45 protein-coding genes and 1 pseudogene (2 of these 46 only partly in view) are annotated in these 57,671 nt (G+C 64.6%); 35 read left to right on the forward strand and 11 right to left on the reverse strand.

Going from position 1 to position 57,671, the window contains the following annotated elements; translation table 11 throughout:
• From HDG33_RS12615 to purU, 3 genes are all read left to right on the forward strand, one after another.
• On the forward strand, positions 1–171 hold the final stretch of the coding sequence (locus tag HDG33_RS12615; protein ID WP_184027294.1) for a LysE family translocator. Its footprint begins 444 nt before the window's first position; only the last 171 of its 615 coding nucleotides appear in the window; its start codon lies beyond the left edge, outside the window; the stop codon is at positions 169–171.
• A 73-nt stretch (positions 172–244) separates the two neighbouring features.
• Positions 245–1,126: a DUF4743 domain-containing protein gene (locus HDG33_RS12620; protein ID WP_184026965.1), complete on the forward strand. Its 882-nt coding sequence runs from the start codon at positions 245–247 to the stop codon at positions 1,124–1,126.
• Positions 1,127–1,209: 83 nt separating this feature from the next.
• Entirely contained in the window at positions 1,210–2,079 is an 870-nt protein-coding gene (gene purU / locus HDG33_RS12625; protein WP_184026983.1) for a formyltetrahydrofolate deformylase, read from the forward strand.
• 58 nt (positions 2,080–2,137) lie between these two features.
• Here the strand turns inward: purU and HDG33_RS12630 are convergent, their stop codons facing one another.
• The 3 genes from HDG33_RS12630 to uvrA all read right to left on the reverse strand — a co-directional run bounded on the left by HDG33_RS12630 (position 2,138) and on the right by uvrA (position 7,643).
• Positions 2,138–3,364, reverse strand: a complete 1,227-nt coding sequence (locus HDG33_RS12630; RefSeq protein WP_184026986.1) for a PepSY domain-containing protein — start codon at positions 3,362–3,364, stop codon at positions 2,138–2,140.
• A gap of 285 nt (positions 3,365–3,649) precedes the next feature.
• Positions 3,650–4,735: an AI-2E family transporter gene (locus HDG33_RS12635; RefSeq protein ID WP_184027004.1), complete on the reverse strand. Its 1,086-nt coding sequence runs from the start codon at positions 4,733–4,735 to the stop codon at positions 3,650–3,652.
• Positions 4,736–4,769: 34 nt separating this feature from the next.
• The gene (uvrA, locus tag HDG33_RS12640) at positions 4,770–7,643 is read right to left on the reverse strand and encodes an excinuclease ABC subunit UvrA (RefSeq protein WP_184027019.1); all 2,874 of its coding nucleotides are present in this window, start codon (positions 7,641–7,643) and stop codon (positions 4,770–4,772) included.
• A gap of 302 nt (positions 7,644–7,945) precedes the next feature.
• On the opposite strand from uvrA, the gene HDG33_RS12645 reads away from it, so the two are divergent.
• Both HDG33_RS12645 and HDG33_RS12650 read left to right on the forward strand, forming a co-directional pair.
• Positions 7,946–9,133: an MFS transporter gene (locus HDG33_RS12645; RefSeq protein ID WP_184027022.1), complete on the forward strand. Its 1,188-nt coding sequence runs from the start codon at positions 7,946–7,948 to the stop codon at positions 9,131–9,133.
• A gap of 146 nt (positions 9,134–9,279) precedes the next feature.
• A complete protein-coding gene (locus HDG33_RS12650) occupies positions 9,280–9,810 on the forward strand; it encodes a single-stranded DNA-binding protein (RefSeq protein ID WP_090802962.1) in 531 nt (176 codons plus the stop codon).
• 149 nt (positions 9,811–9,959) lie between these two features.
• Here HDG33_RS12650 and HDG33_RS12655 read toward each other — a convergent pair whose 3' ends face one another.
• Entirely contained in the window at positions 9,960–10,760 is an 801-nt protein-coding gene (locus tag HDG33_RS12655; RefSeq protein WP_184027025.1) for a hypothetical protein, read from the reverse strand.
• A gap of 261 nt (positions 10,761–11,021) precedes the next feature.
• On the opposite strand from HDG33_RS12655, the gene HDG33_RS12660 reads away from it, so the two are divergent.
• A complete protein-coding gene (locus HDG33_RS12660; protein ID WP_184027028.1) occupies positions 11,022–12,668 on the forward strand; it encodes a methyl-accepting chemotaxis protein in 1,647 nt (548 codons plus the stop codon).
• A 45-nt stretch (positions 12,669–12,713) separates the two neighbouring features.
• On the opposite strand, the pseudogene HDG33_RS12665 reads toward HDG33_RS12660, so the two are convergent.
• A pseudogene (locus tag HDG33_RS12665) lies at positions 12,714–13,253 on the reverse strand (c-type cytochrome); the annotation flags it as partial.
• A 71-nt stretch (positions 13,254–13,324) separates the two neighbouring features.
• Complete coding sequence (locus HDG33_RS12670; protein ID WP_184027031.1) at positions 13,325–14,212, reverse strand: LysR family transcriptional regulator; 888 nt, start codon at positions 14,210–14,212, stop codon at positions 13,325–13,327.
• Between the two features lie 95 nt (positions 14,213–14,307).
• On the opposite strand from HDG33_RS12670, the gene HDG33_RS12675 reads away from it, so the two are divergent.
• The 8 genes from HDG33_RS12675 (at position 14,308) to HDG33_RS12710 (ending at position 26,044) form a co-directional block, all read left to right on the forward strand.
• Positions 14,308–15,672: an MFS transporter gene (locus HDG33_RS12675; protein WP_184027034.1), complete on the forward strand. Its 1,365-nt coding sequence runs from the start codon at positions 14,308–14,310 to the stop codon at positions 15,670–15,672.
• A gap of 266 nt (positions 15,673–15,938) precedes the next feature.
• Positions 15,939–16,607, forward strand: coding sequence for a response regulator transcription factor (locus HDG33_RS12680; protein ID WP_184027037.1), 669 nt, complete (start codon positions 15,939–15,941; stop codon positions 16,605–16,607).
• 446 nt (positions 16,608–17,053) lie between these two features.
• Positions 17,054–17,743: a response regulator transcription factor gene (locus tag HDG33_RS12685; protein ID WP_090802973.1), complete on the forward strand. Its 690-nt coding sequence runs from the start codon at positions 17,054–17,056 to the stop codon at positions 17,741–17,743.
• Between the two features lie 108 nt (positions 17,744–17,851).
• Positions 17,852–18,496, forward strand: a complete 645-nt coding sequence (locus HDG33_RS12690; RefSeq protein ID WP_184027040.1) for a response regulator transcription factor — start codon at positions 17,852–17,854, stop codon at positions 18,494–18,496.
• Between the two features lie 246 nt (positions 18,497–18,742).
• Complete coding sequence (gene aqpZ, locus HDG33_RS12695) at positions 18,743–19,489, forward strand: aquaporin Z (protein ID WP_184027043.1); 747 nt, start codon at positions 18,743–18,745, stop codon at positions 19,487–19,489.
• Between the two features lie 98 nt (positions 19,490–19,587).
• Positions 19,588–24,060 carry an ATP-binding protein gene (locus HDG33_RS12700; RefSeq protein WP_221311389.1) on the forward strand — a complete coding sequence of 1,491 codons (4,473 nt, stop codon included), beginning with the start codon at positions 19,588–19,590 and terminating at the stop codon, positions 24,058–24,060.
• Positions 24,061–24,508: 448 nt separating this feature from the next.
• Complete coding sequence (locus HDG33_RS12705) at positions 24,509–24,943, forward strand: CHRD domain-containing protein (RefSeq protein ID WP_184027046.1); 435 nt, start codon at positions 24,509–24,511, stop codon at positions 24,941–24,943.
• 132 nt (positions 24,944–25,075) lie between these two features.
• On the forward strand, positions 25,076–26,044 hold the full coding sequence (locus HDG33_RS12710; protein WP_184027049.1) for an alpha/beta hydrolase: 969 nt from the start codon (positions 25,076–25,078) through the stop codon (positions 26,042–26,044).
• On the opposite strand, the gene HDG33_RS12715 is transcribed toward HDG33_RS12710, so the two are convergent.
• Positions 26,011–26,850, reverse strand: coding sequence for an EcsC family protein (locus tag HDG33_RS12715; RefSeq protein ID WP_184027052.1), 840 nt, complete (start codon positions 26,848–26,850; stop codon positions 26,011–26,013). The two genes, HDG33_RS12710 and HDG33_RS12715, sit on opposite strands and share 34 nt — an antisense overlap.
• Positions 26,851–26,987: 137 nt before the next feature.
• On the opposite strand from HDG33_RS12715, the gene HDG33_RS12720 reads away from it, so the two are divergent.
• A complete protein-coding gene (locus HDG33_RS12720) occupies positions 26,988–28,583 on the forward strand; it encodes an MDR family MFS transporter (protein ID WP_184027056.1) in 1,596 nt (531 codons plus the stop codon).
• Between the two features lie 30 nt (positions 28,584–28,613).
• Complete coding sequence (locus HDG33_RS12725) at positions 28,614–29,114, forward strand: MarR family winged helix-turn-helix transcriptional regulator (protein WP_184027071.1); 501 nt, start codon at positions 28,614–28,616, stop codon at positions 29,112–29,114.
• Positions 29,115–29,218: 104 nt separating this feature from the next.
• Here HDG33_RS12725 and HDG33_RS12730 read toward each other — a convergent pair whose 3' ends face one another.
• Positions 29,219–30,496 carry an amino acid deaminase gene (locus HDG33_RS12730; RefSeq protein ID WP_090802982.1) on the reverse strand — a complete coding sequence of 426 codons (1,278 nt, stop codon included), beginning with the start codon at positions 30,494–30,496 and terminating at the stop codon, positions 29,219–29,221.
• Positions 30,497–30,651: 155 nt separating this feature from the next.
• Here HDG33_RS12730 and HDG33_RS12735 point away from each other — a divergent pair, with 155 nt between their 5' ends.
• The 3 genes from HDG33_RS12735 (at position 30,652) to HDG33_RS12745 (ending at position 33,485) form a co-directional block, all read left to right on the forward strand.
• On the forward strand, positions 30,652–31,542 hold the full coding sequence (locus tag HDG33_RS12735; RefSeq protein WP_184027073.1) for a MurR/RpiR family transcriptional regulator: 891 nt from the start codon (positions 30,652–30,654) through the stop codon (positions 31,540–31,542).
• A gap of 3 nt (positions 31,543–31,545) precedes the next feature.
• The gene (locus tag HDG33_RS12740) at positions 31,546–33,027 is read left to right on the forward strand and encodes an amidohydrolase family protein (protein ID WP_184002450.1); all 1,482 of its coding nucleotides are present in this window, start codon (positions 31,546–31,548) and stop codon (positions 33,025–33,027) included.
• Positions 33,028–33,098: 71 nt separating this feature from the next.
• A complete protein-coding gene (locus tag HDG33_RS12745; RefSeq protein WP_008923846.1) occupies positions 33,099–33,485 on the forward strand; it encodes a RidA family protein in 387 nt (128 codons plus the stop codon).
• A gap of 92 nt (positions 33,486–33,577) precedes the next feature.
• Here HDG33_RS12745 and queF read toward each other — a convergent pair whose 3' ends face one another.
• The 3 genes from queF to ilvA are packed head-to-tail and all read right to left on the reverse strand — an operon-like array spanning position 33,578 to position 36,890.
• Positions 33,578–34,402 carry an NADPH-dependent 7-cyano-7-deazaguanine reductase QueF gene (gene queF, locus HDG33_RS12750; RefSeq protein WP_184027076.1) on the reverse strand — a complete coding sequence of 275 codons (825 nt, stop codon included), beginning with the start codon at positions 34,400–34,402 and terminating at the stop codon, positions 33,578–33,580.
• A complete protein-coding gene (locus tag HDG33_RS12755; RefSeq protein ID WP_184027079.1) occupies positions 34,399–35,301 on the reverse strand; it encodes a 5'-nucleotidase in 903 nt (300 codons plus the stop codon). The genes queF and HDG33_RS12755 overlap by 4 nt, the downstream gene beginning before the upstream one ends.
• Positions 35,302–35,324: 23 nt before the next feature.
• Entirely contained in the window at positions 35,325–36,890 is a 1,566-nt protein-coding gene (gene ilvA / locus HDG33_RS12760) for a threonine ammonia-lyase, biosynthetic (protein WP_409259005.1), read from the reverse strand.
• Between the two features lie 502 nt (positions 36,891–37,392).
• Between ilvA and HDG33_RS12765 the strand changes: the two genes are divergently transcribed.
• The 16 genes from HDG33_RS12765 to HDG33_RS12840 all read left to right on the forward strand — a co-directional run.
• Complete coding sequence (locus HDG33_RS12765) at positions 37,393–41,499, forward strand: FAD/FMN-binding oxidoreductase (protein ID WP_184027086.1); 4,107 nt, start codon at positions 37,393–37,395, stop codon at positions 41,497–41,499.
• A gap of 33 nt (positions 41,500–41,532) precedes the next feature.
• A complete protein-coding gene (locus tag HDG33_RS12770; protein WP_013088371.1) occupies positions 41,533–41,961 on the forward strand; it encodes an HIT family protein in 429 nt (142 codons plus the stop codon).
• Positions 41,962–42,058: 97 nt separating this feature from the next.
• A complete protein-coding gene (locus HDG33_RS12775) occupies positions 42,059–42,472 on the forward strand; it encodes a gamma-butyrobetaine hydroxylase-like domain-containing protein (protein WP_184027091.1) in 414 nt (137 codons plus the stop codon).
• A 66-nt stretch (positions 42,473–42,538) separates the two neighbouring features.
• Positions 42,539–43,270, forward strand: a complete 732-nt coding sequence (ubiE, locus tag HDG33_RS12780) for a bifunctional demethylmenaquinone methyltransferase/2-methoxy-6-polyprenyl-1,4-benzoquinol methylase UbiE (RefSeq protein WP_090802995.1) — start codon at positions 42,539–42,541, stop codon at positions 43,268–43,270.
• Between the two features lie 37 nt (positions 43,271–43,307).
• Entirely contained in the window at positions 43,308–44,309 is a 1,002-nt protein-coding gene (locus HDG33_RS12785) for a Tim44 domain-containing protein (RefSeq protein ID WP_184027109.1), read from the forward strand.
• 174 nt (positions 44,310–44,483) lie between these two features.
• The gene (locus HDG33_RS12790) at positions 44,484–45,128 is read left to right on the forward strand and encodes an SCP2 domain-containing protein (RefSeq protein ID WP_184027113.1); all 645 of its coding nucleotides are present in this window, start codon (positions 44,484–44,486) and stop codon (positions 45,126–45,128) included.
• Positions 45,129–45,143: 15 nt separating this feature from the next.
• Positions 45,144–46,721, forward strand: a complete 1,578-nt coding sequence (gene ubiB / locus HDG33_RS12795; protein WP_184027127.1) for a ubiquinone biosynthesis regulatory protein kinase UbiB — start codon at positions 45,144–45,146, stop codon at positions 46,719–46,721.
• Between the two features lie 6 nt (positions 46,722–46,727).
• Complete coding sequence (locus HDG33_RS12800; RefSeq protein ID WP_184027130.1) at positions 46,728–47,348, forward strand: methyltransferase domain-containing protein; 621 nt, start codon at positions 46,728–46,730, stop codon at positions 47,346–47,348.
• A 173-nt stretch (positions 47,349–47,521) separates the two neighbouring features.
• Entirely contained in the window at positions 47,522–47,827 is a 306-nt protein-coding gene (locus HDG33_RS12805; RefSeq protein ID WP_184027133.1) for an FmdB family zinc ribbon protein, read from the forward strand.
• A 75-nt stretch (positions 47,828–47,902) separates the two neighbouring features.
• Entirely contained in the window at positions 47,903–48,559 is a 657-nt protein-coding gene (locus HDG33_RS12810) for a DUF502 domain-containing protein (protein WP_184027136.1), read from the forward strand.
• A gap of 75 nt (positions 48,560–48,634) precedes the next feature.
• Entirely contained in the window at positions 48,635–50,434 is a 1,800-nt protein-coding gene (gene aspS, locus HDG33_RS12815; protein WP_184027138.1) for an aspartate--tRNA ligase, read from the forward strand.
• A 220-nt stretch (positions 50,435–50,654) separates the two neighbouring features.
• Positions 50,655–51,170: a dihydroneopterin triphosphate diphosphatase gene (gene nudB / locus HDG33_RS12820; RefSeq protein WP_184027140.1), complete on the forward strand. Its 516-nt coding sequence runs from the start codon at positions 50,655–50,657 to the stop codon at positions 51,168–51,170.
• Positions 51,167–52,426: a cardiolipin synthase ClsB gene (clsB, locus tag HDG33_RS12825; RefSeq protein WP_184027143.1), complete on the forward strand. Its 1,260-nt coding sequence runs from the start codon at positions 51,167–51,169 to the stop codon at positions 52,424–52,426. The genes nudB and clsB overlap by 4 nt, the downstream gene beginning before the upstream one ends.
• Positions 52,427–52,720: 294 nt before the next feature.
• Positions 52,721–53,320: a TetR/AcrR family transcriptional regulator gene (locus HDG33_RS12830; protein ID WP_184027146.1), complete on the forward strand. Its 600-nt coding sequence runs from the start codon at positions 52,721–52,723 to the stop codon at positions 53,318–53,320.
• A gap of 98 nt (positions 53,321–53,418) precedes the next feature.
• Positions 53,419–55,206, forward strand: a complete 1,788-nt coding sequence (locus tag HDG33_RS12835) for an acyl-CoA dehydrogenase C-terminal domain-containing protein (RefSeq protein WP_184027149.1) — start codon at positions 53,419–53,421, stop codon at positions 55,204–55,206.
• An 85-nt stretch (positions 55,207–55,291) separates the two neighbouring features.
• Positions 55,292–57,671, forward strand: partial view of a 3-hydroxyacyl-CoA dehydrogenase/enoyl-CoA hydratase family protein gene (locus tag HDG33_RS12840; protein ID WP_184027152.1) — the 5' portion only. 56 nt of this gene lie beyond the right edge of the window; 2,380 of the gene's 2,436 nt are visible here — the first part of the coding sequence; its start codon is at positions 55,292–55,294; its stop codon lies off the right edge, out of view.

Below are 57,671 nucleotides of genomic sequence, written 5' to 3' on the forward strand. Positions count from 1 at the left end.
CTCGGCGCGCTGTTCATGCTGCAGACCGTCGTGGTGTTTTCGCTATTCGGCGTGTGCGCGGGGATCATCGGCGGCTGGCTCAGACGGCGGCCGCGCGTGGGCCTGTGGCTCGATCGCGTGGCCGGCGCGACGTTCATCGCGATCGGGATTCGCGTCGCCTTGCGCGACTGACAGTCGTCACGCAATCCGCCCGCTTCTGCTTTGCCCCGGTTCGCCACGACGGCGGACAGTTTGGAGTTTTCCGATGACTTTGCCCTGCATCACCGCCGCGCGCCGCTTCGACGCGAACGCGCATCGGCCGTTTCTGATCGGCGCCGAACGGGTCGGGTGGATTCGCGAGCGCGACGTGCCGCTGCTCGCGCGCTGGCCCGACGTGTTCGAGATGGCGAACGACGGCGTGACGCTCTGCGCCACGTTCGATACCGTCGATCTGCGCAGCGCGGCGCTCGCTTCCGTGATCGGCGCGCTCGCCGCCGATGGTCGCATCCCCGGCTGGCGCAACGAGACGTACGCGATCCGCAATGCGTTCGACGCGCCGCCGCTCGCGTATATCGAGCGCGCGGCGTCGCGCTTCTTCGGCACGATGACCTACGCGGTGCATCTGAACGGCGTCGTAGAATATGCGGGTGGCGGAGCGCCCTTTGGCGGAGCGCCCTTTAGTGGGGCGCCGCAATTGTGGATCGCGCGCCGCAGCGATACCAAGGCGACCGACCCCGGCATGCTCGACAACGTCGTCGCAGGCGGGATCGGCTGGGGCTTCGGCATCGCCGAGACGATCGTCAAGGAATGCTGGGAAGAAGCGGGCATTCCGGCGCAGATCGCGGCGAGCGCGGTCGCGGGCCGCACCGCGCACGTGCTGCAATCGCTGCCGGAAGGCACGCAGGCCGAGCAGATTTTCATCTACGACCTCGCGCTGCCCGCCGACTTCGCGCCGCGCAACCAGGACGGCGAAGTGGGTGAACACCGGCTCGCGCGCATCGACGAAGTCGCGCGCTGGATCGAGGAAGGCGCGCTGACCGTCGATGCCAGCCTCGCGACACTCGATTGCCTGCTGCGCCGCCGCTGGATCGACGAGGACGCGTGCGAGGGCATCGACGCGCTGTTCGCGCCGCCGGCGCTGGCCTAGCTCGTCTCATCAGTCGAGCTGAACCCGTGCAGCCAGTACGCACTGAAACAAACCACGCATTGAAGAAGGGAGTCACCGAGGTCATGTCGACCGATCACAGCTTTATCCTCAAACTGTCGTGCGCCGATCGGCCCGGCATCGTTCACGCCGTGTCGGGCTTTCTGTTCGAGCGGGGCAGCAATATTCTCGACTCCGCGCAGTTCGGCGACAGCCGCACCGGCGAGTTCTTCATGCGCGTGCATTTTCAGCAGGTGGGCGGCGATCCGGGGCTTGACGCGCTGCGCGCGTCGTTCGTGACACTCGCCGAGCAGTTCGGCATGAGCTGGGAATTGCACGACGCGAACGTGAAGCCGCGCGTCGTGATCATGGTGTCGAAGATCGGCCACTGCCTGAACGATCTGCTGTTCCGCTACCGCACCGGTCAGTTGAACATCGAAATCCCGGCGATCATCTCGAACCACAAGGAGTTCTACCAGCTCGCCGCGAGCTACGACATCCCGTTCCACCATTTCCCGCTGCTCGGCGGCACGCCCGAAGCGAAAACCGCGCAGGAAGCGCGCGTGCTCGAAGTGATCAACGAGCATCAGGCCGACCTCGTGGTGCTCGCGCGCTACATGCAGATCCTGTCGCCGAACCTGTGCGAGGCGCTCGCCGGCCGCGCGATCAACATCCACCACTCGTTCCTGCCGAGCTTCAAGGGCGCGAAGCCGTACTACCAGGCATTCGACCGCGGCGTGAAGCTGATCGGCGCAACCGCCCACTATGTGACGACCGATCTCGACGAAGGTCCGATCATCGAGCAGGAAGTCGAGCGCGTGGACCACAGCATGACGCCGGAACAACTGACGGGGATCGGCCGCGACGTCGAGTGCGTGACGCTCGCGCGCGCGGTGAAGTGGCACGTGGAGCATCGCGTCGTGCTGAACGGCAGCAAGACGGTGGTGTTCCGCTAGGAGCCGCGCCAGTAACACTGCGCCGGTCGAGGTCGGCGCGGCCCTTTACCTGCTCGTGTTACGAACGCGCTGCCGCGCCGCCCGTGCTTCTCGCGAGATTCGCGTTTTGCGCGCAACGACGGCGCGCGTTCAGCTTCTTCAGCCAGATCAGCAGGCCCGTGACGCTCAGCACGGCCACCGCCACCCCCACCGCGCTGATCAGAATCCGCCCCCCGAGACCGAGGATGCGCCCCGAGTGCAGCGGAAACTGCACCTGCAGGAAGATGTCGCCGGCCGTGCCTTGGCCGGGAATCCGCGCGGCGAGCCGCTTGCCGGTGGCGGCGTCCCAATACATCCATGGGTTGCCGAGGCCGGCGTCGCCGTGGTCGTTGCCGGGCGTGTAGAAGCCGACGCCATACGCGTGCATGAATTCGGCGTAGTAGAGCGCGCCCGGCGGCGCGGCGACATGCATTTTCTTGCCGGCCTGCCCGGCGAGTTCGACGATGCGCTCGCGGCTCACCACCTGATCGCCGGGTTGCGGCGCGCGCAGGATTTCGGGGTTGCTGAACGGATCGGGTGTCAGCGTCGACAGTCGTGACACGATCGGCCGCACCACCTGGGACGACAGATTCATCGAAATCGACGTCAGCGCGACGATCGCCAGCAGGCCCCAGATCCATACGCCGCCGGAGCGGTGCAGATCGAACGTCAACGCATAGCCGCCGCGTTTCAGCCGGAACGTGAACGACTTGCGCCAGGCCTTCAGGCTCGGAAACGACAGGCACAGCGCAATCACGCAGTCAAAGAGCCACACGATGCCGATGATCCCCATCAGCCAGGCGCCAAGGTCGACACCGCCGGTAAACGGCAACTGCAGCGTGTAGTGCAGCTTGTAGATGAACGGAATCAGGTTGAGTCGCGCGAGCGACACGGCGCCCCACTCGCGGCGTCCCTGGATCTCGCCGGTGACGGGATCGACGGCGATCTGATTGAAATCGAGCAGATAGGGCTGCTTCGTCGCCGGATCGGTGCGCGGCAGCACCATCATCTGCAGCGTGTGGCCCGGTTCGACCGCAAGCGGCAGATAGGTCACCCGAAGACGCGGATCGGCGGCTTCGACGCGATTCGCCAGTTCGAGGCCGGACAGCGTCGGCCCGACCGTGCGAGCCTGGTAAAACGACGGGTTCAGCGCGGCATCGAGCTCGTGGTCCCACGCGATGATCGCGCCCGTAAGGCCCGCGACCAACAGAAACAGTGCGGTCGCGACGCCGAACCAGCGGTGCAGGCGGACAAGCTGGCGTCTCATGCGCGAGCCGGCAATGCACAACAGGGACCCAGGCGGAGACGCGGGTGGGAGATCAGGTGAAACGTCACGATGCGGACTGGGTGTAAATAGGAATTGTTCGCATCTTAGGGGGTGACGCGGTCGGCTGCAAGTTTTCTGTCAGCAAGAGGCGACGATGCAGGGTCGCGGGAAGCAAAAAAAAAGCGGCACCGAAGTGCCGCTTGCGCTTTCGTCGGCTGCGTGGACTGCCGCGTGTGCTGCAGAGCGCTAGTGAGTGCTGACTTTTGCTACTCGACCCAGCCCAACTCACACCAACCGCAAATAAATGAGCTCCCGCTTGATGTACGCATAAAAAATCGGCGCCGCGATGACCCCGGCGATACCGAACGCCGCTTCCATCACCAGCATCGCGATCAGCAGCTCCCATGCGCGCGCCTCGATCTGCCCGCCGACGATCCGCGCGTTCAGGAAGTACTCGAGCTTGTGAATCAGGATCAGGAACACAAGTGACATGATCGCCGCCGGAAAACTCACCGACAGCGCGACCGCGACGATGATCGTGTTCGAGATCAGATTGCCGATCACCGGCAGCAGACCCACGATGAACGTGACGAGCACGAGCGTCTTCGACAGCGGCAGCCGGTCGTGGAAGACCGGCAGTATCACGAGCAGGAAGATCGCCGTGAATACCGCGTTGAGCGCGGAGATTTTCACCTGCGCGAACACGATGCGGCGAAACGCGTCGGCAAACCGCGTGACGCGCGTGACGAACGCGGTGGACAGCGGCAGTCGCTGGACATGCTTCTGCGCACCGACCGCGATGATCGCGCCGATGATCATGCCGATCAGCACGTGCGTGAACGCGCGCGCCACGGTCGTGCCGCTTTGCTGCAGCATGTTCGCGTGCGTGTGCATCAGTTCGGTGGCCTTCGTCTTCATCTGCTCGGTGTCGACCGGCAGATAGTTCGCGACGAATTGGGGAATCCTGCCGCGCGCCTGGTCGATCAGTTGCATGGCCTGATCGAGCAGCGCCTGCACGCTCGGCACGTCGTTCTCGAAATGCGAGATGATGCCGAGCGTGAGTCCCGTCAGCGCGCCGACGATCAGCGTCGACAGAATCACCACCGCGAGCCAGCGCGCCCGCTTGCTCGACATGTGACGCTCGATGCGCGGCGCGATCGTATGCACGAGCTGAAACACCAGCAGCCCGGCGAGCAGCGCGCCGAGCAGCTTCAGTGCGATCACCGCCCACATGCCGAACAGCATCACCACGTAGCTGCCGATCTCGACCGCCGACAGCTTCGGCAGACTCATGTCGCTGGTCAGCCTGACCGGGCGCGGGCGCAGGTCCTGCACCCGATCTTCTTCGTGCGCCTGATTACGCTTGGTCATGGCTTATCCCGTCTCCAACCTCGGTAGTGCAGCGTTACTTTGTGGTGGCGGCGCGCTTGAGCAGCGGCGCCAGATATTTGCCGGTAAAACTGGCCTTCGACTTCGCGACCTGCTCGGGCGTGCCCTGGGCGATGATCTGCCCGCCGCCGGCGCCGCCTTCGGGGCCGAGATCGATGACCCAGTCCGCAGTTTTGATTACATCGAGATTATGTTCGATGATCACGACGGTATTACCCTGGTCACGCAACCGGTGTATGACTTCCAGCAACTGCGCGATATCGTGAAAGTGCAGGCCGGTAGTCGGTTCGTCAAGGATGTATAGCGTGCGACCGGTATCACGCTTGCTCAGTTCCAGCGACAGTTTCACACGCTGCGCCTCGCCGCCCGACAGCGTGGTGGCCGACTGACCCAGGCGAATATAACCGAGACCCACGTCCAGCAGGGTTTTCAGCTTGCGCGCGACGACCGGCACGGCCTTGAAGAACTCGTACGCGTGTTCGACCGTCATGTCGAGCACTTCGCTGATGTTGCTGCCTTTGTACTGGATATCGAGCGTTTCGCGGTTGTAGCGCTTGCCGTGGCACACGTCGCACGGCACGTACACGTCGGGCAGGAAGTGCATTTCGACCTTCAGCACGCCGTCGCCCTGGCACGATTCGCAGCGCCCGCCCTTCACGTTGAACGAGAAGCGGCCCGGATCGTAGCCGCGCTCCTTGGCGGCCGGCACGCCCGCGAACAGCTCGCGGATCGGCGTGAAAAGGCCCGTGTAGGTGGCCGGATTCGAGCGCGGCGTGCGGCCGATCGGCGACTGGTCGACGTTGATCACCTTGTCGAAGTGCTCGAGGCCCTCGATCGACTCGTACGGCGCAGGCTCCGTGGCCGAGCCGTACAGATGATGCGCGACCGCGTGATACAGCGTGTCGTTGATCAGCGTCGACTTGCCCGAGCCGGACACGCCGGTCACGCAGGTCAAAAGACCCACCGGCAGATCGAGCGTCACGTTGTGCAGATTGTTGCCGTACGCTTCGACGATGCGCAGGCGCCGCTCGTCGGGATCCTTGCGCTCGTCGGGGTATTCGATCGTGCGCGCGCCGGACATGTATTGGCCCGTCAGCGACGCCGCGTTCTTCTGCACCTCTTTCGGCGTGCCCTCGGCGATCACCATGCCGCCGTGCTCGCCGGCGCCCGGGCCCATGTCGACCACGTAGTCGGCCATGCGGATCATGTCCTCGTCGTGCTCGACGACGATCACCGAGTTGCCGAGATCGCGCAGATGCTTGAGCGTCGAGATCAGCCGGTCGTTGTCGCGCTGATGCAGGCCGATCGACGGTTCGTCGAGCACGTACATCACGCCGGTCAGCCCCGAGCCGATCTGGGAAGCGAGGCGAATGCGCTGCGCTTCGCCGCCCGACAGCGTTTCGGCGCTGCGTTCGAGCGACAGGTAATCGAGCCCGACGTTGTTCAGGAACATCAGACGCGCGACGATTTCCTTGACGACCTTGTCGGCGATCTCGCGCTTCGAGCCTTCGAGACGCAGGGTCTGGAAGTAGCCGAGCGCATCGCGCAACGGCCAGCCGCTGATCTCGAAGATGCCGCGCGCGTCGCTGTCCGCGCCGATGCGCACGAAGCGCGCCTCGCGACGCAGCCGCGTGCCCGCGCACGCCGGGCATGGCTGGTTATTCTGGTATTTGGCGAGTTCTTCGCGCACCGCGGACGAATCGGTTTCGCGGTAGCGCCGCTCCAGATTCGGGATGATCCCTTCGAACACGTGCTCGCGCACCGACGTGCGGCCGCGCTCGTTGATGTACGAGAACGGAATTTCCTGCTTGCCCGAACCGTACAGCAGGATCTTGCGGACTTTTTCCGGCAGGTCCTCGAGCGCGGTGTCGATGTCGAAGGCGTAGAACGCCGCGAGGCTCTGCAGCATCTGGAAGTAGAACTGATTGCGCCGGTCCCAGCCCTTCACCGCGCCCGCCGCGAGCGACAGCGACGGATGCGCGACCACCCGCTTCGGATCGAAGAACGTAATCTGCCCGAGGCCGTCGCATTCGGGGCACGCGCCCATCGGGTTGTTGAACGAGAACAGGCGCGGCTCGAGTTCCTGCAGCGAATACGAGCAGATCGGGCAGGCGAACTTCGAGCTGAACAGGTGCTCCTTGTCCGTATCCATTTCGAGCGCGATGGCGCGGCCGTCGGCGAGACGCAGCGCCGTTTCGAACGATTCGGCAAGGCGCTGCTTCATGTCGGGGCGCACGCGCAGACGATCGATCACGACGTCGATCGTGTGCTTGTCGTTTTTCTTCAGCTTCGGCAGAGAGTCGACTTCATAGATTTTCGCGGTGCCTTCGTTGGCGGTGCCGCCGCCCGAGCGCACGCGAAAGCGCACGAAGCCTTGCGCCTGCATGTCCTCGAACAGATCCGTGTGCTCGCCCTTGCGATCGCTGACGACGGGCGCGAGGATCATCACGCGCGTTTCTTCAGGCAGCGCGAGCGCCGTGTCGACCATCTGCGACACGCTTTGCGCTTCGAGCGGAATCTCGTGATCGGGGCAGTAGGGCGTGCCGACGCGCGCGAACAGCAGGCGCAGATAGTCGTGGATTTCGGTGACGGTGCCGACCGTCGAACGCGGATTGTGCGAGGTCGCCTTCTGTTCGATCGAAATGGCCGGCGACAAGCCTTCGATCAGGTCGACGTCCGGTTTTTCCATCAGTTGCAGGAACTGCCGCGCATAGGCGGACAGACTTTCGACGTAGCGCCGCTGTCCTTCCGCATACAGCGTATCGAACGCCAGCGACGATTTGCCGGAGCCCGAAAGCCCCGTGATAACGACGAGCTTGTGACGCGGTAGGTCGAGATTGACGTTCTTCAGGTTGTGGGTGCGAGCCCCACGAATACGGATTTGTTCCACGGATTTATTCCATGAACTGCGGAAAGGGAAAGAGGCCAAACCTGCTACTATAACGACTTTTCCAGACCGCCGTTACGGTGTGCTGACAGCGGGAAAAAGGCGTAACTGGGGCCGTTTTCCGTGAGTACAAGATGCCGCGAGGGGCGAGCGGGGGCGATGGGGCACGGGCTTTGCGCGTCGCGTCGGCGCGGACCCGCCGATATGCCGGGGCTAGCCGCCAGCCTGTTCGTTCTGCTCCACTGTGCCGGCGGCCAAGGCTGTCCCCACGGGCTCGCCGCCCGGTTCATTCAAACAACGCTTCGATGTCCAATCCGTCCGCCATCTCCACACGCATGAGCGCGCCCGAATTGCGCGCGACCGTGTCGCTTGCCGCCATCTTCGCGCTGCGCATGCTGGGTCTCTTCATGATCATGCCGGTGTTCTCGATCTACGCGAAGACCATTCCCGGCGGCGAAAACGTGCTGCTCGTCGGCATCGCGCTAGGCGCGTACGGTGTCACGCAGTCGATGCTCTACATCTTCTATGGCTGGATCTCGGACAAGGTCGGCCGCAAGCCGGTGATCGCGACGGGCCTGCTGATCTTCGCGATCGGCAGCTTCGTCGCGGCGGCCGCGCACGACATGACGTGGATCATCGTCGGCCGGGTGATTCAGGGGATGGGCGCGGTGTCGTCGGCCGTGATCGCGTTCATCGCCGATCTGACCTCGGAGGAACATCGCACGAAGGCGATGGCGATGGTCGGCGGCAGCATCGGCGTGTCGTTCGCGGTCGCGATCGTCGGCGCGCCGATCGTGTTCCACTGGCTCGGCATGAGCGGGCTCTTCACGCTGGTCGGCGTGTTCTCGATTCTCGCGATCGGCGTCGTGATATGGGTCGTGCCCGATGCGCCGAAGCCGGTGCATGTGCGCGCGCCGTTCGCCGAAGTGCTGCACAACGTCGAGTTGCTGCGTTTGAATTTCGGCGTGCTCGTGCTGCACGCCACGCAAACCGCGCTGTTCCTCGTCGTGCCGCGCATTCTCGAAGCGGGCGGGCTGCCGGTCGCTTCACACTGGAAGGTGTATCTGCCGGTGATGGGGCTGTCGTTCGTGATGATGGTGCCGGCGATCATCGCCGCCGAGAAGCGCGGCAAGATGAAGATCGTGCTGCTGTCGGCGATCGCTCTTATCCTGATCGGCCAGTTGTTATTGGGCGTTGCTCCGCATACGATTCTGAGTGTGGCGGCGATCCTGTTCGTGTACTTTCTCGGCTTCAATATTCTCGAGGCCTCGCAGCCTTCGCTGGTGTCGAAGCTCGCGCCCGGTACCCGCAAGGGAGCCGCGGCCGGCGTGTACAACACCACGCAGTCGATCGGTCTTGCGCTGGGCGGAATGGTCGGCGGCTGGCTGCTGAAGGTGAACGGCCAGAGCGCGGTTTTCTTCGCCTGCTCCGGGCTGGTATTTTGCTGGCTTATAATCGCCGCAAAGATGAAACAGCCGCCGCGCAAGGCATAACACAGCGTACTCGGGGCACCTCCCGAATCATCCAGAACTCACCCGGCGGCGGGCAGAGGCGCTCTTCTGGTCTCGGGCCTGCCGGCCGTGAGACGCGAACCGCGTAGTGCCGCGCCGCCTGCAACAGGAATCAACAGGAGAAATTCATGGCATCCGTGAACAAGGTCATTCTGGTCGGCAACCTCGGCGCCGATCCGGAAGTCCGCTATCTTCCGAGCGGCGACGCAGTGGCGAACATCCGCCTTGCGACGACGGACCGCTACAAGGACAAGGCGTCGGGCGAGATGAAGGAAGCCACCGAGTGGCACCGCGTCGCGTTCTTCGGCCGCCTCGCGGAAATCGTGGCGGAATATCTGAAGAAGGGCTCGTCGGTGTACCTCGAAGGGCGCATCCGCACGCGCAAGTGGCAGGCGCAGGACGGCACCGATCGCTATTCGACCGAGATCGTCGCGGAGCAGATGCAGATGCTCGGCGGCCGCGGCGGCGCGTCGATGGGTGGCGGCGATGAAGGCGGTTATAGCCGTGGCGAGCCGTCGGAGCGCAGCGGCGGCGGCGGTGGCCGCGCGATGTCGTCGGGCGGCGGTTCGCGTGGCGGTAGCGGCGGTGGCGGTGCGAGCCGTCCGAGCGCGCCGGCTGGCGGCGGCTTCGACGAGATGGACGACGATATTCCGTTCTGATCGTTGCGGCTCGATGCCGAGCCGACCAGCGTCCCGCTGATCGACACAAAAACAGAGGCCCGCTTTCTGCCAGGAAAGCGGGCCTTGCCGCCTTCTGTTTGCCGGCTTTTTTTACGTCACGCGCGCGGGCGGCGCATTCCGTCAGAAACTCACCGACTCAAATGCTCCAACGTATCCCGCAACGGCAGACTCGAAATCACGATCGGCCCGGTGAACGGCGTGTCGAGATCGACGATCACATAAACCGCCGAAGCAATCGACACCGCTCCCAGCGATATCGTCACCAGCGCCAACGCATTGCGCGGCGCGATCAACCCGAAGCTCAGAAAGATCACGCCTAGCCAGAACGTCAGCGTCTTGAAGAACGGCTGCGAAATCGAGCTGTGCGCTTCCTCGATGATTTTCCAGCGCGCGTCGATGACGCGCCGGTACTGCGTCAACGCGTCATCGAGCGCACGTTGCTGCAATGCATCCCGCGTGCGCAGTTGTCGCAATTGCCGTCCCACCGTGGTCAGCATGTCGCCCAGACGTACGTTTTCGAGTTGCTGCGGATTGTCCGGCGGCCCGAGATCGCGCGGATAGTCGCCGCTCGGCGCGGGCTCGCGCGGCCATGTCGAAGCGATCGCCGCCGCCGTGTACTGGCGCAACAGGCGCCGCGATTCGTCGGCCGCGCTGCCGAGCTCGCGCAGCGTCGAGTCGAATTCGATCAGTTCGGCCGCATAGCTGCGCATATCGTTCGACGCGGTGTCGAAGCTCGCTTTCGCCGATGCCGTCATCAAACCCAGCACCAGCGCGGCGAACGTCACCAGCATGCCGATCACGAGCTGCACGAGCTGTACGGTCTCGTGTGCCTTGTGCTCTTCCGGCAGCAGCGGCCGCACCCCGACGCCGAGGCCGGTGGCGATCAGCAGCAGCGCGAACACGAGTACGGCCGAACCGATTTCCGACATGGGCGCGCTCCGGGCAGGAAGGGGCTTCGACAGAAGGGCTTCAGCAAACGGGCTTCGAGACTCTATTGATGTAACGCAAGCCGGGCGAGCGATCAACCATAAAGTTTTCGGCCGATACGCCGTTGTCCCGAATGTGCTGTTTGCTTAATTTTGAGACAAGTTGCGGACCGGGCCGAACGGCGTGGGCGCAGCCTGCGTGGCCATGCAGCTATCGTCAACGATACGGAACCATCGGCCGGGCAGCCCAAGGAGACCAGTCCGATGTTGAAAAAGCTGTCGATTCGCACCAGCCTTACCCTGATGATCGTGTTCTTCGGCATCGTGCTGCTGCTCGGCGCGGCCGCGGGATTGTTGTCGCTGCGCTCGTCGAACGCGTCGCTGCAACAGATGTACACGGTCGACACGCCCGCCGTCGCCGACCTCGAAGGTAGCGCCGGCCAACTGCTGCGCCTGCGGCTCGCGCTCGCGACGTACGCGTCGCTCGTCGCGCTGAACGATCAGGACGGCGCGAGCGCCGTGCTCAAGCGCTTCGATCAGTACCGCAAAGCCTCTGACGAGCGGCTTGCCCACTATTTGAGCCATGCGGGCACGGATGCCGATGAGCAGCGTCTGATCGCCGACATGCAGCAGAAGCGCGACGCGTTCCTACACGACGGCGTAGACCCGACGCTCGCCGCGCTGAAGTCGAGCGACACCAACGCCTTCCAGCAATTGCAGGCGCATAAACTGCCGTCGCTGTACAGCGCGTACGAGAAGGCCATGCTCGCGCTCGAGCAGTTGCAACTCGATCACGGCGCACAGCGCTACAAGGATGCGCAGGACCTGTTCTACGCGATCAGCACGGCGGTGGCGATCGGCATTGCGCTGTCGCTGGTCGGCGGCTTGCTCGCCCGCTTCGTGCTCGTGCGCGGGATCGTCACGCCGGTCGATGCGACGATCGAGCAGTTCCAGCGCATCGCCAACGGCGACCTGAGCGGCCGCATCGAGGTGCTCAGCGACAACGAAATGGGCCGTCTCGCGGCCGCGCTGCGCAAGATGCAGGAGTCGCTGATCGCGACCGTCAACGCGGTTCGTCAAGGTACCGATTCGATCGATACCGGCGTCAGCGAGATCGCGGCCGGCAACGCCGATCTGTCGCAACGCACCGAGGAGCAGGCGGCGGCGCTCGAGGAAACGGCCGCGAGCATCGAAGAGCTGACCACGACGGTCAAGCAGACGGCCGACAACGCGAAAGAGGCGAGCTCGCTCGCGCAGGGCGCCTCGACACTGGCCGCGCGGGGCGGCGAGCTGACCGAGCAGGTGGTCGGCACGATGCACGGCATCGTCGACGATTCGCGGCGGATTGCCGATATCGTTGGTGTGATCGAGGGCATCGCGTTCCAGACCAACATCCTCGCGCTGAACGCCGCAGTCGAGGCGGCGCGAGCGGGCGAGCAGGGACGCGGCTTCGCGGTCGTCGCGAGCGAAGTGCGCTCGCTCGCGCAGCGCAGCGCGGCGGCGGCCAAGGAGATCAAGGGCTTGATCGACGCGTCGACCACCCGCGTGGAGCAGGGCTCGCAGCTCGTCGAGCGCTCGGGCACGACGATGAACGACATCGTCGGCGCGATCGCGCGCGTCAGTTCCATCATGAACGAGATCGCGGCGGCGGCGCTCGAACAGAGCACCGGCATCGATCAGGTCAATCGCGCGGTCGGTCAGATGGACGAGGTCACGCAGCAGAACGCGGCGCTCGTCGAGCAGGCGGCCGCGGCGGCGAGTTCGCTGGAAGATCAGGCGCGGCGCCTGTCGACGGCGGTGGCGGTGTTCCGGACCGGCAGCGAATCGCGCAGCCGTGCTCCGGCGCCCGGCGCGAAGCTGGCCGGTGTTGCCGGCGAGCGGAGACTGGACAGCGAGTTGGTCGCAGCGTGACGCGAGCCGTTGCGCTGCGTCAACCCGCGGCCTCTCACCGTCCCGCTACTGCATGGCCGCGTAATACCTCGCCACCGCATCGATTTCCTCGGGCGTCATCTGCCGCGCGACATTGCGCATCTGCTCGTTGATGTCGTTGCGCCGCGCGCCCGAAGCGAACGCCTGCAACTGCGCGGCCAGATAGGCCGCCGACTGTCCGCCGAGCCACGGCGCCGCGCCCTTGCGATCGAGTTGGCCATGACACGCGGCGCACGGTGCGATATTGCGTTGCGGGTCGCCCTGCATCACGAGCCTGGTTGCGGTCGCATCGGGTCCTTCGCCGGCGCGGGTCTTCTCGGCCGCCGCGGGGAGCGGGAGCGACGCGTAGTACACCGCCAGATCGTGCAGATCCTGGTCGCTGCGTCCCGTGATGATTGCCTGCATGACCGCGCTTTGCCGCTGGCCGCTCTGGAAGTCGCGCAATTCCTTGTAGGTCACGTCGGCGTACTGCCCGGCGAGCGCCGGCGCGGTGACCTGCACGGTGCCGAGTACGCCGTGGCACATCGAGCAGTGCTGCGTCGCGATCGTCGCGCCGCGGCTTATCGATCGCCATGCATCATGGAAATGTGATTAGCTGATGTCGATCGATAAATTTTGCTGTGAATTTCATTTGTGCGTCATGCGAAGAGCCGCACGAGCGCATCACGTGCATTGCTGACCAACTCGCTTTCGCCCGGACGCCGCGGCAGCAGATGAAACTCGATGGCGGGCAGCGGTGGCAAGCCGAAGTTCGCGGCACACGCCACCACGCCGCCGCCGAGCGACGACTCGTTCAGACAGGAAATCCCGAGCCCCGCCTTCAATGCGAGCTGCAGGCCCGCGACGCCCGACGCCGAATGCGACACCACGTACGGTACCTTGTGTTGGTCGAGCAGCTTGACGACGAAGCGCTGCAACTGACACGTCGACGGCAGCAGCACCAGTTGATACGGCGCGATGGGGCGGGTGGCGGCATCGGCGCAACTGGCCCATAGCAACCTTTCGCGCCGCACGACGATGCTCGCGGCACCGGCACCCGCGCCGCGCGCACGCAACTGGCCTGTGACGAGCCGCGCCGACAAACCGATGTCGAACGACGCGTGATCGTCCGCGCCGCTGTCGATCACCGTGCTCGGCAACACCGTCACGTGCAGCTTCAGCCGCGGATGCTGTTCCGAAAACGTCTTGAGGATGCGCGCGATGTCGTGCGGCCGGTAGTAATCGGTGATCGCGATGCGCAGCTCGCCGTCGAGCGAGCGGCCTTGCAGGTCGTCGAAGGCCGCTTCGCTCATCGCGATGATGCGGCGCGCATGCTCGAGCAGGCGCTCGCCCGCGGACGTCGGACTCACACCCTGCCGGCCGCGCACGAGGAGCGGCTGGCCGGCGCGCTCCTCGAGCTTCTTCAGCTGCTCGCTTACCGACGACTGCGACAGGAACACGCGCTGCGCGCCTGCCGACACCCCGCCCGATTCGGCGACGGCGACGAAGGTCCGCAACTGCGCAAGGTCGAAACCACGCTGGCTCATGATTCGGTTTTTCCGATGGTGGCGATCTAAATTTCCGGCTTTTCCGATGGAATGCCAAGCCGTAGCATACCCTCGAACGACACACGGAGGGTGTGATGGAAAACGGATCGATGACAGCGTCGGGCGGCACCGGCGAGCGCGGCGCGCGGCATCGCTGGAAGGTGCTGGGCGTGGGTTTTGCCGCGAATGCGAGCTTTTCGGCGGCATTTTCGGGGATTCCGACGACAGCGGTGTTCCTGCGCTCGGACTACCACCTGGGCAACCACGGGCTCGGCCTCGTGCTCGGCATGCTCGGCCTGGGTATTGCGGTCAGCGAGTTGCCGTGGGGGCTGCTAACCGACCGCCGGGGCGATCGCCGGGTGCTGCTGCTCGGCTTGCTGTCGACCGCGGTCGCGCTCGCCGGTCTCGCGCTGTTCGTGTCGCCGGGCGGCGCGCATGTGCCCGGCATCGTCCCGCTTGCGCTCGGGCTGCTGTTGGTCGGACTGCTGGGCGGCAGCGTCAACGGATCGAGCGGCCGGGCGGTGATGGCGTGGTTTCGCGAAGGCGAGCGCGGCCTCGCGATGAGCATCCGCCAAACCGCGGTGCCGGCGGGCGGTGGACTCGGCGCATTGGTCCTGCCGGTGCTCGCCTCGCACTTTGGTTTTGCGAGCGCCTATGCGGTGCTGGCGTTGGCGTGCGCGATCACGGCATGGTTCGCGTGGCGCTGGCTGCACGAGCCCGCACACGCGGACGATACGCCGGCGCCCAAAGGGGCGCGCGCGGCTGCGACGGCCCGTGCTGCGGCGGCCAACGGTCGGAGGTTGGACTCCTCGAACGTCAGCGCACCGCCGCCGATGATCTCCCCATTGCGCGACATCGCGATCTGGCGCGTCGCGCTCGGCGCGGGCGCGCTGTGCATGCCGCAGATTGCCGTGATCACATTCGGCACGGTGTTCCTGCACGACTTCGGGCGTGCCGGCGTGTTCGCGATCAGCGCGACGATGGCCGCGGTGCAGACTGGCGCCGCGATCGCGCGGGTCTGGAGCGGCGCGTGGACCGACCGGCGCGGCAACCGCCGCGCGTATATGCGGGCATGCAGTCTGGTGACCGCCGTGCTGTTCGTGCTGCTCGCGCTCGCGACCGGGCTCATCGGCCTGCGTCGCGCCGGGGCGGTCGCGCCGTTCGCGCTGATGATCGTACTCGGCGGAATTAGCGCGTCGGCGTGGCACGGCGTCGCGTTCACCGAACTCGCGTCGCTCGCCGGTACTCGCCGCGCGGGCACCGCGCTCGCGATGGGCAACACCTGCGTGTTCCTCACGCTGTTCGTGACGCCGCTCGCGATTCCGGCGCTGCTGTCTATCGGAGCATGGCCGCTGGTGTGGACGGTGGCGAGCGCTTGCGCGTTGCTCGCATTGCCGGTGTTTCCGCGCACCGCGTCGACGCGTGCGATGCGCGCGACGCGTGCTTGCGACGCGGCGTGAGACATGGGGCGAACAGGGCGCGCTTTGCGTTGCCGAATTGATTTTGATTCGATTCGAATCACGGTGCGCATATTGCCTGGTCGAACTATAAATTATCCCGATTATTGATCCGGATTAGGAACGCTCCGATTGTCGTGAATTTGCGAGGGTGATCAGATGGCTTTTCCGGCACGTCGCTTGAGTGCCGCGACGCAGGTCGACGCCTGCCGCCTGCACAGCCACTGCCGCGCGCATTTCGACCATTCTTATAACGAGCGAGACTAATCGTGACAAATCTTCGAATCATTCTGGCGGACGATCACCCGTTCGTCCTGCTTGGCCTGAAATCGACACTGGAGGCGCACGAAGGTCTGTCCGTCGTCGGTCAGGCGCAGATGCCCACTGCGTTGATCGCATTGCTGCAACACACACCGTGCGACGTGCTCGTCGTCGATCTTTCCATGCCGGAGCCCGCTGGCGAGATTGGCGACGGACTCGGCCTGATCCGGCGCGTTCGTGGCGAGTGGCCGTCATTGCGCGTCGTCGTCGTGACCGGGCAGACGAATGCCGCGATGTTGCGTGTCGTCGTCGCCGATGCCGCGGTCAGTGTGATCGGCAAAGCCGATTCGCTCGAGGAACTGCCGCAAGCGGTCTGCGACAGTGCGCGCGGCGCGCGCTACCTGGGCCGCTCGGTAGTCGAAACGCTCGCGCGTTTGCAGCCGGACAACGGTCGGTTCGTGTCGGCCCTGCTGCTGTCGAAGCGGCAGACCGACATCCTGCGCAGGCTCGTGAGCGGCGAGTCCATCGTGCAGATCGCGGCGGCGCTCGGCTGCCATCGCCGCACGGTGAGCCGGCACAAGCGCGAAGCGATGGCGCGGCTTGGCGTCCACGACGACCCCGCGCTTTTTTCCTGCGTGCGCGCCTGCGGCACGGTCCTCCTCGAATCGGAAGACTAGGGTCTGTTTACATATGGAACGCACGTGCGTTGCCGCGAGAAGGGCCGCTCGCAAGGACTGTGACGCCGCGAATACTCGACGTATTCGCAAGGAGCATGACGCAGCGAGCGGCCCTTCTCGCGGCAACCCCATTACCTGATTTCATTCCAGGGGAATGCCCGCTATCGGCCGCAGGGCGGCGTCGCGCGTCGCTCACGTGGCGAGGCCACGCAGCGCTCCTTGCTCCTTGCCCTGCGCCCCGAAGGAAGTCCCCTTGGGGGACGGCCGATAGCGGGCATTCGCACGTGCGTTCCATATGTAAACAGACCCTAAGCATCAGGCATACGGTTGTTCGTACCATTTCAGAGCGCTCTGATGTTTGTCGCAATAGAAATGCTCGACCATTGCGTGAGCGCCGGTCACACATAACAAGGTCGAGAAATGAAAGTATCGAGGAGCGCCAGACGATGAACCTCATGGCTGCATCAGGCTCGCCTGTTCGAACGATCATTGCGGATGATCATCCGCTGGTTCTGCTGGCTATAGAAAATCTGATTGGCAACTATCCGGACCTGAAGGTGGTTGGCCGTGCGGCGGATGTCGCCGAACTGTTCATCGAAGTCGATCGCAGTCCTTGCGATATCGTGCTGATGGACCTTTACATGCCAGGAGGGCACAACGACAACCGGTTCGACGTCGTCAGGCAGTTGAAGGCGCGCTATCCCAACGTGGCGCTCGTCATTCTGACAATGGAAACGGAGGCGGCGACGCTGCGCAAAGTGATGTCGCTCGGCGTGGATGGGCTGCTGAGCAAACGTGATCGTATCGATCTGATCCATGTGGCGGTGGTCATGGCGCTGGCGCGCGAATGTTTTGTCGGTCCGGCGGTGCGCGCCATGCTGGCCGATGTCACGCTGACGAAACGTCTGGACTTCGTGCGCGCCACCCTGTCTCGCCGAGAGTTCGAGGTTTTTACGCAATACGCGTCAGGACTCGGCGTCACGGAAATCGCCACGCGGCTGGGACGTAGTGTGAAGACGATCAGCGCGCAGAAGTGCATGGCCATGCGCAAGCTGTCGCTGAATAGTGACGCCGAACTGTTTCGTTTCGCAGTCGAGTATGGCGTAGTGCCAGAAGGGCTTGGTCAAAGCCGTTAAGCGGGCGGCAACATTCTGCGCAGCCGCGCGGCGAATATATCGGCATAACCGGGGGACACATTTCGTGCGGTATGCCCGATCGACACCATAAAAAAGTCACGGAAAAGAATGCCAAACAAGATTCACGTCGTCGTGGCGGACGATCACGACTCCATTCGCGCGGGCGTCCGATCTCTGCTGCGCGACAAGCCGAATATCGAAATTGTCGGCGAAGCTGCCGACACCCGTGGTCTCGCGAAGCTGCTCGATGCCTGCGCATGCGACGTCGTCGTGTCGGACATCGGCATGCCGGGACTCGACGGAGACACCAGCGCGGTGCCGCTATTGCGCCGGCTGCTACGGCGCACGCCGCATCCCCACGTGGTCGTGCTGACCATGATTGGGCGCGCGCATGTGTTGGCCGGCTTGCGCAATATCGGCGTGACTGGAATCGTCGACAAGCGCGACGTCGTGGACGCATTGATCGACGCAATCGAAGCCGTTGCCGCCGGGGGCACCCATCTATCGGAACAGGTTCGGGCCGCACTCGCGACCGCGGAGCCTGCGCCGCCCCGGCGCGGCGGTGTGATGAGCGCACGCGAGTGGGAGGTGTTTCAACTCTATGTGCGAGGCCTCGCGGTGCACGAGATCGCCACACGTCTGCGACGTAGCGACAAAACCATCAGCACGCAAAAACGCAGCGCGATGCGCAAGCTCGGACTGGAAACAGAAGCCGACCTGATCAACTACGCCACTCAGATTGGGCTGATATGAGGCGCAGCAACGGTCACAAATTCTTGTTCTCGATGGATTTGAGGTAGCCCTTATCAGACTTATCTGATTGCCGTGGCGTTGGGGGGCACCCAATAATCCTGGCGCGCCTGTCATTGCGCGCCTTGCGCCGCAACTGCCAAGCGGCTGGTTCGTGATCCGATTACCAATGGATCAGGGGAATCCGGTGCAGACCTCTTCGCGCGATCGTTTGGCGTCTGTGCCTCATACTTGATGGACGGGATAGAGATGGTTGCGCTAGGCAAGCGATTGTGCAGCGAGGGTGTGGGTACGGCTTGGCTCGTGTTCGTCGGCTGCGGCAGTACGGTGCTGGACACCACAGGCGTGCTGCAGGGCACTGGCGCGTTGCAAATGTCGTTGGCGTTCGGTCTTGCGCTTGCTACCGGCAGCTATGCCTTCGGCAAGATTTCCGGCGCGCATTTCAATCCTGCCGTCACCATCGGCCTGACGATCGCGCAGCGCTTTCCCGTGCGTGATGTCTTGCCCTATATCGCTGCGCAAATCTGGGGCGCAATAGTCGCCGCGGCGCTGCTCGCCTACCTCGCCAGCGGCCGGCCAGGTTTCGAACTCTCCGCGAGTGAATTCGCGGCGAACGGCTTCGGCGCTCATTCGCCCGCCGACTATCCATTGCATGCGGCGCTCGTCGTGGAATTCGTGCTGTCGTTCGTGTTTGTCGGAGCATGCCTGCTGGTCGTCGTTCGAAAAGAGGTGGCAACGATTGCGCCGTTCATCACCGGCGCATCTCTGATGCTCGTCTACCTGGTGTCCATTCCGATCACCAATGGAGCGGTCAATCCCGCACGCTCGACCGCGCAGGCGCTGTTCGTCGGCAACTGGGCGCTGGATCAGTTGTGGCTATTCTGGGCCGCGCCGTTGGCCGGAGCAATCGCGGCTGGCGTGCTGTTTTCGTTTCTGGACGGCGGAGCCGATTCGTCTTCGGTGTCGTTGGTGGACGGGCAGGGTGACGTTTCGTGAGCGAGGGACGGTACTCACCACTTCCGGTCGATGCGGTGCTGACATTGGGGCTGCGGCGTTTGTTGCGGTGTCTGTGGCCGCGCTCGCCGCGCCACTCAATGACGCATTGGCTCGCGTTTTTTCTGCTGGCGGTTACGGATGCGGTCTGCATGGCCGGACCTGCCGGCGCTGCGTCACAGCCACCCGTAATTTCCGCAGTGGGAGCGGGTTCTTCCGCGTCGTCATCCATTGCATTTCCTGCCAGATTGACGGTCGGCATTCTCGAAGGAGGCTGGGCGCCGTTCGACATTCCGCAGGGCGGCCGGCTCGCCGGCGTCAGCGGCGACCTGTTGCGCGCGCTCGTGGGGCCGAACGTCGTCGTCGAGACGAAGAGCTTTCCCGACATGGCCAAGCTGGTCGCCGCGGCTTGCGCCGGCGAGGTCGACCTGCTGACGAGCATAGCGCGCACGCCGGAGCGCGAGCGCTGCCTCAGCTTTACGGCTCCTTACTTCCACTCGTTCGCCTCGGCCGTCGTGCGGCGCGACGACGCCCGGCATGTGAACCCCACCGACCTCGCTGGCGCGCGTATCGCAATCGAGCGCGGTTTTGCGCGTGAGCGTTTGTTGCGCGCAGGTTTTCCTCGCGCGAGTATCGTCTCGTTCGCGAGCACGCACGAAGCGCTGAACGCGCTACTGCATGGCGATGCAGACGTCTACTTCGGCTTCACGCCGGTCGTGCAATACGAACTGGCGACCGACGCGTATCGCAATCTGCGCGTAGCGTTCGAGCAAGGCGGCAAAGCGCTCGACCTGCGCTTTGCCGTATCGCCTCGACAGCCTGCTTTGCGCGATCAGCTGAACCGCGCGCTCGTGTCGATGAATCCCGCCGAGGCCGCCGCGATACGCGCGCGCTGGCTGTCCGGCAACTTCAACGCGGCGCCCGCGCCGCATGCACCACGCTTCACGTTGACGCCGGAAGAAAAGAACTGGCTGCGTTCGCTGCCGCCGTTGCAGGTCGGCTTCGACAACGACTGGGCGCCGTTCAGCTATGTCGATTCCGCAGGCCGCCCCGTCGGTCTGACCGCCGATTACCTTACGTACCTGAGCAGCACGCTCGGTGTCGTGTTCAACCGCGCGCGCATGGCCGACTGGGCCGCCGCCGTCGAAGCGTTCCAGCGTGGCGACCTCGCGATGCTGTCCTCCACATCGAGTCGCGCCGCGCTTCTGGTAGGCGCCGACCATAGCCGGGTGTACGAGAGCGATCCGCTGGTGATCGTCGGGCGGAGCGGCGCGCCGCCCCCATGCTCGTTCGACGACATCACGTCGTGCCGCGTCGTGATGTCGCCGCATGTGGCCGGCTCGGTGCCGCTCGCGTTGGAAGCGGTGCCGGTCGATCACATCGTCGTCGCGGCGAGCCTGGGCGAGGCGACGCGCATGGTCGCGAGCGGCGAGGCCGACGTGCTGGTCGGCAACGCTGCCGCGATCAACGTGCAACTGCGGCAGCACTACGTCGGCGCGCTCAGGGTGCTCGACTCGCTCGGCGAATCCGACTCGTTGTATTTTGCTGTGCGCGAGGATCTGAGCCCGCTCGTCAAGCTGATCGATCGCGCGTTGCAGGCAATGCCGGCAGCCGAAAAGCAGCGCATCCGGCGCAAGTGGGTGAGTCCCGCCGCGCCGGACAACGCCGTATGGAGCGTGACTGCGGTGCGGCTGCTGCCGGTGCTGATCGGCATCGGCGTCGTGCTGCTGGTCACGTTGCGCGCGTACGTGCTGCTGCAACGCGAAGTCCGGCTACGCAAGCAGACCGAGCGCGAACTCGCACTGCAATTGAACTTCCAGGAAACGATGATGAAGACGGTGCCGTATCCGCTCATCGCGAAAGGCCTGGACGGACGGTACATCGCGATCAACGAGGCCTATGAGAAAGCGTGCGGGCTGGAGCGGAAGGACGTGCTCGGGCGCACGACGACCGAGGTCGGCACATGGGGCGACGCAAACAGCCGCGTGCTCGACGACATCACGGGCGAGATCCTGCGCGGCGGCGGCATCGCGAAAGTCGAACTCCAGTTCGAGGAAGGCGCTGGCGAGACGCGGCATGGAATTTTCTGGACGAGCGTCTGCGAGGCCAGCGATGGGCATCCGGCGTACGTGCTTGGCACGATGGTCGACATCACCGACATCCGGCGCGCTGAAATGCTCGCGAGCGAAACCGAACGGCGCCTGTTCGACGTCACGCGCTCGTTGCCCGCCGTCGTGTTCCAGTTGCGGCGCTCGCCGTCCGGCGCGTATTCCTTCCCGTACATCGGCGGCGACACGCGGCATCTGCTCGGCGAGGGTGATTGGCATGGGGGGGCACGGGTCGATTTCCAGCGAGTGTCGGAGCTGGATCGGCCGCGCGTTCTCGCCGAGCTCGAGCGTTCCGCGAGCTGCGCCTCCCCCGTGCATATGGAGTTCCGCCTGGAAAACGCCGGTCAACTAAAGTGGGTGCGGGCCGAGCTGGTGCCGCGGCGAGAAGCCGATGGCAGCGTCGTTTGGAGCGGCTATTGGGTCGATGCGAGCGTCGAGCGCGCGCGTTCGGAGGAACTCGCGCGGGCACGCGACGTGGCCGAGGCGGCCTCGCGCGCGAAGGACGACTTCTTCGCGATGATGAGCCACGAAATCCGCACCCCGATGAACGGTGTGCTCGGTCTCGTCGAAGTGCTCGAGCGCACGCCGCTCAGTTCCGATCAGAGCGAAATGCTCGGCATGATCCATGAGTCGGCGGGCGCGCTGCTGCAGATTCTCGATGATCTGCTCGATTATTCGAAGATCGAGGCGGGGCGGCTCACGCTCGAAGCCGAGCCGATCGATCTGCGCGAACTCGTCGATAACGCGGTCGGCCTGCTCGCGGGGCGCGCCCACGAAAAAGGGCTGAAAGTGCGCGTCGACATCGCGACCGACGCCGCCGCGACGCTCCGCGGCGACAGCGTGCGTCTGCGCCAGATTCTGTTCAATCTGCTTGGCAATGCGATCAAGTTCACGCCGAAGGGCGAGGTGGGTGTGAGCGTGGCGGTCGTCCAGGATCGCGCGGACTCGCAGACGTTGGAGCTGACCGTTGAGGACACCGGCATCGGCATCGCGCCGGATGTGCAGGCGGGCCTGTTCGAGCCGTTCGTGCAGGCTGAGTCGTCCACCACGCGGCGCTTCGGCGGCACGGGCCTTGGGCTGACGATCTGCCGCAAGCTGATCGACCTGATGAACGGCACGCTCGCGCTGCGCAGCGAACCGGGCCACGGCACGAGGATGATCGTGCGGCTGACGATGCCGATCGTCGAACGGCGTTATTCGATCAACGGTCTGCGCGGCAAACGCGCCGTCGTGATCACGCGAGATCCGCGCATCGGCCGTGCTCTCGCACACTTCGGCGAGGCGCTCGGGCTCGAACTGCGCAGCCTCTCGGCCGCTGCGGCGACGCAGGGCAAAAGCGGCGTGCTGAGCCGCGCGGATCTGCTGTTCGTCGGCGAGGACGTCACGTTGCCCGTACAGATCGGCGCAAATGCGCGTGTCGTCACGCTGACCGAAAAGCCGATGCCGACGGGTTACCGCATCCTCGACGACAAGGTGCGCGTGAGCATCAATCCGATTTCGTGGCGCGGCCTCGGCGCCGCATGCGCGGCCGCGATGACGGGCCTGTCGTCGATGTCCCCGATGGTACCGCGAGCGCCAGGCGTGCCGTTCTCGACCGATGGCGTCGCTCCGCCGCCGGATCGTGAACGCGCGATCGCGAGCGGGCGACTGATTCTTGTCGCGGAAGATCACCCAGTCAATCAGGAGTTGATCCGCCATCAACTCGCCCTGCTGGGGTTCGCGTGCGACGTCGCGAACGACGGCGCCGAAGCGCTTCTCGCGCTCGAGCGCACGAGCTATGGCTGCCTGATCACGGACTGTCACATGCCGAACCTGTCCGGTTACGAACTGACTCGCCGTATCCGCGAAGCGGAGGCACTGCTGCGCGGCGACGCGCAGCGTCTGCCGATACTCGGCATCACGGCCAACACCGCGCCCGACGACCTGAGGCTGTGCCGCGAAGCCGGCATGGACGACAGTCTGATCAAGCCGACTCGGCTCGCCACGTTGCGCGACTACCTGAGCCGCTGGTTTGGCACCGACACCGTTCGGCACCCCGCGCCGGCAGAAACATGCGGTCGCGAATCGTCTGCGCCGGCCGGCGAGCGGCAGATCACGCAGCGCGTCGGTGTCGAAGTCGAACCGTACGTGCCCGTCGAACTAGCACACATGACGCAGTTATGGGGAAGCGAGTCGACGGTCAAGGCGTTGCTCGGTTCATTCATCTCGTCGATGCGCGAAGACTTCAACGCGCTTGCGACGTTACTCGAACGCGCAGACACGGGGCGGGTGCCCGAGTGGCTGCATCGGGTGATGGGGGCGGCCAGCGTGCTGCAGTATCAGCCACTCGTACACGCGCTCGAAGCCTATCGTCGCGACATTGTCGCGAAGTCGCCCGAGCAGTTGCGTAACGAGGGGCATGCGCTAATCCGCCAATGCGAGGCGATGCTCGATGGCATCGAACAGCAGGCCGCATTGCTCGTCTAGCGGGCGGCGGGCGGTGACCTCGCGCGAATACGCGGCCGATTCAAACGGGCGCGACCAAAATCGGGACGAAAAAAAACGCGGCCGAAGCCGCGTTAAAGATTTGGAGACATCCTTCGATGAAGGAGTCACTTCTCGCAAATCGAAGCATACCAGGAACAGCGTCATTTGTTCATTGCAAATCGCGCAATTAACTTTTCGATTAAATCGATTAAAACGATTTCGCACTACGTTTTTGCCGGTATTTTAGGCATATCGTGACGAACGCCGGTGCGCATTGCGCACCTTGCCCATCAGGCCTTCTGTTTTAATCACAGTCCGGTTCGAATTAAAGCGGCCCGCGCAAGCCACCATCCCAACCTCACCGGCTCCAAATGATTTGCACTAGTATGTGGAAGCTCCGCACGGCCGACACGGGTGCGCGGTGGCGCGTCAATGTCCGGAGAAGACCATGATTTCGCTGCGAAAATTGAATCTGGCCGTGGTGGTGTGGGCGCTTGCGTCGGGCGCTGCGTTCGCGGATACGGTTGCGCTGAAGGCGAATCTCCAGCCGTCGAGCGAAGTGCCGCCGCGCGTGAGTCACGGGCACGGCATGCTGAATGCGACCTTCGACACGTCCACCCAATCGCTGCAGTGGACTGTTACTTACGAAGGCTTGAGCAGTCCGGTCACCGCCGCGCATTTCAACGGTCCCGCGCCGGTTGGCCAGAACGCGAAGGTCCAGGTGCCGATCGGGAAGAATGGCCTCGCGAGTCCGATCAAAGGCACGGCGAAGCTGACCGAGCAGCAGGTCACGGATCTGATGGCGGGGCAGTGGTACTTCAATGTTCATACCGCGCAGAATCCGACGGGCGAAATTCGCGGGCAGGTGTTGCCGGCGAACTAGGCGTGGGCCTCGCGTGGGCCGAGCGCGCGTGCCGCGGCCAAAAGCAGCTTCACACCGTTAGAACCCGCCAACCAACGGCGCCCCCGCCACTGCCAGTACCATGACGGGACTTCAACGAAGGAGCATGTCCCGATGAGCTGGCAAAGCGCGCTCGCTTGCTGGTATTTGCGCAGGCAGTTCCGGCCCGAAACCCTCAAGCCGTCTATCAACGTCGAGCGGGCGCGCGCGCTGACCTCGAAGCGGGTGTGGTCGCCACGCGTGCCGCGCGGCTGGCATCTTCGCGAAACGTATGGCGCGGGCGAGGCGCCGCTCGTCGGCGAATGGCTGGAACGCGTGGACGGCGGCACGGCCGGCGGCGCGGAGCCGACGGTGCTGTATTGCCACGGCGGAGGCTACTACTTCTGCTCGCCGCGCACGCATCGGTCGCTAACGTTCGCTCTCGCTACCCGCGCAGACGCGCGGCTCTTCTCCCTCGACTACCGCCTCGCGCCCGAGCATCGCTTTCCGGCCGCGCTTGAGGACGCCACCGCCGCCTATCGACAGCTGCTCGCGATGGGCATCGCACCGAGCTCGATCGTGGTCGCCGGCGACTCGGCCGGCGGCGGCCTCGCGCTCGCCACGCTGGTCGCGCTGCGCGACGCCGGCGCACCGATGCCCGCTGGCGGCCTGCTGTTCTCGCCGTGGACCGATCTGGCGACGACCGGCGCGAGCCTGCGCACCAACGACAGCGTCGATCCGATGTTCTGTGGCGCCTCGATCGAGCGCGCGGCCAAGGTCTATCTCGGCGACGCGCCGGCCACGCATCCGTACGCGTCGCCGGTCTACGCGGACCTGCGCGGTCTGCCGCCGCTGTTCTTGCAGGCGGGCAGCACCGAGGTGCTGCTCGACGACGCGCGCCGCGTCGCCGACCATGCGCACGCGGCAGGAGTCGATTGCGAATGCGAGGTGTGGAAAAACCTGCCGCACGTGTGGCCGATGTTCGCGCCGTTCATGCCGGAGGCGAACCGCGCGCTCGATCGCGCGGCCGCGTTCGTGCGACGCGCGACGAGCCGCGCCGCGAACAGGGCTCAGGCGTCGAGCGTGACGTCGAGCGTCCGATAGACGGCTTCGATCGTTTGCTCGCCGTATTGCCGCTCGAGCCGCCGCACGGTGAAGTGCCCGTGCGCGACCTGCTGGAAGTGATCGATAAACACGGTGTTGACCATCGCGCCGAGCACCGCGCCGATCGCGGGAATCGATTTGGCAGCGATCTGTTCGCTGACCTGCACCGAAAAGCGCGCGGCGATCGCGTTGAGCAGTCGCAGCAGCGCCGCCGAGCCGTGGGTCGTGAAGCCCTTGCTGGCCACCTCGGACGACGCCTTCGACACCGCCTGCGCTAGCGCGCCGCGCATGAAGAAGTAGCCGAGGTCGGCGTCGTCGTCCTCGCTCGATGTACCGCCCATGCCGAGCACGGTCAGGCATTGCAGCTGCGTGTCGACCGAGGTCAGGTCCTCGCCCTCGCTGCGCGCGATGTCGCAGATCGAGCGGAACATTAGCGTAGTCGTGACCGGCAGCTCGACTGGCAGCGCGATCAATCCAAACGCCCCGCCGGCCGCGCCGGTGGTCGCGACCGCGAACTTGTGCAGCAGGTTGTTCGGCTTGTCGGGCGCGAGAAGCTTAGCGTCGTCGCGCCGGCCGAGCGTGCGTAGCGCGATCGACAGACATTTGCGCAACGCGGCCTGCGTCGCATCGGACACTTTTTCGTTGGCGAACGCCGGGATGCGCGATAGCAGCTTCTCGATCGGCGCGCCGACGACGCTCGCGAGCTTCATCGTGAGCGCGGGGCTTTCGAGCTGGTGTTTCGCGCGCCGCAGCGCGGCGAGGTCCTGCTCCGATAAGGATGGTGTTGCGAGCGAACTCGGCTGCATGGGCCTCCCTGGCATGTCGTGTCTTGCGTACTTGAAGTCAGTCTACCGCGTTGCAAGACGCGTTCCGTCCCGCCTGGAGCGTCGCACCATGGTATGATCCCCAATCTTTTGACACGTCAACTTTTGCTCCATCAAAAATGGCTGTCCATACCGCCGCTCACCATTCGAGTGGGCAAGTCTTACCGTTCCGCGAATCCCTGCTGGCCATGCTCGGCATCTCGTTCGTCACGATGCTGGTCGCGCTCGACCAGACCGTGGTCGGCACCGCGCTGCCCACCATCGTGTCCGAACTCCGAGGCTTCGAGTTGTACGCATGGGTCGCAACCTCGTATCTGCTGACCTCGGTGATCACCGTACCGATTTTCGGGCGGCTTGGTGATTATTACGGGCGCAAGCCGTTCGTGATTGCGTCGATCGTCGTGTTCACCGGCGCCTCGGTGCTGTGCGGCGCGGCCAACAGCATGCTGTTTCTCGTGCTCGCGCGCGGGTTGCAGGGCATTGGCGGCGGCATGCTCGTCGGCACCGCGTTCGCATGCATTCCCGATCTGTTCCCCGATTCCGTCGTGCGGCTGCGCTGGCAGGTGCTGATGAGCTCGGCGTTCGGCATCGCCAATGCGGTCGGCCCGTCGCTCGGCGGTTTTCTCACGCAGTACTACGGCTGGCGCTCGGTGTTCTATGTGAATTTGCCGGTCGGGCTGCTGTCGCTGTTTTTCGTCTGGCGTTTCCTGCCGCATCTGCGGCACGTCGAACATACCGGCAAAATGCGGCTCGACTGGCCCGGCGCGCTGCTGATCGCGATCGCGCTCGGCTCACTGCAGCTGTTCGTCGAATTGCTGCCGAAGCATGGCATCACGCTGAGCGCGTTCGCGCTGCTCGGGCTCGCCGTCGCGTCGGCCGTCACGCTGTGGAAATGGGAAAAGCGCTGCCCGACCGCGATCCTGCCCGTCGACATGTTCCGCAACCGCAGTCTGGCCGCGCTGTTCACGCTGGCCGTGCTCGGCGGCTTCACGATGTTCTCGCTGCTGTTCTACGCACCGCTGCTGTTCCAGGGCGGCTTCGGCATGTCGCCGAAAGAGGCGGGCCTCGTGATCACGCCGCTCGTCGTGTTCATCACGATCGGCAGTATCGCGAACGGGCGCGTCGTGTCGCGGGTGAAGAATCCGAACCTGATGCTGTACATCGGCTTTGCGATGGTCGCGCTGTCATGCCTTGGCATCGTCGTCGCGACCCGTTCGATGCAGCAATGGGTGCTGATGTCGTTCATGGTCGTCGGCGGCCTCGGGCTCGGCTTCGTGATGCCGAACCTGACGATCTTCGCGCAGCAGACCGCGGGCCGCGAACACCTCGGCATCGCGACCGCGTTGCTGCAGTCGCTGCGGATGATCGGTGGCATGATCGGCACGGCGCTGACCGGCACGCTTGTGACCCACATGTACAAGAGCGGTGTGCGCAATGCGCTCGAAGGCGCGGGCGCGTCGCACTGGTTCGCCGATCTCGGCGATCCGCAGATCCTGATCAACCGCGATGCGCAGACCACGCTCGTCGACCAGTTGACCCACGCTGGCCACAACGGCGCGATGTTGCTCGAAAGTGCGCGCGAGGCGCTGGTCGGGGCGATTCATCTGGGTCTCGCGATGGCCGCGGTGATCGCCGTCGTGTCGGTGTGGCAAACCCGCCGCGTGCCGCCGATCAAGCTGCAGCGCAAGCTCGAGCCGGTGATTCACGCAGACTGATTTTTGAACTTGGTGTTGGACAGGCAGATTATGGAAGAACAGGACCGCGTCGCCGTCATGCAGCAATTTGGTCGCACGTATCGGGCGTTCATGTCGGCATTCGAGGCCAAGGTGGGGCATCCGTTGCCACGCTGGCGCATTCTGCTCGCGCTGCGCGAGCAGGCCGGCGAGTCGTCGCAGAAGCGGCTCGTCGAGCGGTTGCGCGTCGATCCTGGCGCGCTCACGCGACAGCTGAAGGCGCTCGAAGGGTTGGGCTGGATCGCGCGCAGCATGGATACGCGCGATAACCGCGTGACCAACGTGCGTCTGACCGAAGCGGGCCACGCAGCGACCGAAGCGAGCCTGCCGCGTCGCAACGCGTTCTTGCACGACACGATGGCCGGGTTGCCGGATGAGGCGCTCGCGGCGTTGTCGAGCGCGCTGAAAATGTTGGAGACGCGCATCGGCGAGGTGACGGCCAACGCCGGCGCCGCGACCGTGGCCGCCGCGCCGCAGGAGACCGCTGGCGACGAGGCGGCGCAGCGCATGTGATTTCTAGTCCGCGCGTGGCGATAAAAAAGGCTGTGAGCCCGGGGGCGCACGGCCTTTTTCTTTAGCGGAACAGATCGCGCTTCAGTCAGCGCGGCGTGGTCCGATCAGAAGAACGTCTCGATCACTTCCTTCACGCGATACTGCGGATCGACGACCAGCACCTGCTTCCACTTGTCGAACGTCAGGCACGGATGCGAGATGTCGAACGCGATCATGTCGCCCACTTTCAGATCGGCGCCGGCGGGAATCCGCAGATACGCGTGCTGGTCCATCAGGCCGAAGATTTCCCAGCCCTCGCTCGCGGCGATGTCGCGCGGCGCTTGCTGGCCCGGGCGATAGTGGCGCGCCGGCTCCGGCATGCCTGCGTCGAACGCGGAGTCGCGTTTGCCGAGGCCGATGATCGCGCGATCCGGCTCGGGAATGGACTGCACGTACGCCCACAATTGCAGCGCCGGCAGCAACCCTTCGCCCATTTTCTTCGCGACAGGATTGCGCTTGAAAATGTCGGTCTGCGCCTTGCGATAGATGCCGACGTCATGCGTCAGATAGCAGCCGGGACGCAGCACGACCTCGACCTTGCCGGATTGCGTCGCCTGCGCGAACTCTTCGGCGACCACGTCGTACCACGCCGATCCCGCGCCCGATAGCACCGCCGGCGAGCGCGCGAAACGCCCCTGCTCGACAAGTTCGCGAGTGACCGCAACCGCGCCTTGCAGGAACGCGCGCACTTCGGGTTCTTCCTTCAGCACGCCTTCGTACAGTTCGACCCCCGCGAGCTTCAGCACGTCCGGATAGCGCGCGATCGCGTCGAGCACCGCGTTGCGCTGCGCTTCGTCGCGCACGCCGGTGCGTCCACCCGGCACGCCGAGTTCGAGCAGCACCTGCAGCGGCTTCTTCACCGAGGTGAAGAATTCGCCGAGTTGCTCGACGCCTTCAGCCGAATCGACGAGGCAGAAGAATTCGAAATCCGGATCGCTGAGCAATTCGGCGATCATCATCATGTTGTGACGGCCGACCAGCTGATTCGCCATCAGGATGCGCGAGACGCCGCCGTGGTACGCCGCGCGCACCTGATGAGCGGTGGCGAGCGTGATGCCCCACGCACCGGTTTCGAGCTGACGGCGAAATAGTTGTGGCGCCATCGTGGTCTTGCCGTGAGGCGCGAGCTTGACGCCGTATTCGGCAACGAACGCCTGCATCCACTTCAGGTTGTGCTCGACGCGATCGGCGTACAGCACGGCGGCCGGGAGGCTGACGTCCTCGGCGAGCAGGTTCCACTCGAGGCGCGCGGCGTCCGTCAGCTGGATGCTCGTGCCCGGAACCATGCCCAAGCCCTTGCTATAAGGATCAATCGTCGCGCCCTGATAGTTTGTAACTTTCATGTCTCCGTGCTCCATCGTCCGGGTAAATTGAGTCAGATTTGACTTTACCATGTTATCGAAAGTACGATGTCTGAACGAATGTTATTTAGTACCATGGGTTTCGAAGGCCGCCGGAAAGGGCTGCGAAAGCCATGCCGCGAACCCCACCGCCTGCCATGAACCGTAGCGCCGAACCGCTCGCTTTCGACATCGTCGCGCGCATTGCCGAGTGCGCGCCGGAGTTGCGCTCGGCCGAACGCAAGGTCGCCGCGCTGATCCTCGACGATCTGACCGGCGCGTCGCGCGCGAGCATCGGCGCGCTGGCACAGCAGGCCGAGGTCAGCATCGCGACCGTTACGCGCTTCGCGAAGGCGGTCGGCTGCCGCGACGTGCGCGAACTCAAGCTGCGGCTCGCGCAGGCGGCCGCGGTCGGTCAACGGTTTCTCGAGCGCGACACCGCAAGCGACGCACCCGAGCCGATCGCCACGCGCGTCTTCGACGAGCTGCAAACGGCGCTCGCGCACAATCATCAACTGCTGCGCCAGGCGCCGCTCGCCGAAGCGGCGGCCGCGCTGCGCGATGCGCGCATGATCTACGTGTTCGGCATGGGCGGCGGCTCGACCGCGCTCGCTGACGAAATGCGTTTCAGGCTCGTGCGCCTCGGCCGCCCGGTCGCGACCTATCAGGACGGGCTGTTGCAGCGCATGGTGGCGAGCACGGTGTCGCGCGAGTGCGTCGTGATCGCGCTGTCCACCACGGGGCGCGTGCCCGAGATGGTCGAGAACTGCAAGATCGCGCGCAGCTACGGTGCGACGGTGGTCGCGCTGACGGCGCCCGCGTCGCCGCTGGCGAAGCTCGCCAACTGGCTGATCCCGATCGTCGCGTTCGAAACCGATTTCATTTACAAGCCGTCGTCGTCCCGTTACGCGATGATGATGGCGCTCGATGTGCTCGTCACCGAACTTGCCGTCAGTCAAGGCGACGAAAGCCGCGAATTGCTGCGCCGCATGAAGCACGCGCTCGACGCGCACCGCGGCGGCGGCAATCGACAACCGTTAGGAGACTGATCCATGCATTCGCATCCCGAAGCCGCCGACACGCTGATCGTCGGCGCGCAACTGTACGACGGCACGGGCGCGCCGCCCGTCGAGCGCGACGTGGCGATCCGCGACGGGCGCATCGCCGCGATCGGCAATCTGTCGAACTGGCTCGCCGAAGAGGTGATCGAGGCCGAGGGGCGCGCGCTCGCGCCGGGCTTTATCGACGTACACACGCACGACGACACGCATGTGATCCGCTCGCCGCAGATGCTGCCGAAGATCACCCAGGGCGTGACGACGGTGATCGTCGGCAATTGCGGCATCAGCGCGTCGCCGGTATCGCTGAAGGGCGATCCGCCCGATCCGATGAACCTGCTCGGCGAGCGCGACGCGTTCCAGTACCCGACCTTCGCCGACTATGTGAACGCGGTGAACGCCGCGCGGCCGGCGGTGAACGTCGGCGCGCTGATCGGCCACACGGCGTTGCGCAACAACCAGATGGACCGGCTCGATCGCGCCGCGACTGCCGAGGAAATCGAGCGCATGTGCGCGCAGCTCGAGGAAGCGCTCGCGCACGGCGCGCTCGGCCTCAGCTCGGGGCTCGCATACGGTTCGGCGTTCGCCGCGCCGACCGAGGAAGTGATGGCGCTCGCCGAGCCGCTCGCGGCCGCGGGCGCGCTGTACACGACCCATATGCGCACCGAGTTCGACGCGATTCTCGACGCGATGGACGAGGCCTACCGCGTCGGTCGTCATGCGCGTGTGCCGGTCGTGATCTCGCATTTGAAGTGCGCAGGGCCGTCGAACTGGGGGCGCAGCGTCGAAGTGCTGAAGTCGCTCGAGGGCGCGCGCGGCGGGCAGCCGGTCGGTTGCGACTGCTATCCGTACAACCGCAGCTCGTCGACGCTCGATCTGAAGCAGGTGACAGGCGACATCGACATCACGATCACGTGGTCCGAGCCGCATCCGGAAATGGCGGGCAAGCTGATCAAGGAAGTCGCGGCCGAATGGGGCGTCTCGCAGCAGGAGGCGGGCAAGCGCCTGCAGCCGGCCGGCGCGGTCTATCACAACATGTCCGAAGACGACGTGCGGCGCATCCTGTCGCATCCGGCGACGATGGTCGGCTCCGACGGCCTGCCGAACGATCCGCTGCCGCATCCGCGGCTGTGGGGCGCGTTTCCGCGCGTGCTCGGTCACTATGCGCGCGATGCCGCTTTGCTGCCGCTCGAGGAAGCGGTGCGCAAGATGACGAGCCTGTCCGCGCGCCGCTTCGGACTCGCGCAACGCGGCGAAGTGCATATCGGCTATCACGCCGACCTCGTGCTGTTCGATCCGGCGAAAGTGCATGACGTGGCGACGTTCGACAAGCCCCAGCAGCCCGCTGCCGGCATCGACGCGGTGTGGGTCAACGGCGTGCTGTCGTATCGCGATGGCGCGGTGACGGGCGAGCGGGCTGGCCGGTTCGTCACGCGCGGCGCGCCGTCGAAGGGCGATGCGCAGGGCGCGTTCTGATTTTTTCTCGATTGATGGCGGCACGCGCGGCGAGGGCGCCGCGCGTGCCCGACTTTTTAAGGAGTGTGACGATGAAGCGATATGGCGTGGAAGGCGGAAAGGGAACGGGCGGTCAGGTGATGCCGTTCGCGCGCGCGGTCGAGGCGGACGGCTGGCTGTTCGTGTCGGGCCAGACGCCGATGGAAAACGGCGAAGTGATCAACGGCGGCATCGTCGAGCAATCGCACAAGGCGATCCAGAACGTGTTCGCGATCCTGAAGGAAGCGGGCTATGGCGCCGAGCACGTCGTGCGTTGCGGCGTGTGGCTCGACGATCCGCGCGACTTCGCGTCGTTCAACAAGGTGTTTCGCGAGTATTTTGGCGAGAATCCGCCGGCGCGCGCGTGCGTGGTGTCGTCGATGGTGATCGACTGCAAGGTCGAGGTGGATTGCGTCGCTTATAAGAAGCCGGCGGCCTGATCGCTTTGATGGCTTTCATGTGACGAGGGCGCCGCAGGTCGTGATGGCCTGCGGCGCCCTCGTCGCGTCTACCGCTGTTTTTTGTGTTGGCGTTACTGCCGCGCGAGCCGCATGTTGTCCGGCATCGGCAGGTTGTAGTTGGTGCGGAACGGGTTGATGTCGAGCCCGCCGCGACGCGTGTAGCGCGCATAGACGGCGAGCTTCAGCGGTTTGCACATCTTCATGATGTCGACGAAGATTCGCTCGACGCATTGCTCATGAAACCCGGTGTGATTGCGGTACGAGATGATGTATCGCAAGAGGCCTGCGTGATCGATCTGCGAGCCTGTGTAGTGGATCTGCACGCTGCCCCAGTCCGGCTGACCGGTCACCGGGCAGTTCGACTTCAGCAGGTTCGAGAACAGCGTTTCCTCGACCGGCGCTTCGTCGCGCGCCGCGCTCAAAAGTGACGCGTCCGGCTGATAGACGCTCGCCTCGAGTTCGAGCCGGTCGAGCGACAGGCCGTCGAATTCTTCCATTTTCAGCTTGCCGAATTCGTGTGGTGTGCTCAGATGTACCGACACGGTCGCGCCGCACGACGCGGACACGTCGCGCCTGATCGTGTCGCGCACGCTCTCGGCCGAGTCGAACGCAGTCTGCGCGAACGAGCCCAGATACAGCTTGAACGATTTCGACTCGACGATGTTCGGCGAGTCGGCCGGCACGAAGAACGTCGCGACGGCGATCTGCGGCTTGCCGCGCGCGTTCAGCCACGACAGCTCGTAGGCGTTCCAGATGTCGGTGCCTAAAAACGGCAGTCGCGCGGTAATGCCGATCGCCTCGCGGGCATGGCTGCGCGCAATCGGAAATAGCAGCGTCGGATCGTATTGTTCGGTGTAAGTCGAGGACTTGCCGAGCGGGGATTGTTCGGGTGTCATGATGCGTTCACGATGCCACTCAGCACGTGCCCGGTCGCGGTTACGACGCGGGCCGATTCGCAGTGGCCGATCTGGTCGTCGAAGAAAAAGTCGGGCTCGAACTCGCGCAGAAATGCGCTTTTGTCGAGGCCGCCGAGGAACATCGCTTCGTCGATTTCGATGTTCCATGCCATCAGGGTGCGGATCGCGCGCTCATGCGCGGGAGCCGAGCGCGCCGTCACCAGCGCCGTGCGAATGCGCATCGGCGCGGCCGCGCCCGCGAGTTTTTGCAGCCGGTGCAGTGCTTCGAGCAGCGGCTTGAGCGGACCGTCCGCGAGCGGCAGATGCTTGTTGTCGATCTCGTGACCGACGAACGCGCGCAGGCCGTCTTGCTGGAAGATGCGTTCCGCTTCGTCGGAAAACAAGACCGCGTCGCCGTCGAACGCAATGCGGATCTCGTCCGGGTATTTGCTCGCCATTTTCGCCGATTCCGGCAACACGCGTGCGGCTGGGAAGCCAGCGGCGAGCGCATCGCGCACGTCGTGCTGGTTCGCCGACAAAAACAGCGAAGCGTTCAGCGGCTTCAGATAACCGAACGGCGCGCGGCCGCGCGTGAACACGCCGCGCTCGATCGCGAGCCCGTTTTCGCGGCAGGAATGAAACGCGCGCAGACCGCTGATCGGATCGCTGCGCGACAGGATCACCACTTCGACGCGATGACCGCCGGCGTTCAGCGCAAGCAGCTTGCGGATCAGCGGAAACGCCACGCCCGGTTTCGCGGGCACGTTCAGACGCTCGCGCTGCAACGCTTCGTAAGCCTTCAGGTCGCCGGCCTCGTAGACACGGTTCTCTTCCTCGAAGTCGAACAGTGCGCGCGACGAGATTGCGACCACCAGTTTGTCGACGAGCGAAAGCGCCATCGTTGCGTTCCGGTTCGAAGAGATCAGGCGAGGAAGAGGCGATAGACCGGATTTTTCGTCTCTTCCCAGCACGGATAGCCAAGCGTTTCGATGAAGCGCTCGAACGCCGCGTGGTCGCTCCCGGGCACCTGAATGCCGACCAGAATCGAGCTGTAGTCCGCGCCCTGGTTGCGGTAGTGGAACAGGCTGATGTTCCAGTTCGGCGCCATCGACGACAGGAATTTCATCAGCGCGCCTGGACGTTCCGGAAACTCGAAGCGAAACAGTCGTTCGTCGCGCGCGAGCGGCGAGCGGCCGCCGACCATGTAGCGGATGTGCTGCTTCGACAGTTCGTCGAAGGTCAGGTCGACGGTGGCGAAGCCGTGCGCTTCGAAGGCGCCGGCGATCTGCGCCGATTCGCTGCGATTGCGGATCTGCACGCCGACGAAAATATGCGCCGAGTTCGCGTCGGCGATCCGGTAGTTGAACTCGGTGACGCTGCGCGTGCCGAGCAGCTCGCAGAAACGCTTGAAGCTGCCGCGCTCTTCGGGGATCGTCACCGCGAAGACCGCTTCGCGCGCTTCGCCCACTTCCGCGCGTTCGGCGACGAAGCGCATGCGGTCGAAGTTCATGTTCGCGCCCGACGTGATCGCGATCAGCGTCTGGTTCTCGATGCCTTCCCGCTCGGCATACTGCTTGGCGCCGGCCACCGCGAGCGAGCCCGCCGGTTCGAGCACGCTGCGCGTGTCCTGGAACACGTCCTTGATCGCGGCGCACAGCGCATCGGTGTTCACGAGCAGCACTTCGTCGAGATATTCGCGGCACAGACGGAAGGTTTCTTCGCCGACGAGCTTCACCGCGGTGCCGTCGGAGAACAGGCCCACTTCGTTCAGCGTCACGCGCTCGCCCGCCTGCAACGACGCGGCCATCGCGCACGAATCGTCGGTCTGCACGCCGATCACCTTGATCTCGGGGCGCACCGATTTCACGTATGCGGCGACACCGGCCGCGAGACCGCCGCCGCCGATCGGCACGAAGATCGCGTGAATCGGGCCCTGGTGCTGGCTGAGGATTTCCATCGCGACGGTGCCCTGGCCGGCGATCACGTACGGATCGTCGAACGGATGCACGAAGGTCAGGCCGCGCTCTTCCTGCAGCTTGACCGCGTGACCATAGGCGTCGCTATACGACTCACCGAACTGCACGATCTCGACGGTCGGCCCGCCGTGCGTGCGGATCGCGTCGACCTTGAGCTGCGGCGTCGTCACCGGCACGACGATGATCGCCTTCACGCCCATGCGTGCCGCCGATAACGCCACGCCCTGCGCATGATTGCCCGCCGACGCGGTGATCACGCCGCGACTGAGCGCCTCGGCCGGAATATGCGCCATCTTGTTGTATGCGCCGCGCAGCTTGAACGAGAACACCGGCTGGTTGTCCTCGCGCTTCAGATAGACCGGGTTGCGCAGCCGCGCCGACAGGTTCGGCGCGCGTTCGAGTTCGGTCTCGCGCGCCACGTCGTAGACGCGCGCGGTCAGGGTCTTTTTCAGGTAGTCGTGGGAAGCCATGCGGGTGGCGCGGTGCGCTGTGTAAGACGGGAAAACGTCAATGATAGCGCCAACGGTGCCCGCTCTGGCCGTTCCGCGCGCTCCGCGGACGGGTGCCGTGCACTTAACCGGGCCGTATCGGAATCGCGCGATCGAAGCTCGCCCCACCGTCCGGCCGGTCAATGGACGGTATGCGAAAACGCCGCCGGATCCATCGCCAAAACCTCCGAACCCCCGTCGCCGCCCGATTCCCACCGTCAACGCGTGGCGGAATGATGCGGTAGAATTTCGTTTTGGAATAAGGATCGGAAGATGCACTGGCAGCCTCGGATCGCCCATTTAATGCCCGTCCCGCGCGAATCCTGCCCCGCGGCGGAACGGCATGTCCGCCACGCGCGATCGTGTAGCTGTCTCTGAGTGCCGCGAAGCGACCGCCGTGAGTTGGCCGCCGGTCGTGCTCGCTCCCCTTGAAGCCCTAGAAGATTTCAAGCATTGCGCCCCACGCGCATTGTCCGCCGACGCCTCGTGACGAGTGCGCCAGGCTGACCTACCGAGTCGTCCAACCATGAACGCACCTCAAGTTTTCGATCCGCACGGCGCCGCCGGCGCGGTGGCCGCCGATCCCGAAGCGCGTCTGCGCGAAATTCCCTACAACTACACGTCGTTCTCCGACCGCGAAATCGTCATCCGCCTGCTCGGCAACGACGCCTGGGACGCGCTCGCCGAACTGCGCGCCGAACGCCGCACCGGCCGCTCGGCGCGCATGCTGTACGAAGTGCTCGGCGATATCTGGGTCGTGCGCCGCAATCCGTATCTGCAGGACGACCTGCTCGACAACCCGAAGCGCCGCGCGCTGTTGATCGAGGCGCTCAATCACCGTCTCGCCGAAATCGAGAAGCGCCGCCGTGCCGATCTGCGCGAACACGGCGACGAAGCCGGCGTCGAGCGCGCCGCGCGCGTCGAAAAGCTGGTGCAGGCCGCGCGCCGCGCGATCGACCAATTCGCCAGCGAATTCCAGCAGACCTACGACCTGCGCCGCCGTTCTACGCGCGTGCTCGGCAAGGTCACGCAGAAAGACAACATCAAGTTCGATGGCCTGTCGCGCGTCTCGCACGTGACCGACGCGACCGACTGGCGCGTCGAATACCCGTTCGTCGTGCTGACGCCGGACTCCGAGGCCGAAATCGCCGGCATGATCAAGGCCTGCTTCGAACTCGGACTGACGGTGATTCCGCGCGGCGGCGGCACCGGCTACACGGGCGGCGCGGTGCCGCTCACGCCGTTCTCGGCCGTCATCAACACCGAAAAGCTCGAACAGCTCGGCCCGGTCGAAATGACCCAGCTGCCGGGCGTCGATCGCAAGGTCGCGACGATTTTCTCGGGCGCGGGCGTCGTCACGCGCCGCGTGACCGAAGCGGCCGAGCAGGCCGGCTTCGTGTTCGCGGTCGACCCGACCTCGCTCGACGCGTCCTGCGTCGGCGGCAACGTCGCGATGAACGCGGGTGGCAAGAAGGCAGTGCTGTGGGGCACGGCGCTCGACAACCTCGCGTGGTGGCGCATGGTCGACCCGGAAGGGAACTGGCTCGAAGTCACGCGTCTCGAGCACAACATGGGCAAGATCCACGACATCGAAGTCGCGCGTTTCGAGCTCAAATGGTTCGACGGCAACTACGCGCCGGGCGAGAAGCTGCTGCGCACCGAAGCGCTGGACATCAAGGGCCGCGTGTTCCGCAAGGAAGGCCTCGGCAAGGACGTCACCGACAAATTCCTCGCCGGTCTGCCGGGCGTGCAGAAGGAGGGCTGCGACGGCCTCATCACGTCCGCGCGCTGGGTGCTGCACAAGATGCCTGCGCATACGCGCACCGTCTGTCTCGAGTTCTTCGGCCAGGCGCGCGAGGCGATTCCGAGCATCGTCGAAATCAAGGACTACCTGTTCGAGACGTCGCGCCAGGGCGGCGCGATTCTCGCGGGTCTCGAGCATCTTGACGAGCGCTATCTGCGCGCGGTCGGCTACGCGACCAAGAGCAAACGCAACGCGTTTCCGAAGATGGTGCTGATCGGCGATATCGTCGGTAACGACGCGGACGCTGTCGCGCAGGCCACCTCGGAAGTCGTGCGCATGGCCAACGGCAAGAGCGGCGAAGGTTTCGTCGCCGTCAGCGCCGAGGCCCGCAAGCGCTTCTGGCTGGACCGCAGCCGTACGGCCGCGATCGCAAAGCACACCAACGCGTTCAAGATCAACGAAGACGTCGTGATTCCGCTCGACCGCATGGGCGAGTACACGGACGGCATCGAGCGCATCAACATCGAGCTGTCGCTGAAGAACAAGCTGCAACTGGTCGACGCGCTCGAAGCGTTCTTCAAGGGCGGCAAGCTGCCGCTCGGCAAGAGCGACGACGCGAACGAAATCCCGAGCGCCGAGCTGCTCGAAGACCGCGTGCAGCAGGCGCTCGATCTACTCGCGCGTGTGCGCACGCGCTGGGAATTCGTTCGCGGCAAGCTCGACCTGTCTCTGCGCGAGGCGCAGCACTACCTGGTCGGCCTCGGCTACGAGTCGCTCGCCGAAAAGTTCGCTGATCGCGTCGACGCGCAACCTGACGCAACCGTATTCCACCTCGCTCAGGACCGCACGATTCGCGTGTCGTGGAAGCAGGAAATCCGCGCCGAATTGCGGCAGATTTTCAACGGCGGCGAGTTCGAGCCGATTCTCGACGAAGCCCAGGCGATCCACAAGCAGGTGCTGCGCGGCCGTGTGTTCGTCGCGCTGCACATGCACGCGGGCGACGGCAACGTCCACACGAACCTGCCGGTCAACTCCGATAACTACGAGATGCTGCAGGACGCGCACACGGCGGTCGCGCGCATCATGAAGCTCGCGCGTTCGCTCGACGGTGTGATCTCCGGCGAGCACGGCATCGGTATCACGAAGCTCGAATTCCTGACCGACGACGAGATCGGCGAATTCCGCAAGTACAAGCAGCGCGTCGATCCGCATGGCCGCTTCAACGCGGGCAAGCTGCTCGAAGGCGCGGACCTGCGCAACGCTTACACGCCGAGCTTCGGCCTGATGGGCTACGAATCGCTGATCATGCAGCAGTCCGATATCGGCGCGATTTCCGAGTCGATCAAGGACTGTCTGCGCTGCGGCAAGTGCAAGCCGGTCTGCGCGACCCACGTGCCGCGCGCGAACCTGCTGTACAGCCCGCGCAACAAGATTCTCGCGACGTCCTTGCTGGTCGAGGCATTCCTGTACGAAGAGCAGACGCGCCGCGGCGTGTCGATCAAGCACTGGGACGAGTTCAACGACGTCGCCGATCACTGCACTGTCTGCCATAAGTGCGTGACGCCGTGCCCGGTGAAGATCGACTTCGGCGACGTGACGATGAACATGCGCAACCTGTTGCGCAAGATGGGCAAGAAGAAGTTCAACCCGGGCAACGCCGCGGGCATGTTTTTCCTGAACGCGACCAACCCGCAGACCATCAACCTCGCGCGCACCGCGATGATGGGCGTCGGCTACAAGGCGCAGCGCCTCGGCAATGAAGTGCTGAAGAAGTTCGCGAAGAAGCAGACCGCGCATCCGCCCGCCACGGTCGGCAAGCCGGTGATCACGCAGCAGGTGATCCACTTCATGAACAAGAAGATGCCGGGCAACCTGCCGAAGAAGACCGCGCGCGCCTTGCTCGATATCGAGGACAACAAGATCGTCCCGATCATCCGCAATCCGAAGACGACCACCGCCGACACCGAAGCGGTGTTCTACTTCCCGGGCTGCGGCTCCGAGCGGCTGTTCTCGCAGGTTGGTCTCGCGACCCAGGCAATGCTGTGGGAGGCGGGCGTGCAGACCGTGCTGCCGCCGGGTTATCTGTGCTGTGGCTATCCACAGCGCGGCTCGGGCCAGTACGACAAGGCCGAGCAGATCGTCACCGATAACCGCGTGCTGTTCCACCGCGTCGCCAATACGCTGAATTATCTCGACATCAAGACGGTGGTGGTGTCGTGCGGCACGTGTTACGACCAGCTGGCCGGTTATGAATTCGAAAAGATCTTCCCGGGCTGCCGGATCATCGATATCCACGAGTATCTGCTCGAGAAGGGCATCAAGCTCGATGGCGTGAACGGCGTGCGCTACATGTATCACGACCCGTGCCATTCGCCGATCAAGACGATGGACCCGGTCAAGCTCGTCAATCAGCTGATGGGTTCGGAGCAGGACGGCTACAAGATCGAGAAGAACGACCGCTGCTGCGGCGAATCGGGCACGCTCGCGGTCACGCGTCCCGACATCTCGACCCAGGTGCGCTTCCGCAAGGAAGAAGAAATCCGCAAGGGCGCGGCGAAGCTGCGCGGCATCCCTCTCCTCGCCGAAGCGGGCGCGAACGCGATCAATCCGGCCAATGCATCGGCCGGCGCCGCGGGCGCGCCGAACGGTTCGGTGCTGAAGGCCGGCGACGGTCCGCAGCCCAATCACGGAAACGCGGGTTCGACCGACGTCAAGATCCTCACGAGCTGCCCGTCGTGCCTGCAAGGGCTGTCGCGCTACAACGAAGACGCGGGTACCGAGGCGGACTACATCGTGGTCGAGATGGCACGTCACGTGCTCGGCGAAAACTGGATGGCGGACTACGTTCAACGGGCGAACAATGGCGGAATCGAGCGCGTGCTGGTTTAATGGCACGACCAACGATTTTTGCCGAGGACGACGATGGACTGCGTTTTTTGCCGTGAAGACGGCGGCGATGTGCTGTGGCAGGACGACGCGCTGCGAGTCGTCCTCGCCGACGAACACGACTACCCGGGCTTTTGCCGGGTCATCTGGAACGCTCACGTCGCCGAGTTTTCGGATCTTTCTGCCGACGAGCGCGATCACGTGATGAAGGCCGTGTACGCGGTCGAGCGTGCGCAGCGGCGCGTGATGCAGCCCGCGAAGGTCAATCTCGCGAGCCTCGGCAACCAGGTGCCGCACGTGCACTGGCACGTGATTCCGCGTTTCTCGAACGACGCGCATTTCCCCCTGCCGATCTGGGCGCCGCGCCAGCGCACGGTGTCCGAAGCGATGTTGTCGTCGCGCCGCGCGCACGCCACGCTGCTGCGCGAAGCGGTGCGGCAGGAAATTGAACAGGCGCTGGGCTGAGCGTCGCTGAACCCGTCGCCGCGCATCGCCGGACTGCCGTCGGCGTGCGAGGCGGCCGATCCGACGTTATCACCCGCCGTTATCTGATGAGGCCAACATGAGCGGATTGACTCCCGAGACGCCGGTGCCGACAGGCGTGATCTTGCATTCGAAGTCGCGCGTGCTCGAACTGCAGTACGCGAACGGCGAAGCGTATCGACTGCCGTTCGAACTGCTGCGCGTGTATTCGCCGTCGGCGGAAGTGATGGGCCACGGGCCCGGCCAGGAAACCCTGCAGACCGGCAAGCGCGACGTGACGATCACGATGATCGAAGGCGTCGGCAATTACGCGCTGCAGCCGACCTTCTCCGATGGGCACGCCACCGGTATCTACTCGTGGGACCTGCTGTATGACATGGCCGTGCGTCAGGATGAACTCTGGCGCGCGTATCTCGGCAAACTGGCAGCGGCCGGCAGCGACCGCGACACGCCGATGGTGCCCGCCGCGGCTGCGCACGGGCACTGTCACTGATACGATTCGCCCCCGAACGCCGCTCGAGCGGCGCAATATTCAAGAACACGCGAAAGGACGAGCGCGATGAGCAAAACCCACTTCGGCTTTCAATCGGTCGACGAACAGGACAAGGCGCAGAAGGTGGCGGGGGTGTTCCACTCGGTGGCCGCCAACTACGACCTGATGAACGACCTGATGTCGGGCGGATTGCACCGGGCGTGGAAGGTGTTCACGATCGCCCAGGCGAACGTGCGGCCGGGCTACAAGGTGCTCGACATCGCGGGCGGCACGGGCGACCTGTCGAAAGCATTCGCGAAACAGGCGGGCGAAACGGGCGAGGTCTGGCATACCGACATCAATGAATCGATGCTGCGCGTGGGCCGCGACCGGCTGCTCGACAAGGGCATCATCACGCCGGCGCTGCTGTGCGATGCCGAGAAAATCCCGTTTCCGGACAACTACTTCGACGTCGTGACGGTCGCGTTCGGCTTGCGCAACATGACACATAAGGACATCGCGCTTGCCGAGATGCGTCGTGTGCTGAAACCGGCCGGGCGGCTGCTCGTGCTCGAGTTCTCGAAAGTATGGGATCCGCTGAAGAAGGTCTACGATCTGTATTCGTTCAAGGTGTTGCCGTGGCTCGGCGAGCGCTTCGCCAAGGACGCGGAAAGCTACCAGTACCTGGCGGAATCGATCCGCATGCATCCGGACCAGGAAACTTTGAAAACTATGATGGAACAAGCTGGTCTCGATGGCGTCAAATATTACAATTTGTCAGCTGGCGTGGTAGCTTTGCATGTGGGGACCAAATACTAGAGTCCCTAACCCATCGATTTTTAAAGGAAAGTGCGAAATGTCCGATTTGAATTTGTTATCTACTCGTAAGGTTAAGGGGTCGCTGGCGAGAAGAATCGGACTGATCGCGATGGTCGGTCTGCTGATGGCCGGCACGCTTGCCTCTCTCGACGCCGAAGCACGCCGCATGGGCGGAGGCCGCAGCTTCGGCCGTCAATCGAACAGTCTGCAGCAGCAGCGCCAGACGCCGCCGCCGTCCCAGCCGGCGCAGAACAATCAGGCCACGCAGCAGAGCGCGCAGGCGGCGCCTGTGACTAAGCCCACGCCGCCCGCCGCGCCGAACCGCAATCGCTGGCTCGGGCCGATCGCCGGTCTCGCGGCCGGTCTCGGCATCGCCGCATTGCTGTCGCATTTCGGGCTCGGCGAGGCGTTCGCCGGCATGTTCGCGAACGTGATCGTGATCGCGTTGATCGCGATTGTGGTGATCTGGCTCATCCGCCGCTTCACCGGCCGTAAGCGCGATGCGGCGCAGCCTGCTTACGCGGGCACGGCGCCGTCGCTGAACACGAAAGGCACCGACTATATTCAGGAGCCGCGTTACACGGCGCCGCCCACCGGCTCGTATCTCGAACCGCAGGGCAACCCGTTGACCACGCCATCGCTCGGCGCGACGCCGTCGGTGCCGGCCGGTTTCGATTCGGAAGCGTTTCTGCGTAACGCGAAGGTGTACTTCGTGCGCCTGCAGGCCGCGTGGGACGTCGGCAACGTCGAGGACATCCGCGAATTCACGACGCCGGAAATGTTCGCCGAAGTGCGAGTCGATCTCGCGTCGCGCGGCACGCAGCCGACCCAGACCGACGTCGTGCAGTTGAACGCCGAGCTGCTCGGCGTCGAGGAGCGCGCGAACGAATCCTTCGCGAGCGTGCGCTTCTCCGGTTTGATCCGCGAGGAGCCGGGCGCGGCGGCCGAGCCGTTCGTCGAAGTCTGGAATCTGACGAAGGCGAACCGCACTGGCGAAGGCTGGCTGCTTGCCGGCATCCAGCAGGTCGAGCAACACTGACATGTCGAAGCATCGAGTCGCGTTTGCCTCGAAAAGAGCCGGCCACGGCATGGCGATTCCTGACCTCGCGCATGGCTTAGGCCGTTCGGCATAGCAGGCCGCGAAGCGAACGGACGTTACAATGGGAGCCCGCGCAAGCACCTCGCTCGCGCGGGTTTTTTCTTGCCACTTTCGATGACCCTCGCCGCCAAGCCCTTCGCTGCTGCTGTCAATCATCTGCTCGCCCGCGAATCGTGGGCCCGCGAGCGCCTCGCCCCGTACGCGGGCAAGACCGCTCGCCTGTCATGTCCGCCGGTTGTGCTCGCGCTGCTCGTGCAGCCCGACGGCTATCTCGGTACGCTCGACGAAGCCGATGCGCATCAGTTCGACGTGACGATCTCGGTGCCGTCCGACGCACTGCCGGCCTTCCTGCAAGGTGGCCAGGCCGCGGTGATGAAGCACGTGAAGATCGAGGGCGACGCCGAGTTCGCGACCGTGATTGCGAAGCTCGCCGAGCATCTGCGCTGGGAGCCGGAGGAAGATCTCGCGAAGCTGATCGGTGATGGACCCGCGTGGCGCATCACGTCGTTAGTCCGCTCAGTCGGCGAGCATGTGCAGCGCACCGGTCGCAATCTGCTCGACACCGCCGCCGAGTACCTGCTCGACGAAAATCCGCAACTGGTGCGCCGCACCGCGCTCGCGGACTTCAACGTCGAGCTGGCGCGCGCGCGCGATTCGCTCGCGCGCGTCGAAAAGCGCATCGAGCGCATCGAACAGAAGGTCGAAGTCCGCGGCGCGCAAACGCCGGGCGGCGCCGCCACGTCGCGCGGCACGCGCTAGTCACCGGGCCCAGCCATGCGTTTTCTGCGTTTTCTCAAGATATTTTTCACGGTCATCCGCTTCGGCCTCGACGAAATGATGTTGAGCCGCATCAACGACCGGCGCGTGCGTCTGTTGCTGCGCATCACGACGCTTGGCCGCAAGTTCGATGCGCCGCCGGGCGTGCGTCTGCGGCTCGCGCTCGAAAGCCTCGGGCCGATCTTCGTCAAGTTCGGCCAGGTGCTGTCGACCCGTCGCGATCTGCTGCCGGTCGATATCGCCAACGAACTTGCCAAGCTGCAGGACCAGGTGCCGCCGTTCGATTCGGCGGTCGCGATCGCGCTCGTCGAGAAGTCGCTCGGCGCGCCGGTCGACGTGCTGTTCGACGATTTCGAGCGGGTGCCGGTCGCGAGCGCGTCGATCGCACAGGTCCACTTCGCGAAGGTGAAGGCCGGCCAGCATGCGGGGAAGGCGGTCGCGGTGAAGGTGCTGCGCCCCAAGATGCTGCCGGTGATCGATTCCGACCTCGCGCTGTTGCGCGACATCGCCGTGTGGGCCGAGCGTCTGTGGGCCGACGGCAAGCGCCTGAAGCCGCGCGAGGTGGTCGCCGAATTCGACAAATACCTGCACGACGAACTCGACCTGATGCGCGAGGCCGCCAACGGCAGCCAGTTGCGGCGCAACTTCCTGGGGCTCGACCTGCTGCTCGTGCCCGAGATGTACTGGGAGTTCTGCACGCCCACGGTGCTCGTGATGGAGCGCATGGTCGGCGTGCCGATCAGCCAGGTCGATACGTTGCGCGCGGCGGGTGTCGACATCCCGAAGCTCGCGCGCGAGGGCGTCGAAATTTTCTTCACGCAGGTGTTCCGCGACGGCTTTTTCCACGCCGACATGCACCCCGGCAACATCCAGGTGAGCCTCGATCCCGCGCACTTCGGCCGCTATATCGCGCTCGACTTCGGCATCATCGGCGCGCTGTCGGACTTCGACAAAAACTACCTCGCGCAGAACTTCCTCGCGTTCTTCAAGCGCGACTACCATCGCGTCGCGACGTTGCATCTGGAGTCGGGCTGGGTGCCGCCGAGCACCCGTGTCGAGGAGCTCGAAAGCGCGATCCGCGCGGTCTGCGAACCGTATTTCGATCGCGCGCTGAAGGACATTTCTCTCGGCCAGGTGCTGATGCGTCTGTTCTCGACGTCGCGGCGCTTCAACGTCGAGATCCAGCCGCAGCTCGTGTTGCTGCAAAAGACGATGCTGAACGTGGAAGGCCTGGGCCGTTCGCTCGATCCCGAACTGGATCTGTGGAAGACCGCGAAGCCCTATCTCGAGCGCTGGATGAACGAGCAGATCGGCTTGCGCGGCTGGTACGAGCGTCTGAAGATCGAGGCGCCGCAGTGGAGCAAGACGCTGCCGCAGTTGCCGCGCCTCGTCCATAACATGCTGGCCGAGCGCCATCATCAGGTGGGCGGCGCGAACGACGACGTGATCCGCCAGATCCTGCTCGAGCAAAAGCGCACCAACCGTCTGCTGCAAGGCCTGCTGCTGTTCGGCGTGGCGGTCGGCGTCGGCGCGATGCTGGCGCGTGCGTTCCTGGTACTGGCTTATGGAGGTTAGATTCCGATGAGCGATCCGACCCAACCCGCCGCGCCCGATTTCGCAACCCGCGATCCCGACTCGCCCGAGTTCTGGGACGAACGCTTCGAGCGCCATTTCACGCCGTGGGATCAGGCGGGCGTGCCGTCCGCGTTTCGCGCGTTCGCCGAACGGCACCGCGACGTGGCCGTGCTGATTCCAGGCTGCGGCAGCGCGCACGAAGCGGTATGGCTCGCGCGCCAGGGCAACCCGGTACGCGCGATCGACTTCTCGTCGGCCGCCGTGGCGGCGGCACGCGAGCAGCTCGGCGCGCATGCTTCGCTGGTCGAACAGGCGGATTTCTTCACCTATGCGCCACCGTTCGCACCGGCATGGATCTATGAGCGCGCATTCTTCTGCGCGCTGCCGCCGGCGCGCCGCGCCGACTACGCGCAGCGCATGGGCGAACTGCTGCCGGCCGGCGGGTTGCTGGCGGGCATCTTTTTCATCGGCGCGACGCCGAAAGGGCCGCCGTTCGGCATCGAACGCGGCGGGCTCGATGCGCTGCTCACGCCACACTTCGAGCTGGTCGAAGACGAAGCGGTCGACGACTCGATCGCCGTATTCGCCGGACGCGAGCGCTGGCTCACCTGGCGGCGTCGCGGCTAACGCCACGCGCGCCGCTCTTGAGAGGTCCGGGGGTCGTCCCCATCTGGCGCGGTGGCGGGCGCGTCGTGCGTCCGCTTCCCGAAATCCGGGGAACGGACATCGTTTGCGGCTATAATTCAAGGCTTTGCAAGCGTTTACAAGATTTCAGTAGGGATTTGGAGTAAGAAAGGATCATGCCGATCTACGCTTATCGTTGCGGGTCATGCGGTTTCGGGAAGGACGTGCTCCAGAAGATGAGCGACCCCCAGTTGACGCAGTGTCCTGAGTGCGGAAAAGACACCTTTAGCAAACAACTCACGGCCGCCGGCTTCCAGTTGAAAGGCTCCGGCTGGTACGTGACCGATTTCCGCGGCAGCACGAGCGCGCCGGCCGCGTCGGAAGCGAAGTCCGAGCCGGCCGCAGCCGCTGCCCCGGCTGCATCGGCTGCCGAGCCCGCAGCGCCTGCCGCCACGAGCCCGAGCGGTTCCGGCAGCGCCTAGTGGGACTGCCGCCCCGCGCGGGCGGCGTATCTACCGCGCATGGGTTTCGGCCCGCGCAGCTTTCTGGCGGTACACATGACGACGAAGAAATTCACGCTCAAATCGGTGTTTCTGACCGGCCTGCTGGTGCTGGTGCCTCTGGCCATCACACTGTGGGTGCTCGGCCTGGTCATCGGCACGATGGACCAGACGCTGTTGCTGCTGCCTACCTCGTGGCAGCCGGAACGCACGATCGGCTATCGCTTGCCGGGCCTCGGCGCGGTGCTCACGCTCGCGTTCATCTTCGTCGTCGGGCTGTTGACGCAGAACTTCATTGGGCAGAAGCTCGTGAAGTGGTGGGAACTGCTGGTCGCGCACATTCCGGTGGTCGGCCCGCTCTACACCAGCGTGAAGCAGGTGTCCGACACGCTGCTGTCGAGCAGTGGCAATGCATTCCGCAAGGCGCTGCTGATCGAGTACCCGCGCCGCGGGTCCTATACGATCGCGTTTCTGACCGGCATCCCGGGCGGCGACGTGGCCAACCATCTGAAGGAAGATTACGTCAGCGTATACGTGCCGACCACGCCGAACCCGACGTCCGGCTTCTTCCTGATGGTGCCGAAAAGCGAAGTGATCGAGCTCGACATGACGGTCGACGCTGCGCTCAAGTACATTGTCTCGATGGGCGTCGTGGCGCCGTCCGCGCCGCAGCCGGCGCCGGTGCGCCGCGCCACCGTCGAGCCCCCGCTTTAATGCCGGCGCGCAACGCTTCATGCAGGATCGTCTGCGGCGCGCCGTTCAACCAATGCAAAACGAAAGACAAACATCATGTCGATGAGATCTGAATACTGCGGTCTGGTGACCGAAGAACTGCTGGGCCAATCCGTCTCGCTGTGCGGCTGGGTAAGCCGCCGCCGCGACCATGGCGGCGTCATCTTCATCGACCTGCGCGATCGCGAAGGGCTCGTTCAGGTCGTCTGCGATCCGGATCGCGCTGACATGTTCAAGGTCGCCGAAGGCGTGCGCAACGAGTTCTGCGTGCAGGTCAAGGGCATTGTGCGCGGCCGTCCGGAAGGCACGACCAATGCATCGCTGAAGAGCGGCAAGATCGAAGTGCTGTGCCACGAGCTGATCGTGCTGAACGCGTCGGTCACGCCGCCGTTCCAGCTCGACGATGACAACCTGTCGGAAACCACGCGCCTCACGCATCGCGTGCTCGACCTGCGCCGTCCGCAGATGCAGCACAACCTGCGTCTGCGCTACCGCGTCGCGATCGAAGTGCGCAAGTACCTCGACGAGCAGGGCTTCATCGACATCGAAACGCCGATGCTCACGAAGAGCACGCCGGAAGGCGCGCGCGACTACCTCGTGCCGTCGCGCACGAACCCGGGCCAGTTCTTCGCGCTGCCGCAGTCGCCGCAGCTGTTCAAGCAGCTGCTGATGGTCGCGAACTTCGACCGTTACTACCAGATCACCAAGTGCTTCCGCGACGAAGACCTGCGCGCCGACCGTCAGCCGGAATTCACGCAGATCGACTGCGAAACCTCGTTCCTGTCGGAACAGGAAATCCGCGATCTGTTCGAGGCGATGATCCGTCACGTGTTCAGGACGACGATCGGCGTCGAGCTCGACCAGAAATTCCCGGTCATGGAATACGCGGAAGCGATGCGCCGCTTCGGTTCGGACAAGCCGGACCTGCGCGTGAAGCTCGAGTTCACCGAGTTGACCGATGCGATGCGCGACGTCGACTTCAAGGTGTTCAGCACCCCGGCCAACACGAAGGACGGCCGTGTCGCGGCGCTGCGCGTGCCGAAGGGCGGCGAGCTGTCGCGCGGCGACATCGACAGCTACACGGAATTCGTGCGCATCTACGGGGCGAAGGGTCTCGCGTGGATCAAGGTCAATGAAGCGGCGAAGGGCCGTGACGGTCTGCAAAGCCCGATCGTGAAGAACCTGCACGACGAAGCGCTGAATGCGATCATCGAGCGCACCGGCGCACAAGACGGCGACATCATCTTCTTCGCGGCGGATCGCGCGAAGGTCGTCAACGACAGCCTCGGCGCGCTGCGTCTGAAGATCGGTCATTCGGAATTCGGCAAGGCCAACGGCCTCGTCGAGTCCGGCTGGAAGCCGCTGTGGGTCGTCGACTTTCCGATGTTCGAATACGACGAGGAAGACAACCGCTACGTCGCCGCGCATCACCCGTTCACGAGCCCGAAGGACGAGCACCTCGAGTACCTCGAAACGGACCCCGCGCGCTGCCTCGCGAAGGCCTACGACATGGTGCTGAACGGCTGGGAAATCGGCGGCGGCTCGGTGCGTATCTACCGTGAGGAAGTGCAGAGCAAGGTGTTCCGCGCGCTGAAGATCAACGCGGAAGAAGCGCAGGCGAAGTTTGGCTTCCTGCTCGACGCGCTGCAATACGGCGCGCCCCCGCACGGCGGTATCGCGTTCGGTCTGGACCGCATCGTCACGATGATGGCCGGTGCCGACTCGATCCGCGACGTGATCGCGTTCCCGAAGACGCAACGCGCGCAGGATCTGCTCACGCAGGCGCCGAGCGAAGTCGACGAGCGTCAGCTGCGCGAGCTGCACATCCGTCTGCGTACGCCGGAACCGAAGGCATAAAACTGCGGCCGCTGCGCGCGGCCGGCAAGCGGTCTTGCGTGTGCCGGCCAGCGGGCCGGCGGCCGCAAAAAAACCACACGAGCGAAACGAAAAGGCGCTGAGGTGATCTCCACCTCAGCGCCTTTTTCATTTTTTGCGTTACAGTGAAGCCACCGCTTTCCAGACCCTTTCGACCGTCATCCGACATGTACCGCGCGTATCGTCGCGCCCAGTTTGAGCCATGCCGAAACCGCCGAAAATTCCGCAGTCCGTCCTCGTCATCATTCATACGCCTGCGCTCGACGTGCTGCTGCTCGAGCGCGCCGATCATGCGGCGTTCTGGCAGTCGGTGACGGGTTCGAAAGACCGGCTCGACGAACCGCTCGCCGACACGGCGGTGCGCGAAGTCGGCGAGGAAACCGGCATCATGATCGGCGGCGCACTGGTGCCGCGCAGCGGGTTGTTCGACTGGCACTACTCGATCGACTACGAGATCTACCCGGAATTTCGTTACCGCTACGAAGCGGGCGTGCTCTACAACACCGAGCACTGGTTCAGCCTGCAGGTCCCCGAGTGCATCGACGTGACGCTCGCGCCGCGCGAACACACCGCGTATATGTGGCTGCCATATGAAGAGGCCGCATCGCGCTGCTTTTCGTCGTCGAATGCCGATGCGATCCTGCAGTTGCCGCGGCGGCTCGCCGCACGCCCGGTCGATCCGCAAACCGGCCCGCTGGCCGGGGAGCGTGGCCGGTGAGCGCAGGCGGCTCGGGCCGTTTGGCGCGTCTGCGGCACACGTTGCTCGGCCGTCGTTACTGGCAGCGCTACCGCTTCACCAGTAACAACGAGGTCGAGCTGCTGCGCTCCGGCGACGATTTCTTCGACGCGCTGATCGAGCGCATCGACGCGGCCGAGCACAACGTCGCGCTCGAAACCTACATCTTCTGCGACGACGAAGCCGGCCACGCGGTCAGCGAGGCGCTGCTTCGCGCTGCCGCGCGCGGCGTCAGAGTGCGCGTGATCACCGATGGCGTCGGCACCGCGCGCCTGAAGATGTTCGAGCAATGGCCGGCCGGCGGCATCGAGCATCGCATCTACAACCCGCATCTGTTCGGCCGCTTCGGCTTTTCGCGCACGCACCGCAAGCTCGCGGTGATCGACGATCAGATCGCGTATTGCGGCGGCATCAATATCGTCGACGATTACGAGAACAACGGCGAGAAGCTGCCGTACCGGCGCTGGGACTTCGCGGTCGAGCTGCGCGGGCCGGTGGTCGCCGACGTGCGCGATGCAATCGACGTGCAGTGGCGGCGGATTCGCGTCGGCCATCGGCCGCTCGATTCGATGAAGCCCGACCTGTCGTCGCAGGACGCCAACTCGCTTGGCAGTCTGCGCAGACGCCGGCGACGCCGCAACGAGGCACTGTGGGCCGGCGGCGAGCCGTGCGTCGCATTCGTCGCGCGCGATAACCTGATCAACCGCCGCGCGATCGAAAAAGCTTATCTGGCCGCGATCGGCCAGGCGCGCCATGAAATCCTGCTCGCGAATCCGTACTTCATGCCGGGACGCAAGCTGCGTCGCGCGCTGGTGTTCGCGGCGCGGCGCGGCGTGGTCGTGAAGCTGATCATCGGGCGCAAGGAGTTCAAGGCGCTCGATTACGCCGTGCCGTTCCTGTACCACGCGCTGTTGCGCGCAGGCGTGCAGATCGCCGAATACGAGAAGACGCTGCTACACGGCAAGGTCGCGGTGGTCGATTCGAACTGGGGCACGGTCGGTTCGTCGAATCTCGATGCGCTCAGCCTGATGCTGAACAACGAAGCGAACGTCGTGCTCGTGAACGATCCGTCGATCTCCAAACTGCGCGACGCGATTCTCGACGCGTTCACGGACGCGCGCCCAATCGATGAAGCGCACTACGAATCGCGACCGGCGCGCGTGCGCGCGCTGAGCTGGATCGCGTACACGAGCTACCGCGTCGCGATGAAGCTACTGACGGTCGGCGGCTACGACTAATACCGCTCGCACGAGAGCCCGCGCTTGCCGCATCACGTCGGCCATCAATCGGCGCCAGCGAAGCGGGGCAAAGAAATAGAACACGCGCGAGAACACGCGCGCGCCGATCGGCAACCATCGATTCAAGGCAAACGCCTCTAAAAATCTGATTGATCCGATGGTCGAAAGCCGCAAAATTAGAAGCCGGTTAGAAACCGGTTTCTAATAAAGTCCTTGTTTCGCGGACGGCAAGCACTCAATAATAGTACGGCCGTTCGATTTTCAATTCGGTCACATTAGAACGGTAAAACAGCTATGCGAAAAGGCGAACAAACCCGAGCCGCGATTCTCGACGCAGCACTCGATCTGGCAGGCCGAGACGGACTGGAAGGTCTGACGATTGGTCTGCTGGCCGAGCGCATGCAGATGAGCAAGAGCGGTGTGTTCGCGCATTTCGGGTCGCGCGAGGATCTGCAGATCGAGGTCGTGCGCGAATACCACCGCCGTTTCGAAGACGAGGTGTTTTTCCCGAGCCTGCGCGAGCCGCGTGGTCTGCCGCGCTTGCGCGCGATGATTTCCCGCTGGATCGAGAAACGCATTCAGGAAGTCACGACCGGCTGCATCTACATCAGCGGCGCCGTCGAATACGACGACCGCGCGGACAGCCAGGTGCGCGAGCAGTTGGTGTCGAGCGTGACGACGTGGCGTGCGGCGCTCACGCGCGCGATCTCGCAAGCGATGGAAGAAGGGCATCTGCGCGCCGATACCGACCCGCAGCTGATGCTGTTCGAACTGTATAGCGTCACGCTCGGCCTGCATCACGACGCGCGCTTTCTGCATCTGCCGGATGCGGTGCGTCTCACGTGGGCCGCGCTGGAAAAACTGATTAATTCGTATCAAAGCGAAAGCCGTTAGCGGCGTCGCCGGAATCTACCGGAAACGCGCGGCGCGGAAGGTCCGACCACGGACCCGGCCAACGGCCTGGCTTTTTGTCAAACCAGGGAGAGAGAGTCATGGGACAGTACGCCGCGCCGCTGCGCGACATGCAATTCGTGTTGCACGAACTGCTCAACGTCGAGGCCGAACTTCGGCAAATGCCGAAGCACGCCGAACTCGACGCCGACACGATCAACGCGGTGCTCGAGGAAGCCGGCAAGTTCTGCTCCGAAGTGCTGTTCCCGCTCAACCACAGCGGCGACCAGGAAGGCTGCACGTATGCCGGCGACGGCGTCGTGACCACGCCGAAGGGCTTCAAGGAAGCCTATCGGCAATACGTCGAAGCCGGCTGGCCGGCGCTCGGTTGCGACCCGGAATTCGGCGGCCAGGGACTGCCCGCGTTCGTCAACAACGCGGTCTATGAAATGCTGAACTCGGCGAATCAGGCGTGGACGATGTATCCGGGCCTGTCGCACGGCGCGTACGAATGCCTGCACGCGCACGGCACGCCGGAACTGCAGCAGCGCTATCTGCCGAAGCTCGTCGCAGGCGTCTGGACCGGCACGATGTGTCTGACCGAGCCGCATTGCGGCACCGACCTCGGCATTCTGCGCACGAAGGCCGAACCGAACGGCGACGGCTCGTACTCGATCAGCGGCACGAAGATTTTCATTTCGAGCGGCGAGCATGACATGGCGGAGAACATCGTTCACCTCGTGCTCGCGCGTCTGCCGGATGCGCCGAAGGGCACCAAGGGGATTTCGCTGTTCATCGTGCCGAAGTTCGTGCCGAACGAAGCGGGCGAACCCGGTGAGCGCAACGGCGTGAAGTGCGGTTCGATCGAGCACAAGATGGGCATCCACGGCAACGCGACCTGTGTGATCAATCTCGACAACGCGAAGGGCTGGATAGTCGGCGAGCCGAACAAGGGCCTGAACGCGATGTTCGTCATGATGAACGCCGCGCGTCTCGGCGTCGGCATGCAGAGCCTCGGTCTCACCGAAGTCGCATATCAGAACTCGCTCACGTACGCGAAAGAGCGGCTGCAGATGCGTTCGCTGACCGGCCCGAAGGCGCCGGAAAAGGCCGCCGATCCGATCATCGTGCATCCGGACGTGCGCCGCATGCTGCTCACGCAGAAGGCCTACGCCGAAGCCGGCCGCGCGTTCTCGTACTGGTCGGCGCTGCAGATCGACAAGGAGCTGTCGCACGCCGACGAAGCCGAGCGCAAGGAAGCCGCCGACCTCGTCGCGCTGCTCACGCCGATCCTGAAGGCGTTCCTGTCGGACAACGCGTTCGAAGGCACCAATCATGCGATGCAGATCTACGGCGGCCACGGCTTCATCGCCGAATGGGGCATGGAGCAGTACGTGCGCGACGCGCGCATCAACATGATCTACGAAGGCACCAACGGCATCCAGTCGCTCGATCTGCTCGGCCGCAAGGTGCTCGGCGACATGGGCGCGAAGATGAAGAAGTTCGGCAAGCTCGTCGCCGAATTCGTCGAAGCCGAAGGCATCAAGCCGGAGATGCAGGAGTTCGTGAACCCGCTCGCCGAGATCGGCGAAAAGGTGCAGAAACTGACGATGGAAATCGGCATGAAGGCGATGCAGAACCCGGACGAAGTCGGCGCCGCGGCCGTGCCGTATCTGCGCACGGTCGGCCATCTGGTGTTCTCGTACTTCTGGGCGCGCATGGCTCGCATCGCGCTGGACAAGGAGGTATCGGGCGATCCGTTCTACAAGGCGAAGCTCGCGACCGCGCGCTTCTACTTCGCGAAGCTGCTGCCCGAAACGGCAATGACGATCCGCCAGGCGCGCGCCGGTTCGAAGCCGATGATGGACGTCGAAGAAGCGTTGTTCTGACGCTCGCACATCGAGCGAGGCCACACACATCGCGCGAAGCATGGCTGACGCTTCGCGCCATCGCACAACTCTCCGGAGAAACGACGTGAGCAATCTGATCATTCGCAAGGTAGCCGTGCTCGGCGCCGGCGTGATGGGCGCGCAGATCGCCGCGCACCTGATCAACGCCAAGGTGCCCGTGCTGCTGTTCGACCTGCCCGCCAGGGAAGGCCCGAAGAACGGGATCGCGCTGAAGGCGATCGAAAATCTGAAGAAGCTGTCGCCGGCGCCGTTCGGCGTGAAGGACGACGCGCAATACATCCAGCCCGCGAACTACGACGACGACATCGACAAGCTCGCCGAGTGCGACGTCGTGATCGAAGCGATCGCCGAACGCATGGACTGGAAGCACGACCTGTACAAGAAGGTCGCGCCGCACATCGGCCCGAACGCGATTTTCGCGACCAACACGTCGGGGCTGTCGATCACCGCACTGTCCGAAGGTTTCGCGGACGAACTGAAGGCGCGCTTCTGCGGCGTGCACTTCTTCAATCCGCCGCGCTACATGCATCTGGTCGAACTGATCCCGACCGCGACGACGCGTCCGGAAATTCTCGATCAGCTCGAAACCTTCCTGACCAGCGTGGTCGGCAAGGGCGTCGTGCGCGCAAAAGATACGCCGAACTTCATCGCGAACCGCGTTGGCGTGTTCTCGATCCTTGCGGTTATTGCCGAAGCCGCGAAGTTCGGCCTGCGTTTCGACGAAGTGGACGACCTGACCGGCGCGCGCCTCGGCCGCGCGAAGTCGGCGACGTTCCGCACCGCCGACGTGGTCGGTCTCGACACGATGGCGCACGTGATCAAGACGATGCAGGACACGCTGCCGGACGATCCGTTTCTGCCGGTCTACGAAACGCCGGCCGTGCTCGCCGAACTGGTGCAGAAGGGCGCGCTCGGCCAGAAGACCGGCGCCGGCTTCTACAGGAAGGAAGGCAAGGCGATCAAGGTGCTCGATCCGAACACGGGTGCCTATATCGACGGCGGCGGGAAGGCCGACGAACTCGTCGGCCGCATCCTGAAGCGTCCGGCCGCCGAGCGGCTGAAGCTGTTGCGCGAAACGCAGCACCCGCAGGCGCAGTTCCTGTGGTCGATCTTCCGCGACGTCTATCACTACATCGCCGTGCATCTGGAATCGATCGCCGACAACGCGCGCGACGTCGATCTCGCGATCCGCTGGGGCTTCGGCTGGAACGAAGGTCCGTTCGAAGGCTGGCAGACGGCCGGCTGGAAGCAGGTCGCCGAATGGGTGCAGGAAGACATCGCGGCGGGCAAGGCGCTCGCCAACGTGCCGCTGCCGTCGTGGGTGCTCGAAGGCGCGGTTGACGAGAAGGGCGGCGTGCACACGGCCGAAGGCTCGTGGTCACCGGCCACGCAGACCTTCGTGCCGCGCTCGTCGCTCGATGTGTACCGCAAGCAGGTGTTCCGCGCGCCGCTCGTCGGCGAAACCGGCGCTGATCCGAAGACCTACGGCAAGACGCTGTTCGAGACCGATGCGGTGCGCGCATGGGTCGACGATCGCGCGGGCGAGGACGACGTGCTCATCGTGTCGTTCAAGAGCAAGATGAACACGATCGGACCGGCGGTGATCGAAGGGCTCACGCAGGCGATCGAACTGGCCGAGAAGGACTACAAGGGCCTCGTCGTGTGGCAGCCCACATCGCTGAAGCTCGGCACGCCGGGCGGTCCGTTCTCGGCGGGCGCGAACCTCGAAGAAGCGATGCCCGCGTTCATGATGGGCGGCGCGAAGGGCATCGAGCCGTTCGTGAAGAATTTCCAGCAGGGCATGCTGCGCGTCAAGTACGCGAACGTGCCGGTGATCTCGGCGATCTCTGGCATCGCGCTCGGCGGCGGCTGCGAGCTCGCACTGCACAGCGCGAAGCGCGTCGCGCACATCGAGAGCTATCTGGGTCTCGTCGAAGTCGGCGTGGGACTCGTGCCGGCGGGCGGCGGCCTGAAGGAAGCGGCGCTGCGCGCGGCCGAAGCGGCAAGCCAGGTCGGCGCGACGAGCGATCTGCTGAAGTTCCTGCAGAAGTCGTTCGAGAACGCGGCGATGGCGAAGGTGTCGGCCTCCGCGCTCGACGCCCGCGCGATGGGCTACCTGAAGCCTTCCGACACGATCGTCTTCAATGTGTTCGAACTGCTCGACGTCGCGAAGAAGGAAGCGCGCGCGCTCGCCGCGGCGGGCTACCGTGCGCCGCTGCGCGCGACCCAGGTGCCGGTCGCGGGCCGTTCGGCGATCTCGACGATCAAGGCGTCGCTCGTCAACATGCGCGACGGCCGCTTCATCAGCGAGCACGATTTCCTGATCGCGAGCCGAATCGCGGAAGCGGTGTGCGGCGGCGACGTCGAAGCGGGCAGCCTCGTCGACGAAGAATGGCTGCTGCAACTCGAGCGTCGCGCGTTCGTCGAGCTGCTCGGCACGCAGA

This window comes from Paraburkholderia sp. Cpub6, from assembly GCF_014201065.1.
Lineage (GTDB): Bacteria > Pseudomonadota > Gammaproteobacteria > Burkholderiales > Burkholderiaceae > Paraburkholderia > Paraburkholderia tuberum.

Excerpts from the sequence above, each read along its gene's own strand:
- HDG33_RS12700 (WP_221311389.1), top strand. The coding sequence starts at position 19,588 with ATGACGCATTGGCTCGCGTTTTTTCTGCTGGCGGTTACGGATGCGGTC.
- HDG33_RS12755 (WP_184027079.1), bottom strand. The coding sequence starts at position 35,301 with ATGGCGCTTTCGCTCGTCGACAAACTGGTGGTCGCAATCTCGTCGCGC.
- HDG33_RS12710 (WP_184027049.1), top strand. The coding sequence starts at position 25,076 with ATGAGCTGGCAAAGCGCGCTCGCTTGCTGGTATTTGCGCAGGCAGTTC.
- purU (WP_184026983.1), top strand. The coding sequence starts at position 1,210 with ATGTCGACCGATCACAGCTTTATCCTCAAACTGTCGTGCGCCGATCGG.
- HDG33_RS12720 (WP_184027056.1), top strand. The coding sequence starts at position 26,988 with ATGGCTGTCCATACCGCCGCTCACCATTCGAGTGGGCAAGTCTTACCG.
- nudB (WP_184027140.1), top strand. The coding sequence starts at position 50,655 with ATGCCGAAACCGCCGAAAATTCCGCAGTCCGTCCTCGTCATCATTCAT.
- HDG33_RS12690 (WP_184027040.1), top strand. The coding sequence starts at position 17,852 with ATGCCAAACAAGATTCACGTCGTCGTGGCGGACGATCACGACTCCATT.
- HDG33_RS12705 (WP_184027046.1), top strand. The coding sequence starts at position 24,509 with ATGATTTCGCTGCGAAAATTGAATCTGGCCGTGGTGGTGTGGGCGCTT.
- HDG33_RS12635 (WP_184027004.1), bottom strand. The coding sequence starts at position 4,735 with ATGACCAAGCGTAATCAGGCGCACGAAGAAGATCGGGTGCAGGACCTG.
- HDG33_RS12655 (WP_184027025.1), bottom strand. The coding sequence starts at position 10,760 with ATGTCGGAAATCGGTTCGGCCGTACTCGTGTTCGCGCTGCTGCTGATC.
- aspS (WP_184027138.1), top strand. The coding sequence starts at position 48,635 with ATGTCGATGAGATCTGAATACTGCGGTCTGGTGACCGAAGAACTGCTG.
- HDG33_RS12675 (WP_184027034.1), top strand. The coding sequence starts at position 14,308 with ATGGAAAACGGATCGATGACAGCGTCGGGCGGCACCGGCGAGCGCGGC.
- HDG33_RS12650 (WP_090802962.1), top strand. The coding sequence starts at position 9,280 with ATGGCATCCGTGAACAAGGTCATTCTGGTCGGCAACCTCGGCGCCGAT.
- HDG33_RS12630 (WP_184026986.1), bottom strand. The coding sequence starts at position 3,364 with ATGAGACGCCAGCTTGTCCGCCTGCACCGCTGGTTCGGCGTCGCGACC.
- ubiE (WP_090802995.1), top strand. The coding sequence starts at position 42,539 with ATGAGCAAAACCCACTTCGGCTTTCAATCGGTCGACGAACAGGACAAG.
- HDG33_RS12660 (WP_184027028.1), top strand. The coding sequence starts at position 11,022 with ATGTTGAAAAAGCTGTCGATTCGCACCAGCCTTACCCTGATGATCGTG.
- HDG33_RS12670 (WP_184027031.1), bottom strand. The coding sequence starts at position 14,212 with ATGAGCCAGCGTGGTTTCGACCTTGCGCAGTTGCGGACCTTCGTCGCC.
- HDG33_RS12645 (WP_184027022.1), top strand. The coding sequence starts at position 7,946 with ATGTCCAATCCGTCCGCCATCTCCACACGCATGAGCGCGCCCGAATTG.
- HDG33_RS12620 (WP_184026965.1), top strand. The coding sequence starts at position 245 with ATGACTTTGCCCTGCATCACCGCCGCGCGCCGCTTCGACGCGAACGCG.
- HDG33_RS12790 (WP_184027113.1), top strand. The coding sequence starts at position 44,484 with ATGACCCTCGCCGCCAAGCCCTTCGCTGCTGCTGTCAATCATCTGCTC.
- ubiB (WP_184027127.1), top strand. The coding sequence starts at position 45,144 with ATGCGTTTTCTGCGTTTTCTCAAGATATTTTTCACGGTCATCCGCTTC.
- HDG33_RS12685 (WP_090802973.1), top strand. The coding sequence starts at position 17,054 with ATGAACCTCATGGCTGCATCAGGCTCGCCTGTTCGAACGATCATTGCG.
- aqpZ (WP_184027043.1), top strand. The coding sequence starts at position 18,743 with ATGGTTGCGCTAGGCAAGCGATTGTGCAGCGAGGGTGTGGGTACGGCT.
- HDG33_RS12800 (WP_184027130.1), top strand. The coding sequence starts at position 46,728 with ATGAGCGATCCGACCCAACCCGCCGCGCCCGATTTCGCAACCCGCGAT.
- HDG33_RS12830 (WP_184027146.1), top strand. The coding sequence starts at position 52,721 with ATGCGAAAAGGCGAACAAACCCGAGCCGCGATTCTCGACGCAGCACTC.
- HDG33_RS12740 (WP_184002450.1), top strand. The coding sequence starts at position 31,546 with ATGCATTCGCATCCCGAAGCCGCCGACACGCTGATCGTCGGCGCGCAA.
- HDG33_RS12835 (WP_184027149.1), top strand. The coding sequence starts at position 53,419 with ATGGGACAGTACGCCGCGCCGCTGCGCGACATGCAATTCGTGTTGCAC.
- HDG33_RS12805 (WP_184027133.1), top strand. The coding sequence starts at position 47,522 with ATGCCGATCTACGCTTATCGTTGCGGGTCATGCGGTTTCGGGAAGGAC.
- HDG33_RS12785 (WP_184027109.1), top strand. The coding sequence starts at position 43,308 with ATGTCCGATTTGAATTTGTTATCTACTCGTAAGGTTAAGGGGTCGCTG.
- HDG33_RS12810 (WP_184027136.1), top strand. The coding sequence starts at position 47,903 with ATGACGACGAAGAAATTCACGCTCAAATCGGTGTTTCTGACCGGCCTG.
- HDG33_RS12765 (WP_184027086.1), top strand. The coding sequence starts at position 37,393 with ATGAACGCACCTCAAGTTTTCGATCCGCACGGCGCCGCCGGCGCGGTG.
- HDG33_RS12745 (WP_008923846.1), top strand. The coding sequence starts at position 33,099 with ATGAAGCGATATGGCGTGGAAGGCGGAAAGGGAACGGGCGGTCAGGTG.
- HDG33_RS12770 (WP_013088371.1), top strand. The coding sequence starts at position 41,533 with ATGGACTGCGTTTTTTGCCGTGAAGACGGCGGCGATGTGCTGTGGCAG.
- HDG33_RS12775 (WP_184027091.1), top strand. The coding sequence starts at position 42,059 with ATGAGCGGATTGACTCCCGAGACGCCGGTGCCGACAGGCGTGATCTTG.
- HDG33_RS12725 (WP_184027071.1), top strand. The coding sequence starts at position 28,614 with ATGGAAGAACAGGACCGCGTCGCCGTCATGCAGCAATTTGGTCGCACG.
- HDG33_RS12735 (WP_184027073.1), top strand. The coding sequence starts at position 30,652 with ATGAACCGTAGCGCCGAACCGCTCGCTTTCGACATCGTCGCGCGCATT.
- queF (WP_184027076.1), bottom strand. The coding sequence starts at position 34,402 with ATGACACCCGAACAATCCCCGCTCGGCAAGTCCTCGACTTACACCGAA.
- HDG33_RS12730 (WP_090802982.1), bottom strand. The coding sequence starts at position 30,496 with ATGAAAGTTACAAACTATCAGGGCGCGACGATTGATCCTTATAGCAAG.
- HDG33_RS12715 (WP_184027052.1), bottom strand. The coding sequence starts at position 26,850 with ATGCAGCCGAGTTCGCTCGCAACACCATCCTTATCGGAGCAGGACCTC.